50 protein-coding genes and 1 riboswitch (2 of these 51 only partly in view) are annotated in these 56,851 nt (G+C 67.1%); of the genes, 16 read left to right on the top strand and 34 right to left on the bottom strand.

Going from position 1 to position 56,851, the window contains the following annotated elements:
- Both F9929_RS15535 and F9929_RS15530 read left to right on the top strand, forming a co-directional pair.
- Positions 1–402, top strand: partial view of an ABC transporter ATP-binding protein gene (locus F9929_RS15535; RefSeq protein WP_152047494.1) — the 3' portion only. 306 nt of this gene lie to the left of the window's left edge; only the last 402 of its 708 coding nucleotides appear in the window; the start codon falls outside the window, past its left edge; the stop codon is at positions 400–402.
- 368 nt (positions 403–770) lie between these two features.
- On the top strand, positions 771–2,693 hold the full coding sequence (locus F9929_RS15530; protein ID WP_456236796.1) for a methyl-accepting chemotaxis protein: 1,923 nt from the start codon (positions 771–773) through the stop codon (positions 2,691–2,693).
- A gap of 307 nt (positions 2,694–3,000) precedes the next feature.
- On the opposite strand, the gene F9929_RS15525 is transcribed toward F9929_RS15530, so the two are convergent.
- The 6 genes from F9929_RS15525 to F9929_RS15500 all read right to left on the bottom strand — a co-directional run bounded on the left by F9929_RS15525 (position 3,001) and on the right by F9929_RS15500 (position 14,131).
- The gene (locus tag F9929_RS15525; protein WP_152047526.1) at positions 3,001–3,756 is read right to left on the bottom strand and encodes a transporter substrate-binding domain-containing protein; all 756 of its coding nucleotides are present in this window, start codon (positions 3,754–3,756) and stop codon (positions 3,001–3,003) included.
- Between the two features lie 299 nt (positions 3,757–4,055).
- Complete coding sequence (locus tag F9929_RS15520; RefSeq protein ID WP_152047493.1) at positions 4,056–4,964, bottom strand: fatty acid desaturase; 909 nt, start codon at positions 4,962–4,964, stop codon at positions 4,056–4,058.
- 131 nt (positions 4,965–5,095) lie between these two features.
- Positions 5,096–5,935: a phosphate/phosphite/phosphonate ABC transporter substrate-binding protein gene (locus F9929_RS15515; RefSeq protein ID WP_193227788.1), complete on the bottom strand. Its 840-nt coding sequence runs from the start codon at positions 5,933–5,935 to the stop codon at positions 5,096–5,098.
- Positions 5,936–5,995: 60 nt separating this feature from the next.
- Positions 5,996–8,077, bottom strand: coding sequence for a penicillin-binding protein 1C (gene pbpC, locus F9929_RS15510; protein ID WP_152047491.1), 2,082 nt, complete (start codon positions 8,075–8,077; stop codon positions 5,996–5,998).
- Positions 8,074–13,536, bottom strand: coding sequence for an alpha-2-macroglobulin family protein (locus tag F9929_RS15505; protein WP_235919343.1), 5,463 nt, complete (start codon positions 13,534–13,536; stop codon positions 8,074–8,076). Before F9929_RS15505 ends, pbpC begins: the two co-directional genes overlap by 4 nt.
- 160 nt (positions 13,537–13,696) lie before the next feature.
- Complete coding sequence (locus F9929_RS15500) at positions 13,697–14,131, bottom strand: hypothetical protein (protein WP_152047489.1); 435 nt, start codon at positions 14,129–14,131, stop codon at positions 13,697–13,699.
- A 110-nt stretch (positions 14,132–14,241) separates the two neighbouring features.
- Here F9929_RS15500 and F9929_RS15495 point away from each other — a divergent pair, with 110 nt between their 5' ends.
- From F9929_RS15495 to F9929_RS15485, 3 genes are read left to right on the top strand one after another with little or no spacing between them, the layout of a single operon-like run.
- A complete protein-coding gene (locus F9929_RS15495) occupies positions 14,242–16,392 on the top strand; it encodes a M48 family metalloprotease (protein WP_152047488.1) in 2,151 nt (716 codons plus the stop codon).
- Entirely contained in the window at positions 16,389–16,841 is a 453-nt protein-coding gene (locus F9929_RS15490; RefSeq protein WP_152047487.1) for a hypothetical protein, read from the top strand. Before F9929_RS15495 ends, F9929_RS15490 begins: the two co-directional genes overlap by 4 nt.
- Positions 16,838–17,239 carry an integron gene (locus F9929_RS15485; protein ID WP_152047486.1) on the top strand — a complete coding sequence of 134 codons (402 nt, stop codon included), beginning with the start codon at positions 16,838–16,840 and terminating at the stop codon, positions 17,237–17,239. Before F9929_RS15490 ends, F9929_RS15485 begins: the two co-directional genes overlap by 4 nt.
- A 55-nt stretch (positions 17,240–17,294) precedes the next feature.
- Here F9929_RS15485 and F9929_RS15480 read toward each other — a convergent pair whose 3' ends face one another.
- From F9929_RS15480 to F9929_RS15440, 9 genes are all read right to left on the bottom strand, one after another.
- Entirely contained in the window at positions 17,295–17,801 is a 507-nt protein-coding gene (locus F9929_RS15480) for a hypothetical protein (protein ID WP_152047485.1), read from the bottom strand.
- A 207-nt stretch (positions 17,802–18,008) separates the two neighbouring features.
- Complete coding sequence (locus F9929_RS15475) at positions 18,009–18,911, bottom strand: carbohydrate ABC transporter permease (protein WP_152047484.1); 903 nt, start codon at positions 18,909–18,911, stop codon at positions 18,009–18,011.
- Positions 18,912–18,921: 10 nt separating this feature from the next.
- Positions 18,922–19,773, bottom strand: coding sequence for a carbohydrate ABC transporter permease (locus F9929_RS15470; protein ID WP_235919349.1), 852 nt, complete (start codon positions 19,771–19,773; stop codon positions 18,922–18,924).
- Between the two features lie 176 nt (positions 19,774–19,949).
- Entirely contained in the window at positions 19,950–21,269 is a 1,320-nt protein-coding gene (locus tag F9929_RS15465; RefSeq protein ID WP_152047482.1) for an ABC transporter substrate-binding protein, read from the bottom strand.
- Positions 21,270–21,359: 90 nt separating this feature from the next.
- A complete protein-coding gene (locus tag F9929_RS15460) occupies positions 21,360–22,418 on the bottom strand; it encodes an ABC transporter ATP-binding protein (protein ID WP_152047481.1) in 1,059 nt (352 codons plus the stop codon).
- Positions 22,419–22,492: 74 nt separating this feature from the next.
- Positions 22,493–23,257 carry an SDR family oxidoreductase gene (locus F9929_RS15455; protein ID WP_152047480.1) on the bottom strand — a complete coding sequence of 255 codons (765 nt, stop codon included), beginning with the start codon at positions 23,255–23,257 and terminating at the stop codon, positions 22,493–22,495.
- A gap of 129 nt (positions 23,258–23,386) precedes the next feature.
- Positions 23,387–24,367 carry a D-erythronate dehydrogenase gene (gene denD / locus F9929_RS15450; RefSeq protein ID WP_152047479.1) on the bottom strand — a complete coding sequence of 327 codons (981 nt, stop codon included), beginning with the start codon at positions 24,365–24,367 and terminating at the stop codon, positions 23,387–23,389.
- 28 nt (positions 24,368–24,395) lie between these two features.
- Positions 24,396–25,175, bottom strand: a complete 780-nt coding sequence (locus tag F9929_RS15445; protein WP_328595997.1) for a FadR/GntR family transcriptional regulator — start codon at positions 25,173–25,175, stop codon at positions 24,396–24,398.
- A gap of 259 nt (positions 25,176–25,434) precedes the next feature.
- The gene (locus F9929_RS15440; RefSeq protein ID WP_193227787.1) at positions 25,435–27,978 is read right to left on the bottom strand and encodes a heavy metal translocating P-type ATPase; all 2,544 of its coding nucleotides are present in this window, start codon (positions 27,976–27,978) and stop codon (positions 25,435–25,437) included.
- 144 nt (positions 27,979–28,122) lie between these two features.
- Here F9929_RS15440 and F9929_RS15435 point away from each other — a divergent pair, with 144 nt between their 5' ends.
- From F9929_RS15435 to F9929_RS15425, 3 genes are all read left to right on the top strand, one after another.
- Complete coding sequence (locus F9929_RS15435; protein ID WP_152047478.1) at positions 28,123–29,064, top strand: 2-hydroxyacid dehydrogenase; 942 nt, start codon at positions 28,123–28,125, stop codon at positions 29,062–29,064.
- A 105-nt stretch (positions 29,065–29,169) separates the two neighbouring features.
- Complete coding sequence (locus F9929_RS15430) at positions 29,170–30,675, top strand: ABC transporter substrate-binding protein (RefSeq protein ID WP_152047477.1); 1,506 nt, start codon at positions 29,170–29,172, stop codon at positions 30,673–30,675.
- Positions 30,672–31,688 carry a phosphotransferase enzyme family protein gene (locus tag F9929_RS15425; protein ID WP_152047476.1) on the top strand — a complete coding sequence of 339 codons (1,017 nt, stop codon included), beginning with the start codon at positions 30,672–30,674 and terminating at the stop codon, positions 31,686–31,688. The genes F9929_RS15430 and F9929_RS15425 overlap by 4 nt, the downstream gene beginning before the upstream one ends.
- Here F9929_RS15425 and F9929_RS15420 read toward each other — a convergent pair.
- The 7 genes from F9929_RS15420 to F9929_RS15390 form a co-directional block, all read right to left on the bottom strand.
- Positions 31,670–32,350 (bottom strand): TenA family protein, encoded by a 681-nt coding sequence (locus tag F9929_RS15420; protein WP_152047475.1) that lies wholly within the window; start codon positions 32,348–32,350, stop codon positions 31,670–31,672. The genes F9929_RS15425 and F9929_RS15420 overlap by 19 nt on opposite strands.
- On the bottom strand, positions 32,347–33,162 hold the full coding sequence (gene thiD / locus F9929_RS15415; protein WP_152047474.1) for a bifunctional hydroxymethylpyrimidine kinase/phosphomethylpyrimidine kinase: 816 nt from the start codon (positions 33,160–33,162) through the stop codon (positions 32,347–32,349). Before thiD ends, F9929_RS15420 begins: the two co-directional genes overlap by 4 nt.
- On the bottom strand, positions 33,159–33,815 hold the full coding sequence (gene thiE / locus F9929_RS15410) for a thiamine phosphate synthase (RefSeq protein ID WP_152047473.1): 657 nt from the start codon (positions 33,813–33,815) through the stop codon (positions 33,159–33,161). Before thiE ends, thiD begins: the two co-directional genes overlap by 4 nt.
- Entirely contained in the window at positions 33,815–34,528 is a 714-nt protein-coding gene (locus tag F9929_RS15405) for a hydroxyethylthiazole kinase (RefSeq protein WP_152047472.1), read from the bottom strand. Before F9929_RS15405 ends, thiE begins: the two co-directional genes overlap by 1 nt.
- The gene (locus F9929_RS15400) at positions 34,525–35,478 is read right to left on the bottom strand and encodes an ABC transporter substrate-binding protein (RefSeq protein WP_152047471.1); all 954 of its coding nucleotides are present in this window, start codon (positions 35,476–35,478) and stop codon (positions 34,525–34,527) included. Before F9929_RS15400 ends, F9929_RS15405 begins: the two co-directional genes overlap by 4 nt.
- A 29-nt stretch (positions 35,479–35,507) precedes the next feature.
- Positions 35,508–36,236 (bottom strand): ABC transporter permease, encoded by a 729-nt coding sequence (locus tag F9929_RS15395; RefSeq protein WP_152047524.1) that lies wholly within the window; start codon positions 36,234–36,236, stop codon positions 35,508–35,510.
- Between the two features lie 153 nt (positions 36,237–36,389).
- A riboswitch (TPP riboswitch) is annotated at positions 36,390–36,491 on the bottom strand.
- Positions 36,492–36,580: 89 nt separating this feature from the next.
- Positions 36,581–36,859, bottom strand: a complete 279-nt coding sequence (locus F9929_RS15390) for a PepSY domain-containing protein (protein ID WP_152047470.1) — start codon at positions 36,857–36,859, stop codon at positions 36,581–36,583.
- 134 nt (positions 36,860–36,993) lie between these two features.
- Here F9929_RS15390 and F9929_RS15385 point away from each other — a divergent pair, with 134 nt between their 5' ends.
- Genes F9929_RS15385 through F9929_RS15375 form a run of 3 tightly spaced genes read left to right on the top strand, consistent with a single transcriptional unit; the run spans position 36,994 to position 39,318 of the window.
- A complete protein-coding gene (locus F9929_RS15385) occupies positions 36,994–37,284 on the top strand; it encodes a PepSY domain-containing protein (RefSeq protein WP_152047469.1) in 291 nt (96 codons plus the stop codon).
- Positions 37,285–37,291: 7 nt separating this feature from the next.
- Complete coding sequence (locus F9929_RS15380; protein WP_152047468.1) at positions 37,292–37,957, top strand: response regulator transcription factor; 666 nt, start codon at positions 37,292–37,294, stop codon at positions 37,955–37,957.
- A complete protein-coding gene (locus F9929_RS15375) occupies positions 37,954–39,318 on the top strand; it encodes a sensor histidine kinase (RefSeq protein WP_235919341.1) in 1,365 nt (454 codons plus the stop codon). Before F9929_RS15380 ends, F9929_RS15375 begins: the two co-directional genes overlap by 4 nt.
- Positions 39,319–39,324: 6 nt before the next feature.
- Here F9929_RS15375 and F9929_RS15370 read toward each other — a convergent pair whose 3' ends face one another.
- From F9929_RS15370 to F9929_RS15355, 4 genes are read right to left on the bottom strand one after another with little or no spacing between them, the layout of a single operon-like run.
- Positions 39,325–40,482: a glutathionylspermidine synthase family protein gene (locus F9929_RS15370; RefSeq protein WP_152047467.1), complete on the bottom strand. Its 1,158-nt coding sequence runs from the start codon at positions 40,480–40,482 to the stop codon at positions 39,325–39,327.
- A gap of 3 nt (positions 40,483–40,485) precedes the next feature.
- Entirely contained in the window at positions 40,486–41,070 is a 585-nt protein-coding gene (locus tag F9929_RS15365) for a DUF1190 domain-containing protein (RefSeq protein WP_152047466.1), read from the bottom strand.
- Positions 41,071–41,081: 11 nt separating this feature from the next.
- Positions 41,082–41,483, bottom strand: a complete 402-nt coding sequence (locus tag F9929_RS15360; RefSeq protein ID WP_152047465.1) for a DUF350 domain-containing protein — start codon at positions 41,481–41,483, stop codon at positions 41,082–41,084.
- A gap of 34 nt (positions 41,484–41,517) precedes the next feature.
- Positions 41,518–42,174 (bottom strand): DUF2491 family protein, encoded by a 657-nt coding sequence (locus F9929_RS15355; protein WP_407922243.1) that lies wholly within the window; start codon positions 42,172–42,174, stop codon positions 41,518–41,520.
- Between the two features lie 107 nt (positions 42,175–42,281).
- Between F9929_RS15355 and F9929_RS15350 the strand changes: the two genes are divergently transcribed.
- Both F9929_RS15350 and F9929_RS15345 read left to right on the top strand, forming a co-directional pair.
- Positions 42,282–42,707 carry a YjfI family protein gene (locus F9929_RS15350; protein ID WP_152047463.1) on the top strand — a complete coding sequence of 142 codons (426 nt, stop codon included), beginning with the start codon at positions 42,282–42,284 and terminating at the stop codon, positions 42,705–42,707.
- Complete coding sequence (locus F9929_RS15345; RefSeq protein WP_152047462.1) at positions 42,704–43,450, top strand: PspA/IM30 family protein; 747 nt, start codon at positions 42,704–42,706, stop codon at positions 43,448–43,450. Before F9929_RS15350 ends, F9929_RS15345 begins: the two co-directional genes overlap by 4 nt.
- Before the next feature lie 67 nt (positions 43,451–43,517).
- Here F9929_RS15345 and F9929_RS15340 read toward each other — a convergent pair whose 3' ends face one another.
- The gene (locus F9929_RS15340) at positions 43,518–44,537 is read right to left on the bottom strand and encodes an AraC family transcriptional regulator (protein WP_152047461.1); all 1,020 of its coding nucleotides are present in this window, start codon (positions 44,535–44,537) and stop codon (positions 43,518–43,520) included.
- 81 nt (positions 44,538–44,618) lie between these two features.
- On the opposite strand from F9929_RS15340, the gene F9929_RS15335 reads away from it, so the two are divergent.
- Positions 44,619–45,839 carry an MFS transporter gene (locus F9929_RS15335; protein ID WP_152047460.1) on the top strand — a complete coding sequence of 407 codons (1,221 nt, stop codon included), beginning with the start codon at positions 44,619–44,621 and terminating at the stop codon, positions 45,837–45,839.
- 70 nt (positions 45,840–45,909) lie between these two features.
- Here the strand turns inward: F9929_RS15335 and F9929_RS15330 are convergent, their stop codons facing one another.
- The 5 genes from F9929_RS15330 to F9929_RS15310 form a co-directional block, all read right to left on the bottom strand.
- A complete protein-coding gene (locus tag F9929_RS15330; protein WP_152047459.1) occupies positions 45,910–47,415 on the bottom strand; it encodes a tripartite tricarboxylate transporter permease in 1,506 nt (501 codons plus the stop codon).
- A 13-nt stretch (positions 47,416–47,428) separates the two neighbouring features.
- Positions 47,429–47,899, bottom strand: a complete 471-nt coding sequence (locus F9929_RS15325) for a tripartite tricarboxylate transporter TctB family protein (RefSeq protein WP_152047458.1) — start codon at positions 47,897–47,899, stop codon at positions 47,429–47,431.
- Between the two features lie 80 nt (positions 47,900–47,979).
- Complete coding sequence (locus F9929_RS15320; protein WP_152047457.1) at positions 47,980–48,957, bottom strand: tripartite tricarboxylate transporter substrate-binding protein; 978 nt, start codon at positions 48,955–48,957, stop codon at positions 47,980–47,982.
- A gap of 540 nt (positions 48,958–49,497) precedes the next feature.
- Positions 49,498–50,862, bottom strand: a complete 1,365-nt coding sequence (locus tag F9929_RS15315; protein ID WP_152047456.1) for a sigma-54-dependent transcriptional regulator — start codon at positions 50,860–50,862, stop codon at positions 49,498–49,500.
- Positions 50,859–52,700, bottom strand: coding sequence for a sensor histidine kinase (locus tag F9929_RS15310; protein WP_152047455.1), 1,842 nt, complete (start codon positions 52,698–52,700; stop codon positions 50,859–50,861). Before F9929_RS15310 ends, F9929_RS15315 begins: the two co-directional genes overlap by 4 nt.
- Before the next feature lie 101 nt (positions 52,701–52,801).
- Here F9929_RS15310 and F9929_RS15305 point away from each other — a divergent pair, with 101 nt between their 5' ends.
- A complete protein-coding gene (locus tag F9929_RS15305) occupies positions 52,802–53,896 on the top strand; it encodes a helix-turn-helix transcriptional regulator (protein ID WP_210251350.1) in 1,095 nt (364 codons plus the stop codon).
- Between the two features lie 111 nt (positions 53,897–54,007).
- Positions 54,008–54,205, top strand: a complete 198-nt coding sequence (locus tag F9929_RS15300) for a hypothetical protein (protein ID WP_152047453.1) — start codon at positions 54,008–54,010, stop codon at positions 54,203–54,205.
- A 46-nt stretch (positions 54,206–54,251) separates the two neighbouring features.
- Here F9929_RS15300 and F9929_RS15295 read toward each other — a convergent pair whose 3' ends face one another.
- A complete protein-coding gene (locus F9929_RS15295) occupies positions 54,252–55,589 on the bottom strand; it encodes an aspartate aminotransferase family protein (RefSeq protein WP_152047452.1) in 1,338 nt (445 codons plus the stop codon).
- 76 nt (positions 55,590–55,665) lie between these two features.
- Positions 55,666–56,851, bottom strand: partial view of a hydantoinase B/oxoprolinase family protein gene (locus F9929_RS15290; protein WP_152047451.1) — the 3' end only. 2,504 nt of this gene lie beyond the right edge of the window; the window shows 1,186 of its 3,690 coding nt (coding positions 2,505–3,690); its start codon lies off the right edge, out of view; it ends in the stop codon at positions 55,666–55,668.

Below are 56,851 nucleotides of genomic sequence, written 5' to 3'. Positions count from 1 at the left end.
CTGCGCAAAGACCCCGCCGGCATCCGGGACGATCTGGAAAAGGTCTTCCATTACTTCCCGATCCTGAGGGAGCACCGCCACCGCGTGGCGCGCAATTTCAGCGGCGGCCAGCAGCAGATGATCGCCATCGGCCGGGGCATCATGTCCCGTCCGCGCTTGTTCCTGTTCGACGAGCCGTCCATCGGCCTCGCCCCGCTGATCGTGCGCGAGGTGCTGAACACCATCGCGACCATGGCGCGCGAGGACAAGCGCGCCGTCCTCCTGGTGGAGCAGAACGCCAATCTCGCCCTCGACATCGCGAGCGACGCTTATGTGATGGAACTCGGCCACATCACCCTGTCGGGAAGCGCGCGCGACGTGAAGGCGAACGAAGGCGTCCGCAAGGCCTATCTCGGCCTGTAGACCGGCGCGAAGGCACCTGTCTCGCTCGCTGCGTAGAGGAGCGAGTGCCTCTCCGCCTCCAGCCGTTCGCCGAAGAGCCCCACGAAGTCTCGGGTGATGTTTCGCACCGCCCGCGCGATTTCACGAAGCGAACTGGCTGCATCCGCTGCCTCGGCTTTCCGTGATCGCCCCGAACTGATTGTTCGAAGACTGCTCTGCTGAGGCCTCTAGTCCGGCAGGCATGCGGCAGATCGGAGCTGGTACTCGCTCGCGCGACCACCAAACCATAGTGGCTAACCCATCGCTGCCTGTCGTGAGCGCTAAGGTTTCCTTAGTCCCGGCCAGCGTAATTCGTTGAGTGGCTATCCTATGGATTTCATCCTTTCGGCATGACTATGTTCAATAATCTGAAGATATCGACCAAGCTTGCGCTCATGTTAGCGATCATCGCCTCGCTGGTCGTTGTTTCCAGTGTTTTTACTTACAATTCCATTGTCCGAACAGAGAATGTCGCTTTCGCCAACAGGAAGGCGAATAATTTTTTGGATGATATCGACACTCTGCTTTCCAGCCTGGTTGAGGAGCAGAATGCCATGCGGGCCTTCATGGCCAAGCCGGACAAGCAATTCATTGGACGTGTCGCTCAATATTCGAATGAAGTTGCGAAGAGGCTCGACGCCCTTACGTCAACCATAGAAGCGAACACGATGGTTTCCTTGAGGAACACCGTCGCCGAGTTCGAGAAGCAGGTTCAACAGGCGCTGGCCGAGGCAGGAAACCCGGCGACGCTGGAAAAGGTACGTGGGGAAATCTCGTCGCTCGCGCGTCTCACCAAGGTTCGCGAGATTCTCGCGGCCCTCGAAAAAACGGAGAAGGACGGTCGCGTCAGCCGTGCGGCCGAGCAGGACAGCGCGTTCTACGCGGCGAAGATGACACTTCTTGCTGGTGGCACTTTGACGATCCTCTTCTCGATATTCGCGGGCGTTCTTCTGCACTCAACCATCGCGCGGCCGCTGCTGCGCATGACGGCAATGATGCAGCGCCTCGCAGCGGGCGACAAATCGCTTCTCGTCCCGGCGGTGAACCGCCGCGACGAGATCGGCGCGATCGCAAATGCCGTCCAGGTCTTCAAGAATGCCGCAATCGAGAAGGATCGCTTGGAGGCCGAGGCGGACATGGTTCGCTCCACGCAGCTCGCGCAACGTGACCGGCAATCGGCGATCGACAATGCCAGGTCGGAGGATCTGCGTGTCTTCGTTCACGCCGTCGAAGCGAGCTTCGACAGGCTTTCGGCAGGCGACCTGACGGTGCGGATGTCGCAGACCGTCGCGGCCGAGTTCGAGCCTATCCGCGTCAAGTTCAACGAATCCGTCACGCAACTGGAAGAAGCGATCGGCTCGGTGGTCGGCGCGATCGGCTCGATGCGCGACGGCCTCAGCCAGATCACGGTCGCCGCCGGCGATCTGTCGCAAAGGACCGAGCAGCAGGCGGCGTCGCTGGAAGAAACGGTGGCATCGCTGTCCGACCTCGTTCGCGGCGTCAACCACACGGCGGAAAGTGCCGACGATGCACGCTCCGCCGCCGCTTCCGCGCGGCAGGAGGCGGAAAACGGCCGCAGCATCGTATCTCATACCGTTTCCGCGATGTCCGAAATCGACCAGTCTTCGGAAAAGATCGGACGCATCATCGGCGTGATCGACGAGATCGCGTTTCAAACGAACCTTCTCGCTCTCAATGCCGGCGTCGAGGCTGCCCGGGCGGGAGAAGCCGGGCGCGGATTTGCCGTCGTGGCGCAGGAAGTGCGTGGCCTCGCGCAGCGTTCGGCAGAAGCGGCCAAGGAAATAAAGGACCTGATCTCGACCTCTTCGGGGCAGGTCGCCAAAGGCGTCGAACTCGTCTCGGCGTCAGGCCGGAGCCTGGAGCAGATCGTCGCTCAGGTCGGCCATGTGGCTGAGATGATCGTGCAGATCGCCCATTCCGCCCGCGAACAGGCGACGTCGCTGCGCGAGGTCTCCGTGGCGGCCGACCAGATGGATAAGGTCACCCAACAAAACGCGGCCATGGTGGAGGAAACAACCGCCGCCGCCCAGAGCCTGTCGTCCGAGACCGAACAGCTTGCCGGGCTCGTCGACGGCTTCAGGACGGCATCGATCGCGGGCAGGGCGGCCGGACGGCAGACCATGCGCCCGGCGGCTGCAACGGTCCTATCGGCTGCGCCGTTGGCTCGCCCGGTCGTCCAGATGCGTGCAGTTGGCAACGGCGGCGCGGCTTCGAGAGCCCTTCCGACCACGGATGCCTGGGAAGAGTTCTGATCGCCGAAAGCTTTGTTGAGAACCCGAAGGCTACCACGCCGCAATAGGCGTGGCCCTTTTCCCTTGCGCCATCAGGCGACTTGCGGGACGATCCGATGGCGAGCCTTGGATCGACTGAAAGAGCCGTTCGTTGGTCCGCCGCTTCGTTTCCTACAGAAGCGAGCCGCGCGCCACGTTGACGAGGAGGTCTTTGGACCCGAGTGCTTCGAACATCCTGCGGCCAATGATGATGCGCGTTTAGGCTGAGGCGGCGGTCGATATCACCAGAACGACCGGCCTCTCGAGGCAGACGGCCCCGGCGGAAGTCTCAGAACGAGGGGAGGGTCGGCGGCAAGGGCTCGCCGGTCCATTTGACCGCGATCCGGTCGAGTTCTCCCGACAGCTTCATCAGATAGATCGCAGTGTTGAGATATTGGTGCAACTCGAAGTCGGAGGGCAGCACCGCCATGGAATTGCCTTGCCGGAAGAAGGTGAAGCCGACCTGAAGCCCGGCCTGCGGGACCTGACGCAGGAAGCCGGCGGCGACGGTGGAGGGCAGGGCGGCGGCATCCACCTTGCCCTCGGCAAGCGCCTGCGCGGCTTTGGAATCGTCTTCGTATATCACGATCTCCAGCCCCTCGATTTCGGCGCGCCGAAGCGCTTCTTCCTGCGAGGAACCGCGATTGACCGCGATACGCTTTTTCCTCAACTGGTCGAGCCCGTCGAACTTCTCCTTCGGACCGGACACGATCACCATGTTGAAGGCGGAATAGGGCGTGGTGAACATCACCGTCTTGGCGCGCTCGCCGGTCGGCGCGAGGGTGGCGACGAGGAAATCGACCTGCCCCGTTTGAAGGGCGGGAATGCGGGCGGGGGGCCTCAGCGGCACGAGTTCCACCGGCAGGTTCATGTGCTTGGCCACGAGCTTGGCGACATCGACGTCGTAGCCGCTCGGATTGCCGTTCTCGTCCACCATGCCCATCGGCGGCGTGCCCGTCAGAACGCCGATCTTCACCGAGCCGCGCGACTGGATATCGGCGAGGGTGACGGCCTTCGCCACGGCCGAAAGGCCGGACATGGCCATGGCCAGAACGATCCCGCCGATCAGCGCTCTCGCGACGGTTCGCCTCTTCACTGGAGCCAAGTTCTTTCCTCCCTCGACCTTCGTCCGCGAAGATCGGTCCGCGCGAGTCCCCATCTCGCGACAACGTCCTATTCCGCGCCTTGCCAAGAGCGCAATGCTTTCGGTGTGTACGTCGGATGCGAGGAAGATCGCAGCTCCCGGCAACTCCTCGGCCTTGTGCCCGCCTCGTTGGCGGGCCGCGTTGGCATCCTTCCCCTTCTCGTGCGGTCGCGAACGATCGCACCCGTTGGTCATGCGGTTCACCCGTTCCAATCGGGATGAACGGCGGCGTCGTGCGGGCGAAGAAGGAAGCGGCGGAAGACGTCCCCATAGCCGCGATAAACCAGCCCGCCGTTTCGCTCGATCAGCGCTCCGCGCTCGGCGCGGTACATCGCCGGCAGGCGATACCAGGGTGCGGCCGGACGCAGGTGATGGAGGACGTGCAGGTTGTTGTGAAGGAAAAGCAGGGCAAGGGGACCGGCATCTTCCACGATGGCCGTCCGCTCCTCGCTTCGTTCGGCCCAGCGGTGTTCGGCGAAGGAGCGGATGCGGCTGAGCGAAGCCCCCGTCAGCACGAACGCCAGGAGATAGATGCCAAGCGGCATTTCGCAGACCAAGATGACCCAGGCGAGGACGCCGGCGCAGGCGAGAAGATGCAGCGCCCATGCCTTCGCGTGGCGGTGGTCTCCCCTGGCGAAAGCCAGCGCCTCGGTGAGAAGGAAGCCGAACACCATCACGAAGGGACCGACCAGAAGGCGGCCGAGGATCGTGTTGTTGAAGGCGACGAGCGCGCGGGCGACGGGGCCGAGCCGCGCCCAGACCGCATCCGTCAGATAGGCCGATTCGGGGTCTTCGATCGGATCGGTCAGGCTCTCGTCGTTGTGGTGGCGAAGATGGGACTTCTTGTAGATCGCATAGGGAAGCCAAAGAGACAGCGGCACAGAGCCGAAGGCGTCGTTGACGACCCGCCGCCGCGTCGGATGCCCGTGCATCACCTCGTGCTGAAGCGATCCGTGCCAAGCGACGAACCAGCCGCCGGCGAGCATCAGAAGCGGCAAGGGCAGGGCGGACCAGAAGAAGGTGGCGAGAAGCCAGCCGCCATGGATCAAGGCGGCGAGCGCGACCGTCGGCCATTCGATGGGTCGGGCATGCCGTCGCCGTCCGCTCATGGAAGCTTTCCTGTCCGGTGAGGACGGGAAGGCTAGACCAGTCTACTGTATCAGTAGAGAAATGGCTTTCCATCCTCCGAACTATGAGGGAAAGCGCTTTGCCGAAAGATGCCATTCGGCGGCGTTCGCGTTCAGGCGAGAACCGGGTAACCGAGGGCGCGGCTCGTTTGCTCCTGCGCCAGAATGACGTCGAAGGCGGCGCGGTCCAGCCGTTCGACGCGCAGAAGGCGATGGGCGTCGCGCGTACCGTCCGGGCCGATCTCCTCGACGCTGGCGCGGAGGGCTTCGAACAGGGCGTCCACCTCCGCGTCGCTGGCGCCGGCACCGGTGACGAAGGGCAGCGCGGGCGCGGCGGGCGTCAGGTCGAGGACCCGAAGCGGCAGCGTCGGCTCGGCGTCCAGCGCGAGGGCGAGCGTTACCGCGTCGATCGCCGCCGCATCCGCGACCCCTTCGAGAACGGCGTCGATCGAAGCCCGGTGGCTGCCGGTCTCGACCAGCGACGCGAAGAAGCGACCGCCTCGCGCGAGCGGCGCAATTGTCGCTCGCAGCGCGTTGTAGCCCGATTGCGAATGGTCGCTGTTGAAGGCTGCGACGCGCCCGCGAAGGTCTTCCACCCCTCGCGCCGCGTCTTCGGCGCGCACCACGATCGCCGATCGGTAGAACGGCCCTTCGCATCCCGGCGCGTCATAGTGCGGCACCGCGACGAGCCGCACGTGGTCGCGCAACGCTGTCACCATGGGATAGCCGCAGGTCTGGCTCAGAAGGAGGTCCGGGACACGCCAATGCGCCATGAGGTCGGCCGGCTCGGTGACGGTCGGCGCAAAGCCCCGCGACTTCAGATGAGCCGTCAGCACGGAAAGGAAGCGTTCACGCGCCGCGCGGGGCACGTCGTACATGGGAAGGGAAACGAGGGAAGGGCGCAAGGCGGGTTCCGAGACGTTGGCGAGTTCACCGGTCCGGGGAGCGGTCACCCGAACCGGAAGCATCCATTCGCGCGGTCCTGCGCGTCAAGTGGGGCAACCGCCGCGATCTCAATCCACGAAAACGCGCGTGCTGGCCGCCGCGCCCTTGGCGTCCACCACCGAGATGTCGAGAAATCCGGGCTCTGCCGGGCGGAAAGCGGCTTGGCGGGCGTAAAGGCCCCGCTCCACCGGCGCGCCGTCGACATACCATGTGAAGGGCGGCGTGCCGTTGCGCAGCTTCAGGGCAAGGGCCGCGTTCCTGTTTTCCGCAAAGCCGAGTTCGATCCGCGTGGCGTTCGGCGGAAAGACGATCTCCGGTCCGCCTGCGTCGGTGAGCTTCGAGCCGGCGGCGCGGCCGACCATGCGCAAGGGCGGCGGCAGCGTGCCGCTGGAACCGGCCAGAATGCCGGGCGGCGGGACGGGTAGGCGGTTTTCCGGCCCGATCCGGGAAAACACGTCGCGCATCACCGGCACCGCCGCGTCCTGCCCGACGAGGCCCGGCACCGGCGCGCCGTCCGGCCGCCCGATCCAGACCCCGACGACATGGCGTCCGTCATAGCCGATGCTCCAGGCGTCGCGATAACCGAACGAGGTGCCGGTCTTGTGGGCGATGGTGCCGGGCGATCCCTTCACCGTCCCCGTCGCGCCGGCGAGAACCGAGGTGACGTACCACGCGGCTTGCGGCGACAGGACCAGCGCCCCGGCGGCTTGCCCGAGCGCGCTCGCCGCGCCCGCTTCTTCGCGCAACGGGCGGGCGACGCCGCCATTGGCGATGGCGCCGTAGAGCGACACGAGATCGCGCAAGGAAAGGCCGAGCCCGCCGAGACCGATGGCGAGGCCAGGCAGGCTGCGATTGCCGAGTTCCGGCTCGGCCCCCGCGCGGCGCAGCCGTTGCACCAACCGCGCCGGACCGACGCCTTGCAGAAGCTCGATCGCCGGCAGATTGCGCGAGAGTTGCAGGGCGCGGCGCGCGGTGATGACGCCCTCGAACGTGTGGTCGAAATTCTGCGGTGCGTAGCCGGCGAAGGCGCGCGGCCGGTCATCCACGAGGCTTTCGGGATGGGCCAGCCCGCGCTCGAAGGCAAGGCCGTAGATCAACGGCTTCAGGGTGGAGCCCGGCGAGCGCAGCGCCCTTGTGAGATCGACATGGCCCTGCCGTCCTGCATCCAAGAGGTCGGGCGAGCCGAGCGCGGCCAGAACCTCGCCCGTTTGATGGTCGCTGACGAGAATGGCGAGGCTCAGCGGAGGGCTCATCGCCGCGATCCGCGCGCGGGCATAGGTTTCGACGCGGGCCTGCAGCCCGGCATCCACCGTCAGCGCGATGCGGCGAGCGTCGGGATGCGCTTGTCGCGCCCGCTCGGCGGCATGGGCGGCCAGCATCGGCATCGCGCGGCGGCGGGCGGGCAGGTCCTCCGCGCTCGCCCGTTCCACTTCCTCGCGCTCCAAGATGCCGAGCTCCGCCATTCGGGTGAGAACCCGGTCTCGCGCGTGTTTGGCGGCGGCCGGGTGGAGATCGGGGCGAAAGCGCTCCGGCGACTGGGGCAGGGCGACGAGAAGCGCTGCCTCGCCGGCCGTCAACCGCCGGGGCTCCTTGCCGAACCAGGTGAGGCTTGCGGCGCGCACGCCCTCGATATTGCCGCCATAGGGCGCAAGGCGCAGATAAAGGCCGAGAATGTCGTTCTTGGAGCGCGTTCGCTCCAGCGCCGCCGCGCCCACGACCTGATCCCATTTGGCGACGAGGCTGCCGGTCGGCAGGCGTTGGAGAAGCCGCGCCACCTGCATGGACAAGGTCGAGCCGCCGGATACGAGGCGACCGTGCCGCGCCGATTGCCAAAGAGCGCGAAGCACCGCGCGCCCGTCGACCCCGCCATGCTCGTGAAAGCGCTTGTCTTCCCAGGCGAGCAGCATCGTCAGGAAACGCGGATCGACATCGTCCAGCCCCGCCTCCAGCCGCCAGCGGCCGTCGGGGGCCGCGAAGGCGCGCAGGATCGCGTTTTCCCGATCCACGACGAGCGTGCCGGTATCGGGCTCGCGCAAGCTCTCCGTCGCCGCCGCGACGGTGCGATCGAAGGCGATCCAGCCGGTGCCGAGCGTGAGAGCGCTCAGCAGGGCACCGGCGGCGATCGCTCGCCAGCGCCGCCGCTTCGTCACTGCCGCGCGCCGACGATCGTGACGCTGCCCGCTTCCGTGCGGGCGCGCCGTTCCGGCCGGTACATGTCGAAGACGCTCGCCGCCGGATCGGCGAAGGTGCCGGGCGACACGGCGCGCAGGATGAAGGCGAAGCGGAAGGGCGCGGTGTCGCCGGTCGGCTTGTCCACCGCCGCCAGGAACCGGTCGGCGCGGAACTCGACATGCGCCGGGGCGTCGGAAAGCTCCAGGAAGTCGAGCGCTCCGACATCGCCGCCCTTCACGATCGCGGGATTGTCGATCTCGAAGCCGGCGGCCAGCGGCACGTCGATCATGAGGCGGCCGGGCGCGTCGTCCCCCGGCTGCGCTTCCACCACGGCCACCACGCGCTCGCCCTGGCCGACGGTCGAGGCGTCGATCTCCTTGCCTTCCAGCGAGTAATAGGACACCGAAATGTCGAAGCCTGCGCTTTCCGCCGGCGGCGCCTGCACCGGAACGCCGGCCACCGTCAGTTCGACATAGGCCGGCGCATCGCTGCGATTGGCGAGTTCCAGCGGGGTGGCAAGGTCGCCGGCATCGAAGCTCGCGACATAGCTGCCCTGATGGGGCTGGCCGTTGACGGCGAGGTCCAGAGGTTTGCCCCCGAGAAGCGCATGGGCCGCAAGAAGCGACCACGCATCCTCCTGCGTCGAGGAATAGCGCGCTCCGGCGCGTTCCCGCCCGACCTTGGCGATCAGCGGATCGACACCGACGCCATCGACGCGCGTTTCGAGCGCCAGCGTCAGGACGGCCGCGCCGTCGCGTAAGGACGTGCCGTAGTCGGTGCGGGTCGCGGCGTCGCCTTCGCCCTTGGCGGCGCTCGACACGGCGGCCTTCAGCACCGTTTGCGCCCGGACCCGGTCGCCGTAGAGAGCCAGCGCCGCGCCGAGCTGGGCCTTCGCCAGCGGCGTCGGAAAATCGCCGAGCTGCGTGTCGGCCGTGTAGCGCAGGTCGCCGATCGCTGCCCGCCCGTTGCGGGCGAGGACGTAATAGGCATAGGCGACCGGACCCCAATCCGGTTTCTCCGGCAGGTAGGCGAGCGAATTGCGCAGGTTGTCGAGAGCGAGCGTCAGCCCTTCCTCGGGCACCGCATAGCCCGCTTCGCGCGCCCGCGTCAGGAAGTCGGAAACATAGGAATCCAGCCAAAGATCGCCTTCTCCGGGCGACCAGAGACCGAAAGCCCCCGACGAGGACTGGTTGGCCAGAACGCTTCCCACCGCCTTCTGGACGCGCTCCTTGACGTCGCCGGCGCGCGATTGACCCAGACCCGCCGCGACCACCGTCTGGTCGAGGTAGACGAGCGGCAGGGCGCGGCTGGTGATCTGTTCCGTGCAGCCATAGGGGTAGAGATCGAGCGCGCGAACGAGCCCCGCGATGTCGAAGCCCTCGTTTGGCGTGACGGTGAGCGCCACGCGGCCGGTGCCGGGCACGAAATCGCTCAGGCTGTCGGCCCCGACCGTCAGCTTGCCCGTCGACGGAACAAGGGCGATGCGGCTCTTTTTCAGAACCTCGGGCGCCAGCGAGCGCACCGGCAGAACGAAGCTCTTGTGGAGAACCGCGCCGTCCGGCGTCGTCAGGGCGAGGTCGAAGGCGGCGTCGCCCGGATGGTCGGCGCGGATCGGCACCAGCACGCGGCCGTGGCCCTTCTCCGTAAGATCCAGGGTGCTGGCCGCGTTGGCCTCGGGCGCGACGACGCCTTCGCCCCCCGTCAGCGCCAGCGCAACACGTCCGACCGGGCCTTCGACATGCGTCACGTCCACGGAGATGCGCGAGGTGTCGCCGGGCGCGAGGAAGCGCGGCTGGCTGACCTGCATGACGATCGGATCGCGCACCACCATGTCGGCGCTGGCTTCGCCGACGCCGGTCTTGGACCAGACCACAGCCATGAGCTTCAACTGGCCCTGGAAGTCCGGCAGGTCGAGGGGCACGCGGGCGGTGCCGTCCGCTTCCACGGTGACGAGGCCGGAAAACAAGGAAACGAGATCGTCCATCGGCGGTGGCGAGGCGATCGACGCGCCCGCGTCGCCGCCGGAGCGCACCGCGCCGGGCGCGCCCTGCATGCGGTCGATCAGCTTGCTGTAAAGGTCGCGGATATCGACGCCGAGACGTTTGCGGCCGAAATACCAGTCCTTCGGCGCGGGCGGCTGGAAGTCGGTGACGTTCAGAATGCCCTGATCGACCGCGGCGAGCGTCAGATAGGCGGTTTCGCCGGACTGGATGCCGGCGACCTTCACCAAGGCCTCCGTCACGCCGCGCGGCTTCACCGTCGCCGGCGCTTCGATCGAGACCGTCAGCGCCCGCTCGCCCGGATCGACGCCGGCATAGGCGAGGCCGATCGCCCGGCCGGGCATCTGTTTCTCCGCGATGCTCATCGGCCGGTAGAGAACCGCCGTGACATAGGCTCCGGGACCCCAGTCATGCGTCACGTCGAGTGTCACGTCGGCGCCCTCTGCCGGGATGTCGGCTTCGACCCTTTGAACGACGCGGTCGTCCATCACGAGGACTTCCGCCTTGCCGGCAAAGCGCGGTTCGATATGCACCACCGCCGTGTCGCCGACGGCATAGCGAGGCTTGTCGAGCGAGAGCTTCAGGATGTCGGGCGTCTCCGCCGAGCGCGCGGCGACGTACCAGCCGGCATCGAAGCCGACGCTCGCGGGCAGCGCCGCGCCCGAAGCGTCCGAGATTTCGAGACGGTAGGAGCCCCACGAGACCGGCAGCGACAGGTTGGCCGGCTCATTCGCCTTCAGATCGGCGGTGCCGCTGGAAACGCGCTCGACGCGTTCGATCGGCTCGTAGTTCCAGCGTCCGCCCGAGCGGTACCATTGATAATCGCGGATGACGCGGCTCAGCACCCAGCGCGCGCCGGAAAGATCGGTCGCCTTGCCGTCTAGGCCGAGCGCGACCACGGTGAAGCCCGCCTGTTCGCCGTCGCCGACGGAACCGGCGAAGAGCGGGCGGATGCCGATGCGCGTTTTCGTGGTCTCGACCGGCAGAACCGCCTCGCGTTCCACCGGGCGGCCGCCGGGATCCGTGACGCGCAGCCGGATCGCGGCTTCCAGGGGACGCGTCGTCACCGGCGCTTCGAAGGGGGCGAGCACGGCTTCGGCATGGCCGTCCTCGCCCGTGGTCACGGGCTCGATCGGCAGAACGGTCGGCGTCGGCTGGTCGTCGGACAGCCCGAAGGAATAGGCCTCGAAGCCCGGCACGTTTGAGGCGGGGCGCAGGATGGCTTCGCCCTCGACGGCCAGATTCGGCGCGGGCGCGCCGAAGAGGTAGTTGACGTCGATCGGCAAAGGCGGCGGCGCTGCCGGATCGAGCCGGCCTTCGAGCTTCAAGTCGAAGGCAAGGCGCTGCGGCTCGAAATCCTCGACCCGAACGCTCGTCGTGGCGAGCGCCGGGCGCTTGGGATCGGTATGAAGCGCGAAGCGCCACACGCCGCGCATGGCCGCCTGTGGCAAGGCCAAGCTCCAGACGAGACCGCCCGCGCCCCCGTCGGTCAACGTTTCGCGCCGGAATTCAACGCCGTCCGGCCGTGTCGCGATGCCGGTCAGCGTCAGCCCTTGCGAGGCGAGCGCCTGTCCATCGCGGAGAAGTGCGGTGAGGTTCACCACGTCGCCGGTGCGGTAGATGCCCCGGTCGCTGGTCAGGAAAACGTCGAGCGGGCCGGCCTTCGCCCGTCCCTCGACACCGCGATCGGTGAGGTCGAAGGGCGAGGCCGTGAGGTCCAGAAACGAGAAATCGCGCTCGCGGCTCGCCATCAACACGGCGGGGCCGTCGCCGGCCAGACCCTTCATCAGGCCGGGCGCGAAGCGGGCATGGCCTTCGTCGTCCGTCGTGGCGGTGCCCAGAATCTCGTTGTTGCGGGCCACGAGCTGAAGTTCGATGCCTTTGAGCGCCTCGGCGGAGCCGAGCGAGCGCGCGAAGACATGGAGCCCGTCCTCGCCGGCAAAGCTCGTCAGCCCCAGATCGGTGAGAACGAACCATTGCGTGGCGTCCGCCGAATAATCCTCCTGCGGCTGGTTCTCGGCGCGCGCGGTGAGGATGTAGACGCCGGGCTTCAGGTCTTTGACGAGGGCCGATACGGGGATGGCGGTGGTGACTTCGGCGTTCACCTCGCGGGACACATCCACCGAGCCCTGCCAGACTTCCTCGCCTTGGGTTCCCGCGATCTCGTCGGCCTCGTAGCGCTCCATCTGCGACAGGAAGCGGCCTGCGCCGATGGTTGTAGCGAGCGAACGGTCGCCGAGCCGCAGGAGCCGCGCCTTCACCTTATCGGTGTTGATGGTCGTGACGGGGATCGTCGCCTCGCCGCCGGCGGGCAGCACATAGGCGTTGGACGCAAAGCGCACCGAGGGATCGCGGTCGCGCACATAGATGCTGGTATCGGCGGTCTTGGGCAGCGTTTCGCCGCTTTCCGACGACAGGCCGGCACGCACCTGGATATGGTATCGCCGGCCATGCTCGACGCCGTCGACGCAGATCTGATTGCCACGCGCCGAAACGGGCAGCGTGTCCCCGCCCTCGATGCGCAGGTAGTCGCCGGCGGTGTCGCCGTTCAGAACGGAAGCGGCCAGATTTTCGGAGAAGGTGAAGCAGATGCGGGGCGCGGCGGCGTTGTTGTCCACCGTGTTGCCGGCGATGCGGAAACCATGCGCGGCCACCGCCTCGTCGAGACGCTGGCGCACGCTCGCATTCGCGGCGAGTTTGACGCTCTCTCGCCAAACGCGAATGGCAAGCCCCCAGCTTTCGTCGCGGCCGAGGCCCTGCGCCAGGAGATCAAGCGCCAGCGCCGCGTCCGCATCATCGGGCGCGGTCGCGAAAGCGGCGATCGCGGCGGGTGTCCGCGCCTCGGTGATGGCGGCCGCCGTCTCCGTGTCCACCCCGTTCGGCGAGGCTCCAAAGGCGAGCGCGGTGCCGGCAAGGCCCTTCCAGGCCTCGGCATCGCCCGGCTCGCGCTTCAGTTGTTCGCGGAACAGGCGGGCGGCATCGCCGAAACGCGACTGCGCGAGCGCCGCCTTGGCGTCGGCCATGATGCGGTCCGCCCGCAAGCCGTCATCCTGCTTCTCCGCGCCGATCCCGGTGCGCAACGCCTTGGCCGCGTCGAGGGTCGTCTTCGGCAGGAAGGCGAGTCGGGCGAGCCGCTCGGCCTCCACGTTCTCGCTCGGCGGCTCCGACTCCACGATCCGGCCGGCTTCTGCGACGGGCGTGGATCGCAGTTCGCCCAGCGTTTCCTTCAGGAAGCAGGCTTTCGCCTTCGTGTTGAAGGTGAAGGCCTTGCAGCGCGTATCGGCAAGACAGGCGGTTTCGCAGAGATTGCGGTCGACATCGCGCATCATGTCGTAGTCGCCTCCGACATAATCGGACTGCGGCGCGGGGACGATCCGGCGCTCGGCCGCCGTTCCAGGATGGGCCGCGAGAACCATCAGCGCGGTCAGGAAGCTCAAGACGCGTGCCGATCTTGGCATATCCACCCCCATGGACGTCCCGTGACGACGGGCCCTCACCCGGCGACAGATGTGCCAGACAGACCGACACCGGGGCAAGCGAAAGTAGCGCGGGTCATCGATGTTACTCTTTCGGTGCGGCCGCGCGCGGTAACCAGCGTCATTGCGTGAACGGTTGCGTCCCGAGACGCAGCCTTCGCGAAGGAAGCACGAACTCCACGGCGGAGGAATCGGCATCCCAACGGATCACCGGCGGGATTTCGCGCGATCCGGGGCCGGGGCCGGGCAAGGGCGGCGTTTCGATCTGATGGCTGAGGCCCGGCCCCTCGATCCGGTAGCGAAGCCACCGCCGGTGCTCGCCGGCGAAGAAGGGGGCTTGCGCGAACTCCGTCACGGAAGCCGTGAAACGGCCATCGGGCGAGATGCGCGTTTCGCCGGTGCCGACCGGCATCGTCGCGAGATAGCGATAGGTGGCCATGCAAAGCAGGAGAACGGCGGCGAGAACGAGAGCCTTTCGCGGAAGGTGAAGACGATTGGGTCCGCGCCCGGCGCAACCAGTGGGCGGCACATTGGAATGAGGTTCGTCGGAGCGCATTCCCGATGCTCTTCCACGGCGCTTCGAATAAAGCCACCGTGTCGCCTCGTGCACTTGGCCTTTCTTCCCCTATCTTGATGCTCCGGCGCAGATACAACGCGAGATTGCCGATGACGCAAGGGGAGCAAGCGGTCGAGGGGGCGAGGCGGCGCGGTTTGCCGCCGGCGGTCGGTCTCGTTTTCTGGTTGGTGGTCCTGCCGCTGACTCTCATCGGTCTTGGCCTCTGGCAGCTCGATCGCTCCTCCGCCACGCGCGTCGAGGTCGAGGAAGCGGGTGTGAATATCGCGCAAAGCCTCGCCGAGATCCGGGCGATCGCTGCTGACGATCCGAATGCCGGCATCCGGTTCGAGGGCGGGCAGAGTTATTCCGCCTCGCTTGCCGCGAGCATGTTCGAGGAAGCGGCCGACGACAACGACATGCTGCAAAAGCTTGCGGCCGTCCGGCATCCGCTGGCCTATCTCACGGTCGCGGGCGGCGCGCTGGCGCTTTTCGGCGGGGGCCTCGGGCTGCTTCTGTCCGAGATCGCGGGCCGACGGGCGCGTCGCTCGCGCGACCAGCTTTTGCGCAGCTTTTCCCGGCTTCGGCTCGCGCTTCCCTTCCTGCTCGGTGCCGTGATGCTGGGGCTCGCCTTCGCCGGGCTCGGCGCGACGCTCTTCGAAACCCTGACGCTGCCGTTCTGGGGCGAGATTTCCGGCAACGCGATAAAGCTCGGTCTTGCCGGCATCCTGCTCGCGGGCCTTGCGCTTTTCTGCGCGATCACCGCCGTTCGGGGCTTGCGCCGCGTGTTCGCCCTCTTGGAACCCGAGCCGATCGTCGAGCACGCCCGCGTGGTGACGCCCGACGACGCGCCCGGCCTTTGGCAATTCGTGCGCCTCGTCGCGGGCCGGGTGGAGGCCGAACTGCCCGATACGCTCGTGATCGGGCTGACGAGCGGCTTCTATGTCACCGAAAGCCCGGTGCGGCTCCTGCCCGAGAATATGGTGATCGAGGGCCGCACGCTGCATGTGCCGGCCCCCATGCTCGAACTTCTCGACACGGCCGAGATCGCCGCCATCGTCGGGCACGAACTGGCGCATTTCGCGGGGGAGGACACGGCCTTCTCGCAGCGTTTCGTGCCGATCTATTCGAGCCTCCAACGCTCGCTCGGCGCTCTTCACCAAGCCGACCTCCGGGGCGATTTCGGCATCGGCGCGAGCTTGCGGCTCGGCTACCACGCGCTGTCGCGCTTCGATGCGGCGGTCGGGCACTGGAGCCGTCTGCGCGAGTTCGAAGCTGATCGTCGGGGCTGTCTGGCGAGCACCCCGGCGGGCGCGGCTTCCGCGCTGGTGCGAAGCCACGTGGCGGATGCGGCCGTCCATGCCGTTCTGGGCGCGGCCTTCGAAGGGCGCGGGGACGGGGGACCGGACCTCGTTTCCGCCATGCGCGCGCTCGCCCGCGAGAAGGGTTTCCCCGACCCCGACGAGCATCTGGAGGACCGCCAGCCGCACCCGACCGACAGCCATCCGCCGACGATCCAGCGCATCCAGGCGCTCGGCGTCGAGGCGGACGAGGCGTTGCTGGCGCAGGCGACGCGCCGACCCGAAGACGGCCATCCGTCTTTCGGCCGCCGGGCCTTCAAGGATTGGGACAGCTTCTGCCGCGCGTTGAGCGTGGAGTTCCTGTCGAACGCCGAAGTCGTTCGCACTGAGATCCGCGAGGAACTGGAAGCCGCGGCGGCGGGCGTCGGTGAGGAGGATGTCGTTCTCTTCGAGAATGCAGGCCCGTTGGCAACGACCATGGTCGTGATCGGCTGCGGTTTCGCCGTCGCCATCGGCTGCGTCTACCTGTTCCCGCTCCAGATGGGTTTCGGCTACGACGAAACCGGGAAGGCCATCCTGGCGGCGATTCTGGCGGTCGGCGTCGTCCTCTCCTTCGCCGCGTCCTGGTATTTCCGGCGTCGGGCAAACCGCCCGCTGATGGTCCTGACGCCGGAAACCCTCGCCTCGCACTGGCTGGCCGAACCCCTCCATTGGCACGACGTCGACTGGTATCAGGTTCACGTCGCCCAACGCCTCGCGCTGCAGCTCGGCATCAACGAGCGCGCGTCTCTTCCGGTGCGTGCGCGCTTCTCGTTCTATAATAAGGTGAAGCCCAAACGCCGGATCGTCGAACTCGACGCGATGGGCATCCGCGGCATGAAGCCCGACGCGTTCTCGGACCTCGTCGGACGCTACCTCGCCGCCGCCCATGCCCGGCGCGCCTTGGCCGCGAGAAGCGATTGAACGCGGCCATCCGCCAGCGCATCGCGCTCGGCGCGGGCTTCGTTTCGGCCTTGTGCGCGGCCTCGGTTCTGTTTGCGCCGGAAGGCCGGCTGCGCTGCACTGAGCCCTATCTCACCGAGGAAAGTCCCGACGGGCGCTGGACGATCAACGTCTGCGGCCGGCGCATGCTTTTCGCCATGCCGGGAAGCGGCAGCGACGCGCCGGGCTGGATCGTGTTGCGCGACGAGGCGGGTGCGGTTCGCGGCGTTTCCGGTCTTTCCATGCTGCAGTTCTACGGCGCAACGGCCGGCGTGGAGACCCGATGGACGCTGCGAAACGTCGAGCGTCCGATGGTGTTCGATCTGGACCTCGACCCGGCGAATGGCGCTTTCGAGCGGTGGTGGGACGAGCGCATCTGGCGTCTGCGGGCGCTGTTCCGTTTGACGCGCGACGACGAGGACGAGAGATGAGACTGGCGATCGGACTTCTGGCGCTGGCATGGAGTGTCGCGATAGTCCCACCGTCCGCGATGTCGGAAGGAATGGACCCGGTCCTTGTCGGCGGCGACGAGTTGTCCGACGCGTGCCCGAGCCTCGGCCGGGTCATCGGTCTCGATCCGAAGGGCGACGGCTTCCTGTCCGTTCGCGACGGCCCCGCAGCCAGGATGCGGGAACGGGATCGTCTTGAGCCAGGCGCCTCCGTGACGATCTGCGACGAGCGCGGGCCTTGGCTCGGCGTGGTTTATTCTCCGAAGGGAGCGTCGGTGGATTGCGATGTTTCTTCGCCCCGTCCCGCGCGGGCGCCGTATGACGGACCCTGCCGCTCGGGCTGGGTGCATAGCCGTTTCATCGAGATCGTCGCGGGGTAGGAGAAGGTCTCGGTCGCGGCTGGCTTGGCTTTGGAGAAGCCCCGCTCAACGGCTTTCAGTATCTGAGATTCCACCGCCAGCGATCGGCAAGCGGCAGGGCTTTACGCGCAGCCGAACGACGCGTCCGGAAACTCGGCCGGTTGGAAGCGCGCGGAGCGTCCGGGCTCTCGTCCGCCGCTTCTTCCAGCGCGACGGCTTCTTCGACCGGCTGCTCGACCGGAACCTCGACCGGTCTGGCGAGCGTTTCGGCCACCACCTTGCGAGGCCGGCCGCGCGGGCGCGGCGCGGGCGGCGCAGGCGTCGCGACGAGCGGTTCCGCCTCGATTGAAGGGCTTGCCTGCGCTTCCAGGATGCGCTTCGGCGCCACGATGTCCTGGCCTGCGAACAAGCGCATTGCCGCCGCGGAGGCTTCGACCGCATCGGCGGGCGGCGGGGCATCCTCGCTCAGAAGGCCCCGCAACTCGCGCCCCACATCGTCCGACCAGATCGAGGCGGGTTCGCCCGACGCGCGGCGCGGACGCCGCTTGTGTTCGACGACGAAGGATTGGGGCGGACGCTTCATACTGTTTCCACGGGGGGAGGAGGAACCAAGCACGATGCGCCCGGCCGATCGTCTAGCATCTATCCGATGCGGGGAACGATGTCCCGCTCATCTGCCCCCATAGTTGCTTAAGTTCACTGCGCTGAAAAGAGGCGAAGGTGGGCGATTTGGCCAAGCGACGGTGGAAAAGTGCCGCTCGGTGAAGCCTATCGGACTTCGCCTCTGCTCCTACTCCTTCACCGCGCCGGTCATGGACGAAACGTAGTAGTCCACGAAGAAGGAATACAGGATCACGACGGGCAGGGACCCGATCAGCGCGCCGGCCATCAGCGAGCCCCATTCGTAGACGTCGCCGCGCACGAGTTCGGTAAGGACACCCACCGGCACGGTCTTGTTTTCCGAGGACTGGATGAAGGTCAGCGCGTAGATGAACTCGTTCCAGGCCAGCGTGAAGGCGAAGATGCCGGCCGAGATGAGGCCCGGCACCGCCAGCGGCAACACGATCTTGGTCAGGATCTGCCAGCGCGTCGCCCCGTCCACCAGGGCCGATTCCTCCAGCTCGAACGGGATCGAGCGGAAATAGCCCATCAAAAGCCAAGTGCAGAACGGGATCAGGAAGGTCGGATAGGTCAGGATCAAGGCGAGGCGCGAATCGAAGACGCCGATCTGGAAGACCAGAAAGGCCAGCGGAATGAAGAGGATCGAGGGCGGGATTAGATAAGCCAGGAACACGAGGAGGCCGGTGATCCGCGCGCCGGTGAAGCGCACCCGCTCGATGGCGTAGGCCGCGAAGACGGAGGCTGCCAGCGCGATCACCGTGGAACAGGTCGAAACCAGAAGCGTGTTCCAGAGCCAGTTCGGGTAGGAGGTTTCGAACAGGAGATAGCGGATATGGTCGAGCGTCGGCCCGACCACCCAGAAGGGCGAATGGGCGGCGTAGTTGGTGAGCTGGTCGTTCGGCTTCACCGCCGTGATCGCCATCCAGTAGAACGGGAAAAGCAGGACGAACAGGAAGCAGGCGAGCGGCAGCCAGATCACCAAAATCCGGCGGGCCAGGGTGTCGTGATGCGACATGCCGACGACGTCGTCGGTGAGATGGCCGCCGGTGGGCTCGTTCGCGGTAACGGTCATGGCCTCGCTCTCAATCGGTCCCGCCCTGCTGCCATTTGCGGCGTTGCAGGCCGAAGAAGCTGAACAGGATGGCGGCAAGCAGGAACGGCACCATGGCCACCGCAATGGCCGCGCCCTCGCCGAGTGCCCCGCCGGGAATGCCGCGCTGGAAGGACAGGGTCGCCATCAGGTGCGTGGCGTTCACCGGGCCGCCCTTGGTCAGAACGTAGATCAACTGGAAGTCGGTGAAGGTGAAAAGCACCGAGAAGGTCATCACGACGGCGATGATGGGCGTGAGAAGCGGCAGGGTGATGCTGCGGAAGCGCTGCCAGGAGGTCGCCCCGTCGAGGGCGGCGGCTTCGTGCAGCGAGACCGGAATGGTCTGGAGCCCGGCGAGCAGCGAGATCGCCACGAACGGAATGCCGCGCCAGACATTGGCCGCGATCACGGAGGCGCGCGCGTTGTTCGGATCGCCAAGGAAGTTGATCGGCGCGTCGATGATGCCCGCCTGCATGAGAATCCAGGAAATGATGGAGAACTGCGAATCGTAGATCCACCAGAAGGCCAGCGCCGAAAGGACCGTCGGCACCACCCAGGGCAGAAGGATGATCGCTCGGAAGAGGTTCTTGAAGGGCAGGTTCTCGTTGAGAATGATCGCGAGCCAAAGGCCCAGCGCGAATTTCAGGACCGAGGCGACGGCGGTGTAGAGAACCGTGTTGAACACCGAGAGCCAGAAAACCCGGTCGCGAAACAGATATTCGTAGTTTTCCAGACCGATGAAGACGCCGGACCGGCCGATGGTCGTATCGGTGAAGCCGAGCCAGACGCCGAGGCCGAGCGGATAGGTGAGGAAGCAAAGAAGAAAGATCGCCGCCGGCAGCATGAACAGGAAGCCGAGCCCGTTCCGGCTTTGCGACAAGCGCTCAGATAGGGACCGGCGCCGGCTTGGCGGTGGCGATGCGGTGGAAACGGACATGGGAAAGCTCGATCTTTCAGCCTCATCGTGGGAAGGCACGGCCCGCTTGCCGGTGAAGCGGGCCGTGGCTCATGCCGGCAAGGTCACACGCGATAATAGCGGTTCGCGCGCCGCTCGGCGTTGCGGATCGCGTCTTCGGGCGCGGACTGGCCGGTGACGGCCTCGGCGAACATATCCACCAGAACGTAGTCGGCCATGGTGCCGGCCGAAGCCGCGCCGAGCGGCCCGGCATAGCCGTTGGGGCGAAGACTGGCGGAAGCCTTCGCATAGGCCGCGTGGATCGGGTTCGATGTCCAGACCGGGTTGGACTCGAAGGCCCGCAAGGGCTGGCAGCAGTAGGCGCTGGCGCCCTCGATCCAGGCGTTCATGTTGTCGGCCTGATACATGAAGGCGAGATAGGCCTTGGCGGCTTCGGGGAACTTCGTGTGCTTGAACACCGACAAGGTCGAGGCCTGCGCCAGTTCCACCGATTGCCCCACCGGCCCGATGGGTAGGTTGGTGGAGCGCATGTCCTCGGCGATCTCCTTCAGGCCTGCGTCCTTCAGCGCGGCGTAGTAGACGGACACGCCGTTGGCCGTCAGCGACACCTGACCGGCCAGGAAAGCGCGGTTGTTGTTGACGTCCTGCCAGCTTTCGGTGCCGGGGATGAAGGTCTTGTAGAGCTCCATGGCATAGTTGACGGCGGCCAGCGTTTCGGGGCTGTTGATCGTCACCTTGCCGCTCTCGTCCACCATCTTGCCGCCATGGCTCCACAGCAGCCAATGGGCGTAGTTGTTGCCGTCGCCAACGGCCTTGCCGTGCGGGAAGCCGGCGGGCGTGCCCTTGGCCTTCATCGCCTTGCAGAGTTCGAGGAACCCGGCCGTGTCTTTCGGAAACTCGGAAAAGCCGGCGGCCTTCATGTGGCTGTCGCGGTAGACGATCGCGTTGCCGATGGCGCAAACGGGCAGGGCGATGAACTTGCCGTCGCGCTTGGCGTAGGATTCGAGGCCCGGATACCAGCCGCCATTGGCCTCGCCGATGCTGGTTCCGAGTTCGGTGAGGTCCACCAGCTTGTCGGCATATTGCTGGGGATCGTCGAACCAGCTCATCACCATGTCGGGCCCGGAGCCGACATTGGCCGCCACAGCCGCCTTCGGGCGCACGTCCTCCCAGCTTTCCTTGTCGATGCGAACCTGAACGCCCGTGGCGTCGGTGAACTTCTTGGTGTTGGCGAGCCAGGCCGTTTCTTCCGCCGGCACGAAGGGCGTCCAGCGCAGGACGCGCAAGGAAGCGCCGGCTTCGGGCGTATATTGCGGGGCGGCGGCGCTTTGCGCGAAGGCCGCTCTCCCGAACGGCAGGCCAAGCCCTGCGGAAGCGGCGGCGACGCCCGCGCTGCCGGCCAGAAAGCGTCTGCGGTCGATCATGGTTCTCCTCCCAGAGGGCGGGATGCTCTTGTTTCTCGCAGCGCCAGGTCCCGCCGCCCCGGCGCGCTCCTTATTCGCCCTTGTTTCCCGTCAAAGGCGGGCGCCGCTCGCGGCGTCGAAGAGATGCACGGCGGCCGGATCGATGGAAACCGCGATCCGCTCGCCTGGCTTGACGTTCAAGCGCTCACGAAAAACGCAGGTGACGCTGGTTTTTCCGAGTTTCGCCAGAACCTGGCTTTCGAAGCCTGTCGGCTCGATCACCACGACCTCCAGCGGGATGGTGCCGCCGATATGCATGCCTTCCGGCCGGATGCCGTAGACAAGCTCCTTATTCGGCTCGCCGCGATGGCCGGACCCGAGCGGCAGGGCGATGCCGTCGCCGGTCACGAACCGCGCCGGGTCGGCGGGGTCGATCCGCCCGTGCAGCATGTTCATCGCGGGCGAGCCGATGAAGCCCGCGACGAAAAGGTTGTTCGGCCGGTCGTAGAGTTCGAGCGGCGCGCCGATCTGCTCGATCCGCCCGTCCTGCATCACCACGATCTTGTCGGCCATCGTCATGGCCTCGATCTGGTCGTGGGTGACGTAGACCGTGGTGGTGGTGAGGCGCTGGTGGAGGTTCTTGATCTCGGTGCGCATGGAAACGCGCAGCTTCGCGTCGAGATTGCTCAGGGGCTCGTCGAACAGGAACACCTGCGGATCGCGCACGATGGCCCGGCCCATGGCGACGCGCTGGCGCTGCCCGCCCGACAACTGGCGCGGAAACCGGTCGAGAAGGTGCGACAGGCCGAGGATTTCGGCCGCCGGCTTCACGCGATTCTCGATTTCAGGTTTCGCTGCGCCCTTCAGCTTCAACGAGAAGGCCATGTTCTCGGCGACCGACATATGCGGGTAGAGCGCGTAGTTCTGGAACACCATGGCGATGTCCCGGTCCTTCGGAGGCACGTCGTTGACCGCCCGCTCGCCGATGCGGATCTCGCCGCCCGAAATGTGCTCCAGCCCCGCCAGCATGCGAAGCAGCGTGGACTTGCCGCAGCCCGACGGGCCGACGAGGATCACGAACTCCCCTTCGTCGATATGGATGTCGACGCCCTTGATGACGGAATGCGCGCCGAAGCTCTTGCGAACGCCGACGAAATCCACGGATGCCATGCGTCTCGTTCCTCCCAGAACTTCGATTCGAAACCGGCGGCGGCTCTCCCAAGCCGCTGCCGGCATGTGCCGTGCTAACCGCGCCCGACGAAAGGCATCTTGGTGGCCATGATCGTCATGGTCAGGATGTTGGCGTCGAGGGGGAGCGACGCCATGTGGACCACCGCGCGCCCGACCTCCGCCGCATCCATCCGGGGCTCCGGCGCGACGCGGCCGTCCGCCTGAAGAACGCCGCCCGCCATCGCCGCCGTCATGTCGCTCGCCGCGTTGCCGATATCGATCTGGCCGCAGGCGATGTCGAAGGCGCGCCCGTCGAGCGCGGTGGATTTGGTGAGGCCGGCGATCGCGTGCTTGGTCGCCGTGTAGGGCGCGGAGTTCGGCCGGGGCGTGGTGGCCGAGATCGAGCCGTTGTTGATGATGCGCCCGCCGCGCGGGCTCTGCTTCTTCATCAGCCGGAAGGCGTTCTGCGTGCACAAAAACGCGCCGGTGAGATTGGCCGCGACCACGGTCTGCCATTGGGCGAAGGAGATATCCTCCATCGGCACGGGCGGCGCGGCCGCGCCGGCATTGTTGACGAGAAGGTCGAGCCGCCCGTGGCGCTCCTCGATCTTCGAGAACAGGGCATTCACCGAGGCCGGGTCGGCGATATCGGCGCGGATCGCCTCCGCCGCGCCGCCGGCTGCGCGAATCGAAGCCGCCGTTTCCTCCAGGACCTCCTCGCGGCGGCCGCAGATGACGACATGCCAGCCGACTTCCGCCAGCGCCTCGGCCATGGCGCGGCCGAGACCCGCCCCGCCGCCGGTGACCAGCGCGATACGGGCTGCGCCGCTTCGCGTCATTCCCCCTCCCTCCGGGCGTTGCCGCCCTTTGTCGAACCTCGTCGCCCGAGCCGTCTTCGTGCGGCGTTGAAGGCGATTGGTATATGCATCAGACCAGTTCGCCGGCCGTCTGTCCAGCGGCTCCCGCGATCAGTTTCCCGCGCCTTCGTCATCGAGGTGGGCGCGGATGATCTCGTCGAAGCTTGCATCCGCTTCGAAGCCCAAGCCTCGCGCGCGGGCTCCTTCGACATCGGGGGCCCATCCCGCGACGATGCGCATGATCGTCTCGTCGGGCTCGCGCCGGATCAGGGCGGAAGCGGCCTTTCCGCCGACGCGCTCCAGCGCCTCGATCTCCTCGGCGACCGTCGCTGACAGGCCGGGCATGGCGAGGTTGCGGCGCGGGCCGACGGCGTCGAGGTCCATCGTCGCTGCATGGAGAAAGAACTCCACCGCCGCGCGGGGAGACGCGAAGAAATGGCGCACGTCGTCGGGCACCGGCAGGACCGCCGGCTCGCCCTTCAAGGGCTCGCGCAGGATGTTGGAAAAGAAGCCCGACGCCGCCTTGTTGGGCAGGCCCGGACGGATGCAGATCGTCGGCAGGCGAATGCCGATCCCGTCCAGAAAGCCGCGCCGCGTGTAATCGGCGAGAAGCAACTCGCAGATCGCCTTCTGCGTGCCGTAGCTCGTCAGCGGCGTCAGCGCGAAATCGTCGGGGATGCGGGTGGGGAAGGGCGCGCCGTAGACCGCGATGGAGGAAGCGAAGACGACGCGCGGTTTGTGGCCGGAACGCTTGTTCTCCGCGCGGATCGCCTCGAAAAGCGCGCGCGTTCCGTCGAGATTGACGCTGTAACCCTTCTCGAAATCGGCTTCCGCTTCGCCCGACACGACGGCCGCCAGATGAAACACGATGTCGGGCCACCCTTGCGCGAAGGGCTCGCTCGCGCTTGGGGCCGCGATGTCGATGACATGCGCCTCGGTGCGGTTCTCCCAGCCGGACGGGATCGGCGGTTCCACCGCGTCCGCCAGAACCATGCGCTCGACTGGCCGTCCACCCAGCGTGCCGTCCTCCGCGATGCGCCGGACAAGGCGCTGGCCGATCATGCCGGCAGCGCCGATAACGAGAATTTTCACGGGGCTTCTCCTCCCAGAAACAGGCCGTTCATTCGTGAGGCGCGCCGCACGGTTTCGCGGCTTTGGCGATGGCGGCCTGCGTGGTGCGGTAGATCCGGTCCAGATGTTCTTCCATCGCCGCCGCCGCCTTTTCGCGATCGCGGGCCCCCAAGGCCTCCACGATCCGCTCGTGGTCGGCGATGCTGGCTTCGATCGCGCCGGGCTCGGCCACCGCATGGCGGCGGAACTCGACCATGGCCCCGAAGAGGTCCACCACGAAATCGGCAAGCGCCGGGTTGCCGCAGGCGCGGTAGATCGCGGTGTGGAACTCGCGGTCGGAGATCAGGAAGCGCACCGGGTCGCCGATCCCCGCGCGCTGGGCGCGAACGGCCTCGCGCAGAAACGCGATCGTCTCTGTTGTGATGCGCTCGGCGGCGTCGCCCACCACCGGCCGCTCCACCAGAAGCCGCGCGGCGTGGATGTCATCGAGACTGTAGCGATCCACGGCGCGCGGTTCGCGAAGCGGGCGGAACGGTGCCGGCAGGGCATCCGAGACGACGCGTGTGCGCGCTCCGTGCGCGACCTTCAACAAGCCCTGCGCGCCCAGAATCGCGATCCCGGCGCGCACCGATTCCCGGCTGACCTGCAGAGCGGTTGCCAGATGCCGCTCGCTCGGCAGATCGTCGCCGACCTTCAGAATGCCGGCGGCGATCAGAAGAGCGATCTTGTCCGCCACCCCGTCGCGCACGTTGCGGCGCACCACCGCTTCGCGCAGTTCGGGGGCGTTTTCCAGAACGAAACGGGCAAGCGGATCGACCAAAGACGACAACTGGTCTTTATTCCAGACCAGCGGAGCCTATCGCTGAAACGGCGATCTTTCAAGCGGTGCCGCGGCGTCCAAGCATCGTGGTCGCAACGGACAGATGAAGTTCCATAACATATCTTATCGAACTTAAAGATGCATCCGTAGTCTCAATGCTTTAAGGGAGTGGATGCCGCCTGCTAGCTTAAAGGAACGATAGCATCTTCCGCCGTTGGAGACGACCCCTTTCCCCTTTTAGCCACCCCTTTCCTCGGCAACCTGCCGCTTAAGCGACGATCTCCGCCGGATAGCCGGCCTGCCGCACCGCTTCGCGGATCGCATCGGGTGAAGCCTCCGTCGTGGCCGATACGCGGCCGGTCGGCAGATCGATCTCCACCGCCGCCTGCGGGTCGATGGACAAGACAGCCTTGCGCACGCTGGAAACGCAATGGCCGCAGGTCATGTCGCGAACGTCGAGGGTCAACATGGAGTCATTCCTTTCTTCTTGCTGGTCGTCGATGTGGGACTCCGCCGTCCCCGAAGCCAGCCCGGTCGGCGTGAAACCGCGCAGGCGAAGGGCGTTGGCGAGCACGAAGACGCTGGAAAGCGCCATGGCCCCCGCCGCGAGAGCCGGCGACAGCGTCAGGCCGAAGCCCGGCGCGAAGGCGCCCGCCGCCACGGGCACGAGCAGGACATTGTAGGCGAAGGCCCAGAAGAGGTTCTGTTGGATGTTGCGGATCGCCGCGCGCGAAAGCTCCACCGCGCCGGCCACCGCACGGAGGTCGCCCGACATCAGCACCACGTCGGCGCTTTCGATCGCCACATCCGTGCCGGTGCCGACCGCGATCCCGAGATCGGCGCTGGCGAGAGCGGGCGCGTCGTTGATGCCGTCGCCGACGAAGGCGACGCGCCGACCATTCCGCCGCAGCGCTTCCACCGCCGCGACCTTGCCCTCCGGCAGAACTTCAGCGACGACTTCCCCGATGCCGAGCCGCGCCGCCACCGCGTTCGCGGTGCGCGCGTCGTCGCCCGTCACCATCGCGACGGAAAGTCCGAGCTTCGACAAGGCTTCGAGGCTCGCGGCACTGTTTTCCTTCACCGGATCGGACACGGCGAGAAGCGCTGCGATGCGCCCGTCGAGCGCGGCGTAGATCGGTGACTTGCCGTCGCGCGCCAGGGCTTCGGCGACGGTGGCGAACGGCGCGGTGTCGAGGCCGAGCCGCGTCATCAACCGGTCGGAGCCGACCGCGACGCTTCGCCCTTCCACCTGCGCTTCGATCCCGAGCCCCGGCAGCGCGTGAAACATAGTCGCGGCCGGCGGATCAAGGCCCTCGCTTCGCGCGCCAGCAACGACTGCCAGCGCCAGCGGATGTTCCGAGCGGGCTTCGGCACCGGACAGGAGGTGCAGCACCTTGCGCCGGTCGAAGCCGTCCGCCGGCAGGAGATCGGTGAGGGTCGGGCGTCCGAGCGTCAGCGTGCCGGTCTTGTCGAAAGCGATCACGTCGATGTCGCGAAGCGCCTGCAAGGCTTCGCCCCGGCGAAACAGGATGCCGAGTTCCGCCGCGCGTCCGGTCGCCACCATCACGGAGGTCGGCGTCGCCAAGCCCATCGCGCAGGGGCAGGCGACGATCAGCACCGCCACGCCATGGACGAGCGCCAGATCGAACGCGCCCGCGAAGACGAGCCAAGACAGGAAGGTCGCGGCGGCCGCCGCCATCACGGCCGGCACGAACCAGCGCGTGACACGGTCCACCAGCGCCTGGATCGGCAGTTTGCCGCCCTGCGCTTCCTCCACGATGGCGACGATCCGCGCGAGCACGGTGTCGGCCCCGACCCTGTCCACCTGGAACACGAAACTGCCGGTACGGTTGATCGTGCCGCCGGTCACCCGCGCGCCGACCGTCTTGGAAACCGGCAGCGGCTCGCCGGTCAGCATGGACTCGTCAAGATGCGAGGCGCCCGACAGAACCACGCCGTCGAGAGCGACGCGCTCGCCGGGGCGCACTTCGACCGCATCGCCGACTGCGATCTCCTCGATCCGACGCGAGACGAAGTCCGAGCCGTTGCGGCTGACGCGGGCGGTTTTGGGCGCAAGCTCCAAGAGCCGGCCGATGGCTTGCCCGGTGCGGCCCTTGGCGCGCGCTTCCAGCGTGCGGCCCGCCAGCACCAGCGTCACGATCACCGCCGCGGCCTCGAAATAAACGTCGCCCGCGCCGTTCGGCAGAACGGATGGGAGAAATGTCGCGACGAGGGAATAGGAAAAGGCCGACAGCGTGCCGATCGCGACCAGCGAGTTCATGTCGGGCGCGCCGCGCCAAAGCGCCGGCAGGCCGCGCAGAAGGAAAACGCGGCCCGGCCCGAACAGGACAAGCGCGGACAGAAGCGCCTGAACGACCCGGTTTGGCCCCTCCCCGATATGGGTCGCGACGAAATGGTGGATGGCGGGAACGAGGTGCGAGCCCATCTCGATGGCGAAGAGCGGCAAGGTCAGAAGCGTCGCGAGGCCGAGATCGCGCGAAAGCCGCGCGGCGTCCGCCCGCCGCTCCTCGCCTCGCGTTCTCGATCCTTCCGCGCGATCCTCCGCGAAAGGTCTCGGCTCGTATCCCGCTTCGCGAATGGCGGTCTCGATCCGCCCGCGGTCGAGCGAAGGCGGCGCGTCGACGCGTGCGCTTTCGGTCGCAAGATTCACCGAAACGGATGAGATGCCGGGCACGGCCGCGATGGCGCGCTCGACCCGCCCGACGCAGGACGCGCAGCTCATCCCTTCGATGTCGAAGCGAAGGGAGCGGGTGTCTTGGGAGGAAGCGGTTTGGGGGGTGGCCCGAACCATTGCGGCGATCCTTCGCGTGATTTCTCTGGTCAGATGGAGATTCCAGTAAGGGGAAGGTCAAGGCCGGTCGCGAACGAGGCTCGCGCGGCGTGCCGCTTTTCTGTATCGCCGACCGCAGGACTGGATACTGGAAAGCCCCCGCCGATGTCGCTCGTTGCCCTTCTGACCGACATGAACCGGCAATCCGAAGGCCCGTGGCTCGACGCCTTGCGCCTCGCCATGCCGGAGGAAACGATCCGGCCGCTCGCCGACATCGAGGCGGACCGGTTGGGGCACGTGGAGGTGGCGGTGGTCGCCAATCCGCAACCGTCCGAACTCTCGCGCCTTCCAAACCTTCGCTGGATTCACAGCCTTTGGGCCGGCGTCGAGAAGCTCGTGCGCGAGATCGGGCCGACAGGGGTTCCCATCGTCCGGCTCGTCGATCCCGAACTTGCGCGCGCCATGGCCGAAGCCGTTCTCGCCTGGACCTATTATCTGTTCCGCGACATGCCGGCTTACGCGCGGCAGCAGCGCGAGGGCGTGTGGAAGCCCCTGCCCTACCGCCATCCCTCAAACGTCACGGTCGGAATTCTCGGCCTCGGCGAACTCGGCACGGCGGCGGGGCTGAAGCTTCGCGAGGCCGGTTTTGCGACGCTCGGCTGGAGCCGCACGCCGAAGAACGTTGCGGGCATCGAGAGCTTTGCCGGCGAGGCCGGCCTTGCCGCCATGCTGTCCCGCAGCGATATCCTGGTGTGCCTCCTGCCGCTCACGCCTGAAACGAACGGTTTGCTTGATAGCGCCCGGTTGGGAACGCTTCCCGCAGGCGCCTCGCTCATCAATTTCGGGCGCGGCCCGATCTTGAACGAAGGCGATCTTCTCGGTCTCTTCGATGCAGGCCATCTCGCCCATGCTGTTTTGGATGTCTTCCGCACCGAACCGCTGCCCGCCGGTGATCCGCTTTGGCGGCACGAGCGCGTCACCGTCCTTCCGCATGTCAGCGGGCCGACGGATCGCAAAACGGCGAGCCGGATCGTCGCCGCCAATATCCGCGCCTTTCGCGCCACCGGCGCGATCCCCGCCACGGTGGATATCGGCCGGGGATATTGAAGACCCCGCCGTGCCCCCTGTCGCGGGGCCGCGTCATCGGCTAGACGCGAAACGATGCCGGTTTCGGCCGCATCGGCATGGCGGTTCCATTGAAAAGGTCATGGCATGTTCAAGTCTCTTCGACGCCTGACGGCGATCCTCGCCTGCGCCGCCACGGTGACGCTTGGCGCGGCGTCCGTCCATGCCGCGCCCCGCACGGATCTCGTTCTCGGCATGTCGGTGGAGCCGGCGGGCCTCGATCCGACAGTGGCGGCCCCCGTCGCGATCGGTCAGGTGACGTGGCAAAACCTTTACGAAGGCTTGGTCCGCATCGACCGCAACGGCCAGATCCAGCCGCAGCTCGCCAAAAGCTGGACCGTTTCGCCGGACGGCCTGTCCTACACCTTCGCGCTCCAGACGGGCGTTTCCTTCCACGACGGCGAGCCCTTCGACAGCGCGGCGGCCAAATTCTCGCTCGACCGCGCGCGGGGTGAAAAGTCGGTCAACCCGCAGAAGCAGTTCTATTCGGTGATCGACCGGATCGAGACGCCCGATGGCGGAACGCTGGTTCTTCACCTGAAGAAGCCCGCCGCGAACCTTCTTTACTGGCTCGGCTGGCCGGCCTCCGTGATGGTCGCGCCGAAAGCCGCAGAGACCGCGCGGGCCGAACCGGTCGGCACCGGCCCCTTCCGGTTCGAAAGCTGGGCCAAGGGCGACCGCGTGGTTCTCGCCCGCAACCCGAACTATTGGAATGCCAGCCGCACGCCCAAACTCGACCGCGTCACGTTCCGGTTCCTCAGCGATCCGCAAGCGCAGGCGGCGGCGATGCGCGCGGGCGATCTCGACGCCATGCCGGAATTCTCCTCGCCCGAACTCTTTGAGCTCCTGAAAAGCGATCAGCGCTTCACCGCGGAAGTCGGGCAGACCGAGATGAAGGTCGTGGCCGGCATGAACTCACGCGAAAAGCCCTTTTCCGACCCGCGCGTGCGCCAGGCCCTGATGATGGCGGTGGATCGCATGACGCTGATCGAGGGCGCTTATGGCGGGTTCGGCCAGCCGATCGGCAGTCATTACACGCCGAACGATCCGGGCTATCTGGACCTCACCGCCACCCATCCCTTCGACCCCGAAAAGGCCAAGGCGCTGCTGGCGGAAGCGGGCTACGGCAACGGCCTGTCCTTCACCATCAAAACCCCGCAGATGGCCTATGCCACGCGCTCGTCCGAACTTCTCCAGGCCATGTTCGCCGAGATCGGCGTGACGCTCACCATCGAGCCGACCGAGTTTCCGGCGCGCTGGGTCGCCGACGTCCTGAAGAACCACGACTTCGCCATGACGATCGTCGCCCATGCCGAGCCGATGGACATCGCGATCTATGCGCGGCCGGACTATTATTTCGGCTACCGCAATCCGGCCTTCGACGCGGCCATCGAGAAGGCCGAAAGCGCGCCGGACGAGGCGACGCGGCTTGCCGCCTATGGCGAAGCGCAGAAGCTTCTGGCGAGCGACGTGCCGGCGCTTTACCTCTTCACCCTGCCGAAACTCGGCGTGTGGAACGCCAAGCTCGAAGGCTTCTGGTCGAACGAGCCGATCCCGTCCAACGACCTGTCCGAGGTGCGTTGGACTGAATGAACGCCGCATCGAAGCCGGCCGAGCCGCAGGCGCTCCTTTACGACGAGGCGCGTCTCCAGCGGTTGACGGCGGGGCTGGCACTCGTGCTGCCACGCTGGGGCGTGGCGGAAAGCGCGGCCTTGTCGCTTCTCACCATCTCGGAAAACGCGACCTTCCTCGTGGCCGCGCCGGACGGGCGGATGGTTCTCCGCGTTTATCGTCCGGGCTATCACGACGAAGGTGAAATCCGCTCGGAACTTGCCTGGATCGAGGCTTTGCGGGCGCAAAATGTCGTGGAAACCCCCCAGCCGATCCGCGACCGCGAAGGACGGCTTCTCGCGTCCTTTCACGACGGCGAGGGCCTGCGCCACGTCGCGGCCTTCGCCCATAGCGCCGGGCACGAGCCGGAAGCCGATGAGAATCTCCCCGGCTGGTTCCGGCACCTGGGTGAGACCGCCGCGCGGCTGCACCGCCATACGCGCGGCTGGCGACGCCCGGACGGCTTTCGCCGCAAGAAATGGAACTTCGAGACGATCGTCGGGTCTGGAGCTTATTGGGGCGACTGGCGCTTCGCGCTCGGCCTCGATGCGCCGGGCCGCGCGGTTCTGGAGCGTCTCCATCGCCGTATCGAGGCGGAAACGGCGGCGCTTGGCGAAGACGCCGACCGGTTCGGCCTGATCCACGGCGACATGCGCGCCGCCAACCTCTTGGTGGATGGTTCCTGCTTGTCGGTGATCGATTTCGACGATTGCGGCTTCTCCTGGTTCGGCTTCGATTTCGCCGCCGCCGTCAGCTTCATCGAGGACGCCCCGGTCGTGCCCGATCTCCGGGAAGCCTGGCTCGCCGGCTATCGTGAGGTCGCGCCCTTTTCGCAAGTGGAGGAGCGCGCCCTCCTCATGCTGGTGATGCTGCGCCGGTTGCAACTGACCGCCTGGATCGCGTCCCACGCCGAAACCCCGACGGCGCTGAGCCTCGGCGACGCCTATACGGCGGGCACGGTCGCGCTTGCCGAGGCCTATCTGTCGAAGGGCTGACGCGCGCTTTCGTCCAGAGCCATCTGCCAAAATGCGGCTTCCAGATCGCAGGCCTTTGCGAACAGGCGTTCCAGCTCGGCCAAACGGCGCGGAGGCAGATCATGGCCCAGACGGTCGAGTTCTTCTCGCGCCGCGCGGGCGACATCCTGGTAGGCCTCGCCGGCATATTCGGCCACCCAGTCGCCTTGCGGATGGCCGGGATGGCGCCCGGCCTCAGGCGCGATGGCGCGGGCGATCTCGCCATAGCCGATGACGCATGGGGCGAGCGCCACGCGAAGGTCGAGAAGGTCCCCCGCCATGCCGGCGTCTAGCACGAGCCGCGTATAGGCGACCGTGGCGGCGTGTTCGCTGGCGCTTTCCAGATCGTCCGGCGACAGGCCCCAGCGCGCCGACAAACGCACATGAAGGTCGAGCTCGACGTCGAGGATCGCGACAAGACCGTCTTTCGCCGCCCGCATCTCGCGGAGCGTGCGGCTCTTGTAGGCGGCCAGCGCCTGCGCCCGCGCGAACTGGATCAGGAACAGGTAGTCCTGCACGAGATAGAAGCGGAAGGCGGCTTCCGGCAGACGGTTTCCGGCCAGTCGCTGGACGAAGTCGTGGCTCGTATAGGCCGTCCAATTCGCCAGCGCAGCCGCCTTCAGGTGATCGAATAGCCCGCTCATCGTCCGCTCTCCGCTTTCCAAAGGGCGTGGAAGTGATGCACCGGCCCGTGCCCCCGTCCGAGCCGCAAGGGCGCGCCGGCGGCGAGCGCTCCGGACAGGTATCGTTTTCCTTCCGCGACCGCGTCCTCCAGCGGCAGGCCATGCGCGAGATGGGCGGCGATCGCGGCCGACAGCGTGCAGCCGGTGCCATGGTCGTTGCGCGTCTCGATACGCGGCGTGGCGAAGCGGCGGACGGGCGCATCGGGGCTGAGAAGAAGATCGACGCTTTCGTTCCCCGTCAGATGCCCGCCCTTGACGAGAACGGCCCCTGCCCCGAGCGCCAGGATCCGCCGCCCCTGTTCGGCCATGTCCACTTCGTTGCGTGCGACCGCCATTCCCGACAGGATCGCCGCCTCATGAAGGTTCGGCGTCGCAAGAAGCGCGAGGGGCAGGAGTCTCGTGGTCAAGGCATTCACCGCCTCCTGCGCCAAAAGCCGGTCGCCCGATGTCGCGACCATGACGGGATCGAGAACAGCTCGGGTTCCCGCGCGATGGAGAACCGACGCGATGGCTACGATCGTGTCGGCACTGCCTGCCATGCCGATCTTGATCGCGCCGACCGTAAAATCATCGAGAACCGCCTCGATCTGCGCGGCGACGATTCCCGGCGACAGGATCTCCACCGCGCGAACGCTTTGCGTGTTCTGCGCCGTGATGGCCGTGATCGCGCTCGTGCCGAAGGTGCCGAGCGCGGAGAAGCTCTTCAGATCGGCCTGGATGCCGGCGCCGCCACCGCTGTCCGAGCCGGCGATTGTGAGGGCGACGGGGATCATCGGGCGCGGCTCCCCTTGGCTGCATCCACCGCCGCGCGCAACGCCCTCGTCGCCTGCGCGGGGTCGCTCGCCTTGAAGATCGCCGAGATCACCGCCACCCCGTCCGCACCGGCCGCGATGACGCCGGGAACGCGTGCGAGATCGATGCCGGCGATGGCCCCGACGGGCAGGTCGGGGCGCGCGTCGCGTAGTTTTGCGCGCAAGGTGCCTAAGCCTTCGAGACCGACCGGCGGATCGGGGTTCTTCTTGGACAGGGTTTCGAAGACGCCGCCGATGCAGGCATAATCCACCGGCGCGGCGGCCGAGACTTCCGCATCCGCCTCGTTCTTCACCGTCAGCCCGATGATCGCGCCGGGCCCGAGGATGCGGCGAGCTTCTCCGGGCTCCAGATCGTCGCGGCCGAGATGGACGCCGTCGGCGTTCGAGGCCAGCGCGACATCGACGCGGTCGTTGACGAGAAGCGGCACTTGGAGGCCCGCGATCGCCTCCCGGATCGCGAGGGCCCGCTCCACCATCTGGCGGGTCGTGCCGGTCTTGTCGCGATATTGCAGGATCGTCGCGCCGTTTTCGGCCGCGAGGCGCGCAAAGGTCGGAAGCCTGTCGGCCCCAAGCGTTCCGGCGTCGAGAAGAGCGTAAAGGGAGATGTCCGGCATCAGGCGATCCGAGCGCGTTCGAGGATATGGTCGGCGGAGAGCGTGGCGAGCGCGTCGAGAAGGTGGACCGAGAAGGTGCCCGGCCCCGCCGATCTCTCAGCGGCGATCTCGGCGGCGAGGCCGAGCACCACCGCCGTCGCAACGCCCGCCACCACCGGATCGGGTTCCACCGCCAGAAACGCCGCCGCCATCGCACCGGACAGGCAGCCGGTTCCGGTGACATCAGCGAGCCAGGGATGGCCGTTGGCGACTTCGATACGTCGGCTTGCCTGGGAAACGACGTCCACCGCCCCGGTTTCCAGCCGCGCCCCGGCCGGCGAAAGCGCCCGCATCTCGGCGGCGTTGGCACGCACCAGCGCCGGGCCTTGGGTCAGAAATTCGCGGGCGAGAACCAGACGCCGGCTCGCGATGTCGCATTTCACCGGGTCGAGCACGAAGGGGCGGGAGGAGCGCGCGAAATGCTCGACCGCCATTGCGATCGCCGTGCGCCGGTCGCGGTCGAGCGTGCCGAGATTGACGAGAAGCGCGTCGGCCGCGCCCGCGACTTCCGCGATTTCTTCCGGGTCCACCGTCATGGAAGGCACCGCGCCGAGCGCCGTCAGGCCGTCGGCGGTGCGGGTCTGGACGACGGTGTTGGTGATCGCATGAACGCGCGGGCGGGTTGCCCGGAGCCTCGCGAGAACGTCGGCGACGATGGCGGGGCTCGTCATCATGCTCGGAGTTCCACCGCCACCGCGTCCACCGGCGGCGCGGCCTCGATCAAGCCGCGCTCCTTCAAAAAGGCGCCGAACTCGGCGTAGCGTTCCTTGTCGAGCGCGCCGGGGCGCTTGGCGAGAAGCGGCACCGTGTCGGTGAAGGCCTGTCGGTTCAGGCGATCGTCGAGATCGGGATGGGCCTGGAGGAACAGCGCCCAGCCGGCTTGCCGGTCGGCAAGGAGGCGGGTGGTGGCTTCCTCCACCGCCGCCAGAAAGCGCGGCAGGCGCGGATCGCCGAGGAGGTCGCGCCGGGTGGCGTAGATCAGCTCGTCGTAGAGCGGCACGCCGTGCTCCTCGGGAAGGAAGGCGCGGCCCTTCCGCCCTTCGATCGCGATCTGCGTCAGCTCGAAATTGCGATAACCGCCGATGATCGCATCCACCGAGCCGGCAAGCAGCGAGGGGCTCAGCGAGAAGTTGACGTTGACGAGCTCGACATCGGTGGCATTGAGCCCGGTGGAGCCGAGCATCCGGCCGATCAGCGCTTCCTCGAAGCCCGATACCGAATAGCCGATGCGCCTGCCCTTCAGATCGGCGAGCGTCTTCACCGGGCCGTCCTCAAGAACGATCAGCGTGTTCAGCGGCGAGGACACGAGCGTGCCGAACCGTACGAGCGGCAGTCCGTTGGCGACGTCGAGATAAAGGTTCGGCTGGTAGTGAACGGCGATATCCGCCTGCCCCGCCGCCAGAAGGCGCGGCGGCGCGGAAGGGTCGGCCGGCGGGACGAGATCGACCGCAAGACCATGCTTGGCGAAGAGACCGAGTTCCTTCGCCAGCACGAGCGGCGCGTGGTCGGGATTGACGAACCATTCCAGAAGCACGGTCAGCTTGTCCTCCGCCGCGGAGGCCGGCGCGCCTTTCAGGATCGCGGGAAGGCCGAGCGAGGCGGCAAGGAAGGTGCGGCGCTGCATGGAGGGTGGTGCCTTTCGGAAGGGGGGGGTCAGATCGAGCGCGCCCAAGGGGCGAGGAGCGGCACGAACTCGTCGACAAGGACGCGCAAGACCAGCGTCAGGACGGCGAGAAGCGCGAAGGCGGCGAACAGAAGATCGGTCTGCATCCGGGCATTGGCCTGGATCATTACGAAGCCGAGCCCGCCGGTCGCGCCAACCCACTCGCCGATCACCGCGCCGAGCGGCGCGAGGGGGGCGGCGACGCGAAGGCCGGACGCGAGCGCCGGCATGGCGAGCGGCAGGCGAAGGCGCATGAGCGTCTGGAAGGGCGTCGCGCCGGCGAGTTCGGCGGCCTCCACGAGATCGCGCTCGGTGCGGCGCAAACCGTCCGCAAAGGCGGAGGCGACCGGAAAGAACAGGACCAGCGCCGCCATCACGACCTTGGAGGCCATGCCGAAGCCGAACCAGAGAACGAGGAGCGGCGCGATCGCGAAGACCGGCAAGGCCTGGAGAACGAGGAGAACCGGCCAGGCGAGCGCGCCGACACGCGGCATCGCCACGACCAGAAAGGCGGCGAGGATGCCGGCGAGCGAACCGAACAAGAGGCCGAGCCCGGCTTCCGCGAAAGTGAGGAGCGCCTGCGTCCAGAGCATCGGCAGACGGGCCAGAAGCGTTTCGCCGACAAGGGCGGGGGACGGCAAAAGAAAGCGCGGCGGGTCGAGAAGATAAACGGCGGCCTGCCAAACGAGAAGAACCGCAAGGCAGCCGCGAAGCGCGATGCCGGAAACGCGAAAGGCCCGCGCGGTGCGCGTGCCTCCCGTTCCGATCGTCCCGCCGCGATACGCCACGCACTGTCGCCCTTCGTCCTGGCGGCAAGGCCGCCGTGGAACCCGCGATCAATGGTGGAGGAGACATGAAATGGCCGAGCCGAAGGCGGCTCGATTTCCCGTTCCTACGCCGGCATGACCCGGATCAGGTTCAAGGGTTCGGCATTCGCCATCTCAGCGCCTTGCGGCACACCCCTCGGAATGGCGGTGAACATCGCGCGGAACGCGCGGCGCGTCAACCGGGGGTTTCCTCCATGAAGGCTGCGCAGGTTACGGCGCAGCCTTCATGGGATGGCTCAGCGGCGGGCCGGGGCGATCTCGCCGCTCACCGGATCGAGGTCGAGCTCGATCTTGGCGCCGTTCCGGTCGGTTCCCGAAACCTCGTAGCAGCCGTCGTCGGCCTCGATCTCGCGCACCGTATAACCGAGAGCCTCGACCTTCTTCGTCACTTCCGCCACAGGCAGCCAGCGCTCGCGCGGCTCGGTGGTGCAGGCGCGATCGTCGGCGAAGGCGGCCGGGATGGCGAGGGTCGACAGGCCGACAGCGGCGAGAACGAGGGTCGCGATCTTCTTCATGGGTTTTTCCTTTGCATCTGGTCGAAGCGAATATCGCCTCGATGGCGATGGAGGCATCCTGGCCGAAACCGCACCCGCCTCCCTGACACAGGCTGTCAGTGTTCTGTCAGGATGCCCGCGCTAGTTTCGCGCTCATGCGCGCGCTTCGCCTTTCCCTTCTCCTCCTGTCCCTTTTCGCCGTTCCGGCCTTTGCCGACGATGACGATCAGGACCGTGCGCGCCGGGCGCTGGCGGCTGGCGAGATCAGGCCGCTGGAAGACGTGCTCGCCGTTCAGCGCCGGGCGCTCCCCGGCGAAGTGGTCGGAGTCGAACTCGACCGGGACGACGGACGCTGGGTCTACGAATTGAAGGTGCTGACCAGCAACGGCGACCGCCGCGAGATCGAGATCGATGCCGGTAGCCTCGCAGTTCTGGACGTGGACTGAACGCAAGATGCGCATCTTGGTTGTGGAGGACGAACCGCGCATCGCCGCCGATCTGCGTCACGGCCTGGAGGCGGCGGGCTATGCCGTGGACACCGCGCGCGACGGCGAAGCAGCGCTTTATCAGGCCGAGATCGAGGACTACGACGCGATCGTCCTCGATCTCGGCCTGCCCCGACTGGACGGCCTCAGCGTCCTGAAGCGCCTTCGCGCCGGCGATTGCCACACGCCCGTCGTGATCCTCACCGCGCGCGACGGCTGGCGCGAAAAGGTGGAAGGCATCGATGCCGGTGCCGACGACTATCTCGCCAAGCCCTTCCGCATGGAGGAACTCGTAGCGCGGTTGAGGGCCGTTCTGCGCCGCTCGGCCGGCCAAGCCTCGCCGATCCTGAAGGCCGGCGCGCTGGAACTCGACACGCGCGACCGGAGCGCCAGCGTCGACGGCCGCGCGCTGGCGCTCACGCAGCTCGAATATCGCCTTCTTTCCTATCTCCTCCACAATCGCGGCCGCGTCGTCCCGCCGGGCGAGCTTCTCGACCATCTCTATGACGGCGATACCGATCGCGAAGCCAATGCCGTGGAAGCGCTGCTGACCCGCCTTCGGCGCAAGCTCGGCACGCCCTTGATCGAGACCCGGCGCGGGCACGGCTACCTCGTTGCGAAGGACGAAGCGTGACTGCTCGAAACTCGCTGCGCGCCCGGCTGATCCTGTCGGCGGCGGCGCTCGTCACGCTCGCGCTGGTGCTCACCGGCTTCGGGCTTCGCGTGGTGATGGATTCGGTCCTGAACGAGCGCACCGTGACCGAGCTCGACCGCCTCGCCAAGGATCTCGCGGGCCTTGCCGAGATCGACGCCAACGGCAACGTGCTTCTGCGCCGCGTTCCGGCCGACCCGCGCTCCACGGGCGCCTATGGCGGGCTTTACTGGCAGTTGCAGCCGGATCGGGGCGCGCCCTTGCGCTCGCGGTCCTTGTGGGACACCGAACTCGCCCTCCCGCCCGGCACCCTGCCCGTTTCGGGCTCCGGCCAGCGCGTTCTGGATCTTTCAGGGCCAGAAGGGAGCCGGTTGATCGCCGTGGTGCGCCAGATCCGCATCCTGCGCGATGGGGCGGCGCGGGAACTCGCGATCGTCGTCGCGCTCGATCGCCGGGAACTCGCCGAAAGCCGCCGTTCCTTTCTCCAGCTTCTGGTGCCGGCGTTGGTCGGGCTCGGGCTCGTCCTCGTTCTCGCCATGGCGCTTTTCGTGCACCGCGCCCTTCTCCCCTTTCGCACCCTTCGCCGCGACCTCCGCGCGCTTCACGAAGGGCAGCGCGACGCGCTGCCGAACGATCTGCCGGAAGAAGTGCAGCCGCTCGCCGATGATCTCAACCGCCTCATCGCGATGCAGGGCGCGGCGGTGTCGCGAGCGAGGACGCAGGCCGGCGACCTCGCCCACGGCCTGAAGACGCCGCTCGCGATTCTGGAAGCCCTGGCGCGGAGCGCAGCCGAGAGGGGGGATAGCGAAACGGCGCGCGAGATCGAGGAACAAGCGGCCATGATGCGGACGCAGGTCGAGCGCGTTCTGGCGCGGGCGCGCGTCGCCTCAGCCGGCTCGGTTCGGCGCGAGCGGGCAGAGGCTCAGGCCGTCGCGCGGCGGCTGGTGGATGTGATGCGCCGCCTGCCCACCGACAGCCCGCTCGACTGGGGGCTCGACGTGCCGGCGGGCCTTTATCTGCCGGTCTCGCCTGACGACCTGACGGAAATGCTCGGTAACCTTCTGGATAACGCCCGCAAATGGAGCCGCAGCCGCGTGTTTCTGACCGCGCTCGCCGAGACCGGACGTGTCGGCCTCGTTCTCGATGACGACGGACCGGGCATGGAGGGAAACGAGATCGCGGCAGTGGAGCGCGGGCGGCGGTGGGACGAAGCGACGCCCGGCAGCGGCTTCGGCCTCGCCATCACGCGCGATCTCGCTGAAGCCGGCGGCGGCCGCCTGACTCTGAGCGCGGCGCCTTCGGGCGGCTTGCGCGCCGTTCTGTCCTGGCCGGCCCGGCGATGAACGAGATCAGTCCACGATGGCGTGTGGCACGAAGCGCGACAGGTTCCGCGTGATGCGCGAGCGGTCCTCGCGCATGCCGAGGCCGCAAGCCCGGTCGCCGATGACCCAGGTTCCGAGCACCGCGAACTGGCCGTCCGCCTCGAAAAGCGGGGTCAGCGCCTGCACCACGGTCGGCCCTTCCCCGTAGTCGCCGTCCGTTTCCTCCGTTTCGCGGCCCGTTTCCGTGATCGCGATGTTCTCGCCCTCGCGCGAATGGAAGGGCTTGCGCACGCTGCTCGTCAGCGTTCCGGCCTGCGGGTCGTCGCCGAAAAAAGCGGGCAACAGGTTCGGGTGGCCGGGATGGCGCTCCCAAAGGAGCGGCAGGATGCCCTTGTTCGACAGAACCGCCTTCCAGGCCGGCTCCACCCATTCGGTCCCGGATCGCGGCAGGTAATGCGCGAAGGGCTCGCGCATCATGTCCTCCCACGGATAAAGCTTGAAGCAGCGGTCGATCACCCGGTCCTCGAGGTCGGTGAAACGGCCGAGCGCGTCGACCCCGATGGCGGCCATGTCGATCAGGGCGGTGCGATGCCCGGCCTGTATCGCGCAGTCCATCAGATATGTGGTGGTGCCTCGATCCTCCTCGTTGTCCGTCACCGCCGCGAAATGGAAGATGCGGTCGGCGGGGAAGGCGGCGAAAGCCTCGACGAGACTTTCCTGAAGGAGGTTGAACTGGTCGGCCGCTTCCGGCAGATGGCCGAGCGCGATCTGGTCGGTCAGCCAGTTGTGCTGGAAAAAGGCCGCCTCGAACATGCCCGTTGGGGTGTCGGCGTTGTATTCGAGGAGCTTGGCCGGTCCCCGTCCGTCATAGGCGAGATCGAAGCGGCCGTAGAGGTGGCGCGCACGCGCGTTCCAAGAGTCGCGCACCGTGTCGAACTGCTCGGGCGGAATGGCGAGACGGGCGAGAAGCTCTTCGGAGGCGACGACCTCGGCGACGAGATCCATGCAGAGTTCGTGGAGCGCTTGCGTCGGCGCTTCCACATGGGTCTCGATCTCCTCCATGGTGAAGCGGTAATGCACGTCGTCCAGCCAGTAAGGCTCGCCATACATCTCGTGGAAGCCGAAGCCGAGGCTTTCCGCCTTTTCCCGCCAGCCGTCGCGGGGGGCGATCGCGAGGCGCTCCATCGCTCAGCCGCCGAACGAGGACGAGGAGGAGCGGCTGGAAGAGATGCCGCCGAAGCCCGATCGCGACACGGTGCGCGTGTTGACGTTGGCGGGGCGCGGCGTCGACACCTGACGCCCGACTTCCGGGTCGGAGCGGTATGTCACGCCGGAGCGGTTGGTGAAGATCGGTGTCGGGCGGCGGTAGGAGCCGCTGTTCACGTAGCTGCCGTAGGAATTGTAGTTCGTCAGATTGGAGATGGCCGACGAGATCAGGTAGCCGGTCATGAAGGGGATGAAGAAGCTTCCCGTCCCCGAGCCGTTTCCTTGCGTCTGCGGCGCCTGCATGCAGCGGCCCGCGCCGTATTCCGCTTCGCAAGCGGCCTGCCCGTCGAATTTAGGCGCGTTCTTCAGGTGCTCGCTGATCGCCGCCTGATATTCGGCGTTGCAGATGTTCTGCTCGATGCCCGCTTCCACGCATTGCGCGACGGAATTGTACATCGTGTTTTCCGGCGGCGGGTCGTCGCCGCAGGCGGTGAGCGCGAAGCCGCCGGCCGCGATCGTGCCGAGCGCCAGGATCGGCCGGCGTTTCGAGATGAAGCGCTTCGTCATCGCCCTTGCCCTCAATAGGTCATGCAGGCGGCGTTCAACATGCCGACGCCGAGCGAGATGCCGGCCGACCAGAGCCCGGCGGCGATCTCGCCATCCGTGATGCGTCGCGGCAGGCCCTTCATGGAAAAACAGGCGACGGCGAAGGCGACGGCCTGGAAAATGCCGCCGACCACGGCCCAGATCAAAAAGTCCACGAGCGACACCGAATTGGCGGCGGCGGACGACAAGGGCAGGGAAAAGCCGAGAATGGCCCCGAGGAATGCGACCACGGCCGCCGCGTTGCCGGTGCGGATGAGGGTCAATTCGTGCTGGGGCGTCAGCGCCGAATAAAGCGCGGCGAACGCGGCGAGCGCGCCGAGGCCGGTCGCGAAATAAGCGAGAAAGGCCGGCAGGCCTGCGACGTAACCGAACATTCTTGGGAAAGTCCTTCGGTGAGGATTGAAGGCGTTACAGGCGGCGGATATCGGCCGGCATCAGACCGTAGCCGATCATGAACTCGATCGAGGAGCCTTGCGCGGCGGCGCGCGCGTCGATGTCGCGCTCGATGTTGAGAAGCAGCATTTCCCGACCTTGTCCGAGGGGCCGCGCATAAAGCATGCAGGACTGGTGGATCGCCCGGCGGCTGGCGCCGTCGTCCACGTCCTCGACGAATTCCACGAGATCGGCGCGGGCCGCGCCCTCACCCCAGAAGCGGTGGAAGAGGATGCCGTCGGCATCGTAGCTCGGCTGGCCGATGAGGCCGTTCGGCCCCCGCCAGCGTGCCCACTCATTGGCGCTCGCCGGCACGACGCTGTCCCAGGGGCGGTAGATGCTGACATCCAGAAGCTCGTCGCCGGGCGCGCCGGAGGCCGACATGACCTGCAGGATCGTGTTGTCGGAATCGTAGTAGCGCGACAGAACGGTGGACGCGTCGAGCCGCGCTTCGCCATAGGCCGCAACGATCATCATGCCGCCCGTCGGCACCGGCATCGCCGGCTCTGTACCCGCCATCGCCGCCTGGAGGCTCAAGGTATCGACCTCGATGCCGCCGCCGAGCGACACGCCGAGCGGCCCGCGCTCAGGGGTGGCGGCTTCAGTTTCGGCTCCCGAACCCCAGCCGAAGATGCGTCCGATCATCGTGTTCCGCCTTGTGCAGCCCGACGCAAGCCTTATTACATTCCCGCTGCCCCATGGAAAGGCGGCGACGGATCGGAACGGGAGACTTACGAAACGTGGCCATCTGGAACCTCGCATCCCTGACGGAACTCTTCGCTTCCGACCCGCCGGCGCTCGGCGATGTCGACGTGGCGGTGGAGGGCGACGTCCTGCGCGTGACGCTGAAGGAAAAGGGCCATCTCGACGTCTTCGTGGCGGCGGGCGGCGACCAGATCCTCGCCAGCGTGATGCTGGCGCCGGCATCAGGCGTGCCCAATCGCGAGGCCTTCGAGCGGCTGGCGCTGAAGACGCACAAGCTCGTGCCGCTGTCCACCTTCGGCATTTCCACGGTGAACGGCGAGGAATGGTACGAGCTCTTCGGCTCGCTTTCCGCCCGCTCTGCGGCCGATGTCGTGGTGGAGGAGATCGCCGTTCTCGCCGCCAATGCCGAGGACGCGGCCGGGCTCATCGCCGAATGGAAGAACGGGGAGATCGCGGCATGAGCGTCTGGGGCAAACTCTTTTCCGCCGTGCGCGGCGGGGTCAACGAAGCGGCCGAGACCGTCGCGGACGGCCAGGCCCTGCGCATTCTCGACCAGGAGATCCGCGACGCCGAGAACGCGCTGCGCAAGGCGCGCTCGGATCTCGCCGGTATCATGGCGTCGGCCAAATCGCTCGGGCGCCGGGTCGATGAAGCGCGCGCCAAGGACGCCAAGGACCTCGACTCGGCGCGCGCCGCCATGAATGCCGGCCGCGAGGATCTGGCCCGCCAGCTTGCCGACCGCATGTCGAGCAACCGCGCCGACATGGCGCGCGACGAGGCCGAACTGCAACGGCTCCAGGGCGCGCAGGCGCAAATGCTGCGCGCCGTGCAGGACACCGAAACGCGCATCCAGACCATGCGCCGCGAGGTGGAAGGGGTGAAGGCGAACGAGTCGCTGCTTCGGGCGCAGTCGGCGATCGCATCGAGCCATGCCGGCATCAATTCGCGGCTCGGCAGCGCGATGGAATCGCTCGACCGCGTGAAGAAACGGCAGGAAGCGATGGCCGGCCGCCTGGAAGCCGGGGCCGAGCTTCAGGCGCTGGAATCGGGCTCTTCGCTGGACAGGGCGCTTCTGGAAGCCGGCATCGGCGGCAACCGCTCCTCGTCCGACGACATCTTCGCCGAGATCGCGCGGGGTGAGGGGCAGAAGTCGCTGCCCGCGCCGGACGCCCTTCCCGGCATCGGCTACGATCGCAAGTCCTGATCGATCGCGGGCGGGCGCGACATCGCTCCCGCCCGTTCGCTGATCGTATCGGCGAAACGGCTGTGACTTAAGGGAGGGCGGCTGCCGGAACGGGCGGGGCAGCCGGCATTTCCAACGCGGGAAGCGGACGGGCGCGCGCGGCGCTCGCCTTCAGCTTGCCCGGCGCGCTGCCGACGATCCGCTTGAAGGCGCGGCTGAAGGAGGCTTCCGAATCGTAGCCGAGCCGCTGCGCCGCCTCCGCGATGCGCATCCGGTCGCGCAGCATCCACTGCCGCGCTTGATGCATCCGCACTTCCGTCACGTAGCGCGCCGGCGTTTCGCCGAGGATGGCGGCGAACTTGGCGGCGAAGCTGGAGCGTGAAACGCCCATCAGAGCGGCGAGTTCGGACACTGTCCAATCGCGCTCCGGCTCGGCATGAATGGCGGCGAGGACCCGCCCGAGTTGGGGATCGCGCACCGCCGCGATCCAGCCCGCCGCATTGCCGCAGCCATGCTCCACCCAGGAGCGGATGATCTGCGCTGCCATCACATCGGCCAGCCGGGCCAGGATGCCGCTCGCCCCGACGCGGCTCATGGCGCATTCCGCCACCATCGCGTCGAGGAGATGCGGGATGGAGGGCTCGGCCACCATCAGTTCCTTGGCGCGCATCACGTCCGGCATCATCTTCATCAGCGGATGAAGGCTGTCGAGGTTGAAGCGCATCGTTCCGCAAAAGAGAATGCAGACATCCTCGATGTCCGCCGCCGCTTCCTGATAATCGAAGACGCTTTCGCAGATCGGCTGACAGCGCCGGCGCGGGAAAGGCCGGGGCTCGACTTCAGGCGCGCTTGCCAGCGTATGGGCGGCCCCGCGCGGCACGAGCACGGCGTCGCCCGCCGTCAATTCGCTCCATTCGCCGTCCGGACCGCGCAGCCAGCAGCCCCGGCCGGCGACGAAGTGGAAATGGGCGTGATCCTGGGCCGGATAATGGAAGCTCCAATCGCCCGCCATCCGGCAGCGGCCATATTCCACGCCGTCGAGCCGCAGACCGCGCAGCATGTCGGTGAGGGGATCGACGGAGTCAATTTTGGACGATCGGTCAAGCATGATGGATTTTCTAGCATGGAAACGCCAAGGCTGTCAGCCTAGTTAGGGGCTCCTTCGCACTGCATTTGCCGGAACCGCGCCATGACCGACATCGCCCTCCCACGCGACCTCGCCGAGGCGGCCGATCCGGCGAGCCCGTCCCGCCCCGCCTGGCCGGCCGTCTTCTCCCTGTCCTTCGGCGTCTTCGGTCTCGTGACCGCCGAGTTCCTGCCCGTCAGTCTCCTGACGCCGGTGGCGAGCGAACTCGGCGTTTCCAACGGTGCGGTGGGCCAAGCGATCACGGCGACGGCCGTCGTCGCCGCCTTTGCCGGCCCGCTTCTGGTTCTGTCCTCCGGTCGCATCGACCGGCGGTTGGTCGTCTATGTGCTGATGGCGTTTCTGATCGGCTCCAGCGTGCTGTCGGCTTTCGCCACCGACATCACCATGCTGCTTCTGGCGCGCGGGGTGCTCGGCTTCGCGCTCGGCGGCTATTGGGCCATGATGACGGCGCTGGCGCTCCGGCTCGTGCCGCCCGCCGACGTGCCGCGCGCCATGTCGATCATCATCATGGGCGTGTCCGTGGCGACCGTCTTCGCCGCGCCGCTCGGGGCCGCGCTCGGCGAATGGTGGGGCTGGCGGGCGACGTTTCTGGCGGCCTCGGGCCTTGGAACCGCGGCTCTCGCGGTCCAGCTCGTCGCGCTTCCGTCGCTGCCTTCCGCCCGCGCCCCGGGTCTGCGCGCCTTCGGCAAGGCATTGTCACGACGCGCCGTCCTGATCGGGCTCGCGACGATCGTCATCGTGGTGTCCGGCCATTTCGCCGGCTTCACCTTCATCCGTCCTTATCTGGAGGAAGTGCCGCGCCTCAGCGTTTCCACGATCTCGCTCGCGCTTCTGGCCTTCGGCATCGGTGGGTTCTTCGGCAATGTCGTCGGCGGGGCGATCGCCGCGCGCAGTCCCGCCTGGGGCGTCGGCAGCGCCGCGCTTTTGATCGGCGCGGCGGCGCTCGCCCTCGTGCTTTACGGCCCTTCGCCGGCCGTCGCCTTCGCGGCCACCGCTCTTTGGGGCTTCGCCTTCGGCGGGTTTCCGGTTTCCGTGTCGATCTGGAACGCGCGCGCGGCGCCCGATCTCGCCGAAAGCTCCGGAGCGCTCCTGTCCTCGGCCTTCCAAGTGGCGATCGCGAGCGGCGCCGTGATCGGCGGGTTGCTCATCGACGGCGCGGGGCCGAAAGGCGTCATCGTCTATGCCTGCCTCGCGGTGGTGGCCGGCGCGGGCGTCATGCTGGTGCTCGGCCGGGCGGTGGAGCGGAGCCGCGCGGCGGCATAGCGCCCAAAGGAAACGGCGCGGAAGCTTGTCGCTCCCGCGCCGTCGGATCGTTTGGAGGGATCGGCCGGGATCAATCGTCCTCGACGAAGACTTCCTTGCGCTTGGCGCGGATGCTCGGAAGGATCGCGACGATCACGGCGGCAAGGCCGACCGCCAGAAGGCCCGCCGAGATCGGCCGCTCGAAGAAGATCATCGCATCGCCGCGAGAGATGATCATGGCGCGTCGCAGATGCTCTTCCAGAAGCGGCCCGAGCACGAAGCCGAGGAGAAGCGGGGCGGGCTCGCAGCCGAGCCGGATCAGCACGTAGCCCAGCACCCCGAACACGCCGATGGCGTAGACGTCGAACGGGTTGTTGTTGATCGAGTAACAGCCGATGGAGGCGAAGATCACGATGGCCGGGAAGAGCACGCGATAGGGCACCGTCAGCATCTTCACCCAAAGCCCGATGAGCGGCAGGTTGAGGATGACGAGCAGCACGTTGCCGATCCACATGGAGGCGATGATGCCCCAGAAAAGGGCGGGCTGCGAGTTGATGACGTTGGGTCCCGGCGTGATGCCCTGGAGGATGAAGGCGCCGACGATCAGCGCCATCACCGGATGAGCGGGGATGCCGAGCGTCAGAAGCGGGATGAAGGAGGTCTGGGCGGCGGCGTTGTTGGCGCTTTCAGGACCCGCAACGCCTTCGATCGCGCCATGGCCGAATTCCGACTTGTCCTTGGCGAGGTTCTTTTCCAGCGAATAGGACGCGAAGGACGACAGGACGTGGCCGCCGCCCGGCAATACGCCGAGGATGGAGCCGAGCGCCGTGCCGCGCACCACCGGGGCGATAATGCGCTTGAAGTCTTGCTTGGAGAGCCAGAGGCCCGTCACCTTCTTCACCATGACGTCGCGGGTGGACTCGTTTTCGAGGTTGCGGAAGATTTCCGCCACGCCGAAGACGCCGACCGCGATCGAGACGAAGTTGATGCCCTGGTAGAGTTCGAGCTGGCCGAAGGTGAAGCGCGGCGTGCCGGTGTAGATGTCCTGGCCGACCGTGCCGAGAAGAAGGCCGAGCACGATCATGGCGAGCGCCTTGATCACCGAGCCGTGCGCGAGCGAGATCGAGACGAGAAGCCCGAGCACGATCAGCGCGAAATATTCCGGTGCCCCGAACTGGAGCGCCACGCGGGCCAGCGGCGGGGCGGCGAAGGCGAGAAGGAGCGTCGCGACCGAGCCGGCGAAGAAGGAGCCGAGGGCTGCGGTGGCGAGCGCCGTGCCGGCCCTCCCCTTCTTGGCCATCTGGTAGCCGTCGATGGCGGTGACGGCCGAGGAGCTTTCGCCTGGAAGGTTGATCAGGATGGCCGTGGTGGAGCCGCCGTACTGCGCGCCGTAATAGATGCCCGACAGCATGATGAGGGCCGTGACCGGCGAGAAGGAGAAGGTGATCGGCAACAGCATGGCGATGGTCGCCGTCGGTCCGATGCCAGGGAGAACGCCGACAAGGGTTCCGAGAAGAACGCCGATGAAGCACCAGAAAAGGTTCTGGAGCGTCATCGCGGTTTCGAAGCCGAGGGCGAGATTGGCGAGAATATCCATGTCCCGTTTCCCCCTAGAACGAAAAGAGCGGGCCGAATGTCGGCAGCGAAACCGACAACCCGACCTTGAAGACGAGCCAGGACAGAAGCGTGATCAGCGCCGCGATGCCGAGCGCGTCCCGCACCGAGTTCTGCGACGAGGCGAGCGCCACGATGGCGACGCACAGGAACACGGTCGGCACGAGTCCGAGCAGCGCGCCGCCTTCGCCGAAGAGAACGAGGGCGGCGAGAACGAAGGCGATGCCCTTCCAGGGCACGGCGCCGATCTCGGCTCGTTCCTGCTTTTTGAGACCCGACACGAGAACGCAGATGCCGAGCACCGTGAGGGTGCCGGCCAGAAGAAGCGGGATGAAGCCCGGCCCCATGCGCAGGGCCCGGCCGAGCGGATAGTTCGAGCCTTCCCAGGCGAAGAGAAGCGCGATGACGACGAAGATCGCTCCCGCGAGAATGTCCCGGTTTCTCGCTGTCTGGACGACGGTACTCATTTCCTCCCCCTTTCCCGTTCTGTTCAGGCCGATGACTGGCCGCCGAGGGCTCCCGTCCCCGGCGGCTCATCCTTGGATGGTCAGTTCGCGTAGGTGCCCGCCGCCTGGATGATCGGCCGCCACAGATCGATCTGGGACGAAAGCTCCTTCGACAGCGCCGCCGGCGTCGCCTCGTCGTCCGACACCGGCAGGGTGCCGAGTTCGGCGAAGCGCGCCTTCACGGTTTCGTTCTTCAAGGCCTTCTTCAGCGAGGCTTCGAGTTTGGCGACCACGGCCGCGTCGAGACCGGCCGGTCCGTAGAGGCCGTGCCACACGGCGATGTCGAGCTTGGGCAGACCGCCTTCCTTGGTTGTGGGGAGGTCGGGAAGCGAGGGAACGCGCTCGGGCGTCGTCACCGCATAGGCCTTCACTTCCCCGCCCTTGATCTGGTTCGTGGTGTTGGTGGTCTGGTCGCAGAGCATGTCGACCTGTCCGCCGATGACGTCCGTCATGGCCGGGGCCGCGCCCTGGTAGGGAACCGTCACCATCTCGACGCCGACGGCTTCCTGAAGGAGCATGCCGCAAAGATGCGAGGCCGAGCCGATGCCGGCATTGGCATAGGTCGTGTCCGCGCCGTTCTTCTTCAGGTATTCGATGAGTTCGGCGATGTTGCCGGGCTCGAAGTCCTTGCGGGCGACGATGGTCATCGGAACGGCGGTCACGAGACCGATCGGCGAAAAGGCCTTCAGGGGATCGAATTCGAGCTGGCGATAAAGGGTCGGCGCGGTGGACATGCCGATATGGTGGAGAAGCAGGGTGTAGCCGTCAGGCTTGGCCTTGGCGACCTGTCCCGCGCCGAGCGTACCACCCGCGCCGCCGACATTCTGCACCAGCACCTGCTGGCCGAGATCGGTGGACATGGACTGGGCGATGAGGCGCGTGACGGTGTCCGTCGGGCCGCCGGCGGAGAAGGGCACGATCACGGTGATCGGCTGCGAGGGATAGCTGTCCTGCGCCAGGGCGCTGCCGGAGGCGAGAACGGCGGCAAAGGCCGCAAGGGCGAGACGTTTGAAGAGCATGAGAATCCTCCCGGTGTGAATGTTCGAATGACATCGGCGCGGCGTCCCGATGGACGACACGGCGCCAAGCGTTCTTGCGATGCGATGGCGGGCACGCCCGCCCATGGAGCGGGTGCCAGCGCGAAGGGGAATGCGAAGAAGCCAGAGCATCGTCCAGAATATCAAACGCGAGTCTGCCTTGTGCTTTTGGCCCAAATCCATCGGGTTTCGCCTGCGGCCGTAGCCCCGCTACGACCTTGTCGAACCCCTCGACCTTGAACCAAAAGCCCGGCGGCGACCCCGCGTCCGATATCCCGGACGACGCTCTAGTGAAGCGTAAGCGTCATGAATGTCCTCCCAGACAGCCTGCCATGCGGCCGCGCATCTCCCAATGCGTGCAGCGCTTGCCGTTGAGGAAATCCCAGCCATCGCCCTCGTGCAACCGCGCTTGCGGGCGGGCTCGAGGAAATTCCGGCGACCTTCCAGACGGATGGGTGGATTCGTTCCCATCGAGGCCGGCGGGATGGGAGGATTTCCACCCATCGCAGAAGATTGCGGGCTTTATCCGTCGTCGCCGAAGTCGTCGTCGCCGAAGTCGCGCTTGTCGAGACCGAACTTCTGCATCTTCTCGTAAAGCGTCTTGCGCGAGATCCCGAGCGATTCGTAGACCGTCTTCAGGCTTCCGCCAGAGGTCGCCAGCGCCCCGGCGATCAGCGAGCGCTCGTAATCGGCGACCCTTTCGGCAAGGCGTCGTCCCGACTGGCCGTCCGGCGCCGGTTCGTGGGACGCGAGGCCGAGGCCCAGCACATAGCGCTCGGCGGCGTTGCGCAACTCGCGCACGTTTCCCGGCCAATCGCGGCGCGCGACATCCGCCAGAACGGTCGCGGGCACGTCCGGCTCCTCGCGCCCAAGCCGGGCGGAGGCTTCCGACACGAGGTGCATGAAAAGAAGCGGCACGTCCTCGCGCCGCTCGGCAAGCGGGGGAAGGCGCAGGGTCACGACGTTCAAACGATACAAAAGATCGGCGCGCAGGCGGCCCGCTGCGACCTCCTCCCCCGGATCGGCCTTCATCGTCGCCACGAAGCGCAGATCGACGGAAACGGGGACATGCGAGCCGATGCGCGTCACCGTCCGGTCCTGGATCACCCGCAGGAGCCGCGCCTGAAGATCCAGCGGCAGCGAGGCGATCTCGTCGAGGAGGACGGTGCCGCCATGGGCCTGCTCGAACTTGCCGAAACGCGCGCGCGGGCTTCCCGGCACGGCGCCGGGCTCGTGGCCGAAAAGCTCGTCTTCCGCCAGACTGCTGGGCAGAGCGGCGCAGTCCACCACCACGAAAGGCCGGCTGGCGCGCTCGCCGACTTCGTGAAGGGCGCGGGCAACGACTTCCTTACCGGTGCCGGTGGCGCCGACTACGAGAACGTCGGCATCGGCCGCCGCCAAAGCGCGGATGCGGTAGCGAAGGTCCACCATTGCCGCCGCCCGTCCGGCCAGTCGCGACTCAAGATTGTCGCGCCGCCCATCCGCCATGGCGCGAAGACGACGGTTCTCAAGAACCAGCCGGCGGCGGTCGAGGGCACGCGCCACGACATCCGCGAGCTGACGCGGCGGACAAGGCTTCTCGATGAAGTCGTAGGCCCCTTCGCGCATGGCGGAAACGGCGAGCGCGGTATCGGCATGGCCGGTCACGAGAACCACCGGGATGTCGGGGTCGATCGCCTTGATGCGGCCGAGCAGCGTCATGCCGTCCATGCCGCCGAGGCGGATATCGGACACGACGATGCCGGGAAAGGCATGGCCGACGAGTTCGAGCGCGCCATCGGCCGCCGCGAAGGCGCGCACGGGAAAGCCCGCCAGATCGAGCGCCTGCGCATAGGACAGGCGCACTTCCTTTTCGTCTTCCACGAGAAGCACGGTCGCGCCGCTCATTGCGCGGCTTCCTTCGTCTGAGCCTCTACCGCTTCCAGGACGAGAACGAATTCCGCCCCGCCTCCTGGCCGTTTCTCGCAGGAAAGGCTTCCGCCGAAATCGCGGGCGATATTGTAGGAGATCGACAGACCCAGCCCCAGACCCTTGCCGACCCCCTTGGTCGTGAAAAAGGGATCGAAGATGCGCGGCAGAATGGCGTCGGGAACGCCGGGGCCCCCGTCCGACACGGCGATCCGCACCCGTCCGCCGGCGATGGGTGCGGCGGAAACGAGGATGCGTCGGTCGCCGAGCCCTTCCACGGCGTCCGCCGCGTTGGACACGAGGTTGACGAGGATCTGCTGGAGCCGGACGGGTACGGCGGAAACGAACTCCACCTCGGCGTCGAGCCGTGTTTCCACGACCGCGTCGGCAGCCTTCAAACGCCATTCCGCGATGGCGAGGGCATCAGCGACGACGGTTGCGAGATGCACCGCCTCCAGCCGTTCCTCCGGCCGGCGGGCGAAGGTTCGAAGGTGCCGGGAGATACTCGATAGGCGGTCCATCAGGCTGGCGATGCGCCCGACATTCTCGCGCGCTTCGGAAAGACGTCCCCGGTCGATCAGCACCGCCGCGCTGTCGGCATAGGCGCTGGCGGCGGCGAGCGGCTGGTTGAACTCGTGGCTCAGCGCCGCCGACATCTGGCCGAGCGCGGCGAGCTTGCCGGCTTCCACGAGGTCGGACTGGGTGCGGCGAAGCAGCTCCTCGGCGGCGCGGCGGTCGGCGACCTCGCGCTCCAGCCGCCCGTTGGCGATGGCAAGCGCCGCCGTGCGCTCGCCGACGCGGCGCTCAAGCTCTTCATGCGCCTCGTTCTGCGCGCGCTGGCGCTCGGCTAGGCGATGACGGCGCTGGTGGAAGGCGGCGAAGCCGAAGCCGCCGATGCCGAGGAGAAACAAGGCGGCCGAGCCAACGGCGATGCCCTGCAGCCGGGCCGGCGCCGTGTCGACCAGGACACGCACCGTCCAGCCCGCCGCCGGCATCGGCTCGGCCAGCGCCACGAAGCTGCGCAGCTTGCCATCGCTTTCGATGCGCGCCAGGGTCCGGTCGCCGGAGCGACCATGCGCGACGCCGAGATCGGGCAGCGGTCTTTCGGCGTAGCGACGAATCTCCTGCGTGCGCGACCGCTCGTCCGGCCCGACGCGCTCGAAGGCATGGTAGCGCCAGTCCGGTCGGCCCGCCATGAAGACCACGCCTTCCGGATCGGTCACCAGGATCTCGAACTCACCGCTCGCCCAGGACGTCTCGAGCGCGTCGAGATCGACCTTGAAGACCACGACGCCCGTCACGGCGCCGTTTCCCCAGACCGGTGCGGAGAAGTAGTAGCCGCGCTTGCCGGACGTTGTGCCAAGGCCGAAGAAGCGCCCTCGCCGGCCCTCGGCCGCGTCCTGGAAGTAAGGACGGTAACGGAAGTTTTCGCCGACGAAGCTCGCGGGACCGTCGAAATTGCTCGCCGCCACCGTCTCGCCGTCCGCCAGCATCACGTAGACATCCGAGGCCGACAACAGCGCGTTGACGGATTTCAGATAAGCGTCGGCCTTCAAGCGGGCGGCCTCGTTTTCGGGTGCCGCCAGAAGCTCGCGAACGGCCGGTTGCTCTGCGATCAGAACGGGCAGCGATTCATAGCGCGCCAGATGCCCGTCGAGCGCCGCCACCGCCAATCGCAGAGTGCCGGCGCCCGTCGCCAGCGACTGCTCCAGCGCGCGCGAATAGGCATAGAAGCCGGCGGATGCCGACAAGACCGCACCGACCGCGGCGAGGATCACAAGCAAGAGCGGCAGGCGAAGGCGAATGGGACGGCGCATCGGTTCGTCGTTCAGTAGCCGCGAGGATAGCGGAAGGGAAGCTCGGCGGACAAACGCTTTCTGACCTGGCGAGGGCAAGTCTTGCCCATTGGATAGACGACGTGTTTCGCACCGAGCGGCCGGCGGTTCTGCTATGGGTGGGAACCATGGCGCGAACCGATACGACGAGCCCCCTTCACATCCGCCTTTCCTCCGCCGAAGGAAGCCCGGCCTGGCGGATCGAGCGATGGCGGGATGCGATGTCCCCGTCCGGCAAGGTTGAGGTGGACCCGGCAAACGCCGCGACCTTCGAAGCCGATTTCCGCTCGCGCGTTCTCGGCGACGTCCGCATGCTTCGCGTCGAGGCCAGCACCTTCCGCTTCACGCGGAACGCTACGATGGCCGGCGAAATCCGGCGCGACCATCTTCTGGTCAATCTGGTGGAACGTGGCGTGCTGTCCGGCCAGCTCGGCCCACGCAAGGTTGCCGTGGAACCGGGCGCGGTTTCCATCTCCCGGTTGGCCGACACCATGGACGTGACGCTTCACGAGGCGACGTGGCTCGGCTTCGTGGTGCCGCTCGATCTCGTGGAGCGGGAGATGCCCTGGCCGCGCGGCCTCGACGGGCGCGTCTTTCCGCAAGGCTCGGTTCAAGCGACGATGCTCGGCCATCAACTCAGCGCGCTCCAGGCGTTGCCGGATCGAATCGCGGCGCGCGAAGGCGCTGAGCTTGCTCAGATCAGCCTGCATTTCGTTCTGTCCTGTCTGACCGGCCGCGTCCTCGCGCGCGCCGGCGCAGGCCAGAAAAGCGATCGGATCGAAGACCCGGCCATTCCCATTCGCCGTTTCATCGCCCGCCACCTCGTCGACCCGGATCTGGGACCCGCCCGGATCTGCCGTGAATTCGGCCTGTCCCGGTCGAGGCTTTATCGCATCATGGGCGACAGCGCCGATATCGCGGCCACCGTGCGCCGGCTCCGCCTGAAAGGCGCGCGGCGGGACATCGCCTCGAACCTTTTCGCGCATCTCTCCATCGCCGAGATCGCCAAGCGGTGGGGCATGCCGGACGAGCGCAGTTTCCGCCGCGCCTTTTCGCGCGAGTTCGGCTATGCACCTTCGGCTTCGCGCGCCGCGGCGGAGCCTGCAGCGGCCGGGCAAGGTGACGTGCCGCCCCTGATCGGCGCGGATCTGGAGCGCTGGTTCGACGGGTTGTCGTGACGTCCGCCGTTAGCATCTCATTCGCCATACCCGGCAAACCACTCCAATTTGAGTGAACAAGAGCGGCTTTTTCCCGTTGGGCGGTTTCCGAACGTGGAATGGATCTGCGCCGTGAGCGTGTATCGTCTGAGGTTGTCGAACGATCTTTACCGGCATCTCATGGAGATGTCCGAGGTCTATGATGTATCCCTGGAGGTCGTCGCCGAGTATATCCTGCGCTCCAACCTTCCCCATCAAGCGTCGCGGAGCGCGTGCCCATCGTTCGGCATGCAACTGCGCCAGTTGCGGGACGATCTGATGGCGACCTAGAAGGCCCGGCCACACCCTTTCGCAAGGACGCGGCCGGGCATGGGGATCAGGCCACGCGCTTCAGCGCTCCACCGAGGGTTTCCACGATCTCGCCGATCTGGCTCGGCTCGATGATCAACGGCGGCGACAGCGCGATGATGTCGCCGGTGACGCGGACGAGAAGCCCCTTCTCGAAGCAGTCCGTGAACACCTCGTAGGCGCGCGCGCCCGGCGCGCCGTCGCGGGCCTGCAGTTCGATGCCGGCGATGAGGCCTATCGTGCGGATGTCGGCGACATGGGGCAGGCCCTTCAGCGAATGGATCGCTGCGTCCCAATCGTCCTGGACGTCCTTGGCGCGCGTCAGGAGGCCTTCGCTCTTGTAGATGTCGAGCGTCGCGATGCCGGCGGCGCAGGCGGCGGGATGGCCGGAATAGGTGTAGCCGTGGAAGAGTTCGATCGCGCCTTCCGGGCCGTGCATCAGCGCGTCGTGCACTTTGCGGCTGGCGAAGACCGCGCCCATCGGAAGCGCGCCGTTGGTGAGGCCCTTGGCCGTGGCGACGAGATCGGGCACCACGCCGAAGAAGTCGGTGGCGAAGGGCGCGCCGAGACGCCCGAAGCCGGTGATGACCTCGTCGAAGATCAGAAGAATGCCGTGGCGGTCGCAGATCGCGCGAAGGCGCTCGAGATAGCCCTTGGGGGGCGGCAGAACGCCGGTCGAGCCCGCGACGGGTTCCACGATACAGGCCGCGACGGTCTCCGCGCCGTGCAACGCGACGAGGCGTTCCAGATCGTCGGCGAGTTCCGCGCCGTGTTCCGGCTGGCCTTTGACGAAGAGGTTGCGGGCGGGATCGAAGGTGTGGCGCAGGTGGTCGGTGCCCGGCAGAAGCGGGAAAACGCGGCGGTTGTTGACGAGACCGCCGACCGAGATGCCGCCGAAGCCGACGCCATGGTAACCGCGCTCACGCCCGATGAGGCGCTGCCGCGTGCCCTGGCCGATCGCGCGCTGATAGGCGATCGCGATCTTCAGCGCGGTATCGACCGATTCCGAGCCCGAGCCCGTGAAGAACACGCGGTCGAGCTTGGCGCCCTCGGGGCCCGGCGCGACCGCGGCAAGGCGCTCGGCGAAGTCGAAGGCGATCGTGTGGCCCATCTGGAAGGACGGGGCGTAGTCGAGCGTCGTGAGCTGGCGCTCCACGGCCTCGGCGATCTGGCGGCGGCCATGCCCGGCATTCACGCACCAAAGGCCCGCCGTCCCGTCGAGGACCTTGCGCCCGTCGTCGCTCGTATAATGCATGCCTTCCGCCGCCACGAGAAGGCGCGGCGCCTTCTTGAACTGCCGGTTGGCGGTGAAGGGCATCCAGTAGCTGTCGAGCACTGGGACATTCGGCTTGGCGTGGTGGTTCATGGCGAGCCTTGGGATCGAAGGCATTCGGGGGACGCGGCGAAGGCGCTCTTCCTTGTCGCCTCCTCCCGCACGCCGATCAAGAGGGAGAAGCGCCTCGGTCGGTGAATGGGGCTCCGTATCCGCCCGCCGTCGGGGTCTCGACGATCACCGCCTCGCCGGGGTCGAGGACGGTCTGGTCGCAACCCTTCAACTCCTCCATCTGCCCATCGGCGCGGCGAATGCTGGTGCGCCCCATCCGGCCGGGCCCTCCGCCATCGAGTCCGTGGGGCGCGAGCGTTCGGTGAGAGGACAGGATGGCGCAGTCCATCCGTTCCAGAAAGCGGATGGTGCGGCTTGTGCCGGCGCCCGCCGGGAACGCGCCCGCCCCGCCTGAGCCGGCATCGATGCGAAAGTCTTCCAGAAGCACCGGATAGCGGGTTTCCAGGATTTCCGGGTCGGTGAGGCGGGAATTGGTCATGTGGACATGCACGGCGTCCGTGCCGGCGAAACCCGTTCCGTCGTTGAAGCGACCGGCGGGCGAGCCGGAACAAAGCGTCTCGTAATATTGATAGGTGGCGTTGCCGAAGGTGAGGTTGTTCATCGAGCCCTGGCTCGCCGCCATCGCGCCGAGCGCTCCGAAGAGCGCGTTGGTGACGTGCTGGCTCGTTTCCACATTGCCGGCGACAACCGCGGCCGGATAACGGGGCTTCAGCATCGAGCCGTCCGGCACGATGATGCGGATCGGGCGAAGGCACCCCGCATTCATCGGGATCGAGCCCTCGACCATCACGCGGAAGACGTAGAGGACGGCGGCGCGTGTCACGGGTTCCGGCGCGTTGAAGTTGTTCGGCTGCATGGCGCTGGTGCCGGTGAAGTCGACGGTCGCCTCTCGGTTTTCACGATCCACGGTCAGTTTCACGCGGATCACCGAGCCCTGGTCGGTCTTGTACTCGAACTGAGCGTCGGACAGCTTCTCCACGACGCGCCGCACGCTTTCTTCGGCATTGTCCTGCACGTGGCCCATATAAGCGCGCACGGTGTCGAGGCCGAACGCGGCGATGGTCCGGCGCATCTCGTGGACGCCCTTCTCGTTCGCCGCGATCTGGGCGCGCAGATCGGCGATGTTCTGGGGAACGTTGCGGGCGGGATAGGGGTGATCGGTGAGAATCGCCGCGATCTTGGCCTCGTCGAACCGGCCGCGATCCACGAGCTTCACATTGTCGAAAAGAACGCCTTCCTCGTCCACCGTGGTGGCGAGCGGCGTCATGGAGCCGGGCGCGACC

The sequence above is a fragment of the Aureimonas psammosilenae genome, assembly GCF_009176975.1.
GTDB classification, from domain to species: domain Bacteria; phylum Pseudomonadota; class Alphaproteobacteria; order Rhizobiales; family Rhizobiaceae; genus Plantimonas; species Plantimonas psammosilenae.
The sequence above is the reverse complement of the archived record's forward strand: the minus strand, read 5'-3'. Positions and strand labels throughout refer to the sequence as shown.

Coding starts and splice junctions, on each gene's coding strand:
- F9929_RS15530 (WP_456236796.1), top strand. CDS start 771: ATGACTATGTTCAATAATCTGAAGATATCGACCAAGCTTGCGCTCATG.
- F9929_RS15525 (WP_152047526.1), bottom strand. CDS start 3,756: ATGGCCATGTCCGGCCTTTCGGCCGTGGCGAAGGCCGTCACCCTCGCC.
- F9929_RS15520 (WP_152047493.1), bottom strand. CDS start 4,964: ATGAGCGGACGGCGACGGCATGCCCGACCCATCGAATGGCCGACGGTC.
- F9929_RS15500 (WP_152047489.1), bottom strand. CDS start 14,131: ATGCGCTCCGACGAACCTCATTCCAATGTGCCGCCCACTGGTTGCGCC.
- F9929_RS15495 (WP_152047488.1), top strand. CDS start 14,242: ATGACGCAAGGGGAGCAAGCGGTCGAGGGGGCGAGGCGGCGCGGTTTG.
- F9929_RS15485 (WP_152047486.1), top strand. CDS start 16,838: ATGAGACTGGCGATCGGACTTCTGGCGCTGGCATGGAGTGTCGCGATA.
- F9929_RS15480 (WP_152047485.1), bottom strand. CDS start 17,801: ATGAAGCGTCCGCCCCAATCCTTCGTCGTCGAACACAAGCGGCGTCCG.
- F9929_RS15475 (WP_152047484.1), bottom strand. CDS start 18,911: ATGACCGTTACCGCGAACGAGCCCACCGGCGGCCATCTCACCGACGAC.
- F9929_RS15470 (WP_235919349.1), bottom strand. CDS start 19,773: ATGCTGCCGGCGGCGATCTTTCTTCTTTGCTTCCTCACCTATCCGCTC.
- F9929_RS15465 (WP_152047482.1), bottom strand. CDS start 21,269: ATGATCGACCGCAGACGCTTTCTGGCCGGCAGCGCGGGCGTCGCCGCC.
- F9929_RS15460 (WP_152047481.1), bottom strand. CDS start 22,418: ATGGCATCCGTGGATTTCGTCGGCGTTCGCAAGAGCTTCGGCGCGCAT.
- F9929_RS15455 (WP_152047480.1), bottom strand. CDS start 23,257: ATGACGCGAAGCGGCGCAGCCCGTATCGCGCTGGTCACCGGCGGCGGG.
- F9929_RS15440 (WP_193227787.1), bottom strand. CDS start 27,978: ATGGTTCGGGCCACCCCCCAAACCGCTTCCTCCCAAGACACCCGCTCC.
- F9929_RS15435 (WP_152047478.1), top strand. CDS start 28,123: ATGTCGCTCGTTGCCCTTCTGACCGACATGAACCGGCAATCCGAAGGC.
- F9929_RS15430 (WP_152047477.1), top strand. CDS start 29,170: ATGTTCAAGTCTCTTCGACGCCTGACGGCGATCCTCGCCTGCGCCGCC.
- F9929_RS15425 (WP_152047476.1), top strand. CDS start 30,672: ATGAACGCCGCATCGAAGCCGGCCGAGCCGCAGGCGCTCCTTTACGAC.
- F9929_RS15420 (WP_152047475.1), bottom strand. CDS start 32,350: ATGAGCGGGCTATTCGATCACCTGAAGGCGGCTGCGCTGGCGAATTGG.
- thiD (WP_152047474.1), bottom strand. CDS start 33,162: ATGATCCCCGTCGCCCTCACAATCGCCGGCTCGGACAGCGGTGGCGGC.
- thiE (WP_152047473.1), bottom strand. CDS start 33,815: ATGCCGGACATCTCCCTTTACGCTCTTCTCGACGCCGGAACGCTTGGG.
- F9929_RS15405 (WP_152047472.1), bottom strand. CDS start 34,528: ATGATGACGAGCCCCGCCATCGTCGCCGACGTTCTCGCGAGGCTCCGG.
- F9929_RS15400 (WP_152047471.1), bottom strand. CDS start 35,478: ATGCAGCGCCGCACCTTCCTTGCCGCCTCGCTCGGCCTTCCCGCGATC.
- F9929_RS15390 (WP_152047470.1), bottom strand. CDS start 36,859: ATGAAGAAGATCGCGACCCTCGTTCTCGCCGCTGTCGGCCTGTCGACC.
- F9929_RS15385 (WP_152047469.1), top strand. CDS start 36,994: ATGCGCGCGCTTCGCCTTTCCCTTCTCCTCCTGTCCCTTTTCGCCGTT.
- F9929_RS15380 (WP_152047468.1), top strand. CDS start 37,292: ATGCGCATCTTGGTTGTGGAGGACGAACCGCGCATCGCCGCCGATCTG.
- F9929_RS15370 (WP_152047467.1), bottom strand. CDS start 40,482: ATGGAGCGCCTCGCGATCGCCCCCCGCGACGGCTGGCGGGAAAAGGCG.
- F9929_RS15365 (WP_152047466.1), bottom strand. CDS start 41,070: ATGACGAAGCGCTTCATCTCGAAACGCCGGCCGATCCTGGCGCTCGGC.
- F9929_RS15360 (WP_152047465.1), bottom strand. CDS start 41,483: ATGTTCGGTTACGTCGCAGGCCTGCCGGCCTTTCTCGCTTATTTCGCG.
- F9929_RS15345 (WP_152047462.1), top strand. CDS start 42,704: ATGAGCGTCTGGGGCAAACTCTTTTCCGCCGTGCGCGGCGGGGTCAAC.
- F9929_RS15340 (WP_152047461.1), bottom strand. CDS start 44,537: ATGCTTGACCGATCGTCCAAAATTGACTCCGTCGATCCCCTCACCGAC.
- F9929_RS15335 (WP_152047460.1), top strand. CDS start 44,619: ATGACCGACATCGCCCTCCCACGCGACCTCGCCGAGGCGGCCGATCCG.
- F9929_RS15330 (WP_152047459.1), bottom strand. CDS start 47,415: ATGGATATTCTCGCCAATCTCGCCCTCGGCTTCGAAACCGCGATGACG.
- F9929_RS15325 (WP_152047458.1), bottom strand. CDS start 47,899: ATGAGTACCGTCGTCCAGACAGCGAGAAACCGGGACATTCTCGCGGGA.
- F9929_RS15320 (WP_152047457.1), bottom strand. CDS start 48,957: ATGCTCTTCAAACGTCTCGCCCTTGCGGCCTTTGCCGCCGTTCTCGCC.
- F9929_RS15315 (WP_152047456.1), bottom strand. CDS start 50,862: ATGAGCGGCGCGACCGTGCTTCTCGTGGAAGACGAAAAGGAAGTGCGC.
- F9929_RS15310 (WP_152047455.1), bottom strand. CDS start 52,700: ATGCGCCGTCCCATTCGCCTTCGCCTGCCGCTCTTGCTTGTGATCCTC.
- F9929_RS15295 (WP_152047452.1), bottom strand. CDS start 55,589: ATGAACCACCACGCCAAGCCGAATGTCCCAGTGCTCGACAGCTACTGG.